The sequence below is a fragment of the Bifidobacterium apri genome, assembly GCF_009299485.1.
Lineage (GTDB): Bacteria > Actinomycetota > Actinomycetes > Actinomycetales > Bifidobacteriaceae > Bifidobacterium > Bifidobacterium apri.
In genome coordinates this window covers 57,672-115,342 of sequence record NZ_WBSO01000001.1, presented here as the reverse complement: position 1 = coordinate 115,342, position 57,671 = coordinate 57,672, and the positions used below count along the sequence as shown (strand labels likewise).

General features: G+C 60.9%; 44 protein-coding genes and 1 tRNA gene (2 of these 45 cut by a window edge). 32 read left to right on the top strand and 13 right to left on the bottom strand.

What is annotated here, in order from left to right:
- The 3 genes from hpf to trpD all read left to right on the top strand — a co-directional run.
- Positions 1-496: the 3' portion of a ribosome hibernation-promoting factor, HPF/YfiA family gene (gene hpf, locus DSM100238_RS00430; protein WP_152354789.1), read on the top strand. It extends 179 nt beyond the left edge of the window; 496 of the gene's 675 nt are visible here — the last part of the coding sequence; the start codon falls outside the window, past its left edge; its stop codon occupies positions 494-496.
- A 221-nt stretch (positions 497-717) separates the two neighbouring features.
- Complete coding sequence (secA, locus tag DSM100238_RS00425) at positions 718-3,597, top strand: preprotein translocase subunit SecA (RefSeq protein ID WP_152354788.1); 2,880 nt, start codon at positions 718-720, stop codon at positions 3,595-3,597.
- A 280-nt stretch (positions 3,598-3,877) separates the two neighbouring features.
- Positions 3,878-4,927 carry an anthranilate phosphoribosyltransferase gene (gene trpD, locus DSM100238_RS00420; RefSeq protein WP_152354787.1) on the top strand — a complete coding sequence of 350 codons (1,050 nt, stop codon included), beginning with the start codon at positions 3,878-3,880 and terminating at the stop codon, positions 4,925-4,927.
- Positions 4,928-5,123: 196 nt separating this feature from the next.
- Here the strand turns inward: trpD and DSM100238_RS00415 are convergent, their stop codons facing one another.
- Entirely contained in the window at positions 5,124-5,696 is a 573-nt protein-coding gene (locus DSM100238_RS00415) for a hypothetical protein (RefSeq protein WP_152354786.1), read from the bottom strand.
- A 52-nt stretch (positions 5,697-5,748) separates the two neighbouring features.
- On the opposite strand from DSM100238_RS00415, the gene DSM100238_RS00410 reads away from it, so the two are divergent.
- Positions 5,749-6,468 (top strand): lysophospholipid acyltransferase family protein, encoded by a 720-nt coding sequence (locus DSM100238_RS00410; protein ID WP_152354785.1) that lies wholly within the window; start codon positions 5,749-5,751, stop codon positions 6,466-6,468.
- 213 nt (positions 6,469-6,681) lie between these two features.
- Here DSM100238_RS00410 and DSM100238_RS00405 read toward each other — a convergent pair whose 3' ends face one another.
- Together DSM100238_RS00405 and DSM100238_RS00400 are read right to left on the bottom strand one after the other, a co-directional pair.
- On the bottom strand, positions 6,682-8,931 hold the full coding sequence (locus DSM100238_RS00405) for a protein kinase domain-containing protein (protein ID WP_152354784.1): 2,250 nt from the start codon (positions 8,929-8,931) through the stop codon (positions 6,682-6,684).
- Positions 8,932-9,022: 91 nt separating this feature from the next.
- On the bottom strand, positions 9,023-10,111 hold the full coding sequence (locus DSM100238_RS00400; protein ID WP_152354783.1) for a polyprenyl synthetase family protein: 1,089 nt from the start codon (positions 10,109-10,111) through the stop codon (positions 9,023-9,025).
- A 259-nt stretch (positions 10,112-10,370) separates the two neighbouring features.
- On the opposite strand from DSM100238_RS00400, the gene DSM100238_RS00395 reads away from it, so the two are divergent.
- The 3 genes from DSM100238_RS00395 (at position 10,371) to DSM100238_RS00385 (ending at position 15,363) form a co-directional block, all read left to right on the top strand.
- A complete protein-coding gene (locus DSM100238_RS00395) occupies positions 10,371-11,192 on the top strand; it encodes a DUF4192 family protein (RefSeq protein WP_152354782.1) in 822 nt (273 codons plus the stop codon).
- 131 nt (positions 11,193-11,323) lie between these two features.
- A complete protein-coding gene (locus DSM100238_RS00390; RefSeq protein ID WP_167510948.1) occupies positions 11,324-12,850 on the top strand; it encodes an RNA polymerase sigma factor in 1,527 nt (508 codons plus the stop codon).
- Between the two features lie 95 nt (positions 12,851-12,945).
- Positions 12,946-15,363: a DNA gyrase/topoisomerase IV subunit B gene (locus tag DSM100238_RS00385; protein ID WP_152354780.1), complete on the top strand. Its 2,418-nt coding sequence runs from the start codon at positions 12,946-12,948 to the stop codon at positions 15,361-15,363.
- Between the two features lie 105 nt (positions 15,364-15,468).
- Here the strand turns inward: DSM100238_RS00385 and DSM100238_RS00380 are convergent, their stop codons facing one another.
- Together DSM100238_RS00380 and DSM100238_RS00375 are read right to left on the bottom strand one after the other, a co-directional pair.
- Positions 15,469-16,629, bottom strand: a complete 1,161-nt coding sequence (locus DSM100238_RS00380; RefSeq protein WP_152354779.1) for a glycosyltransferase family 4 protein — start codon at positions 16,627-16,629, stop codon at positions 15,469-15,471.
- A 42-nt stretch (positions 16,630-16,671) separates the two neighbouring features.
- Positions 16,672-18,288, bottom strand: a complete 1,617-nt coding sequence (locus tag DSM100238_RS00375; protein ID WP_152354778.1) for a DUF4153 domain-containing protein — start codon at positions 18,286-18,288, stop codon at positions 16,672-16,674.
- Between the two features lie 182 nt (positions 18,289-18,470).
- On the opposite strand from DSM100238_RS00375, the gene DSM100238_RS00370 reads away from it, so the two are divergent.
- Positions 18,471-19,091, top strand: a complete 621-nt coding sequence (locus tag DSM100238_RS00370; protein WP_152354777.1) for a DUF2975 domain-containing protein — start codon at positions 18,471-18,473, stop codon at positions 19,089-19,091.
- Positions 19,092-19,328, top strand: a complete 237-nt coding sequence (locus DSM100238_RS00365) for a helix-turn-helix domain-containing protein (RefSeq protein WP_152354776.1) — start codon at positions 19,092-19,094, stop codon at positions 19,326-19,328. It begins immediately after the preceding gene.
- Between the two features lie 158 nt (positions 19,329-19,486).
- Here DSM100238_RS00365 and DSM100238_RS00360 read toward each other — a convergent pair whose 3' ends face one another.
- Positions 19,487-22,165: a DNA gyrase/topoisomerase IV subunit A gene (locus DSM100238_RS00360; protein ID WP_152354775.1), complete on the bottom strand. Its 2,679-nt coding sequence runs from the start codon at positions 22,163-22,165 to the stop codon at positions 19,487-19,489.
- Positions 22,166-22,252: 87 nt separating this feature from the next.
- Here DSM100238_RS00360 and DSM100238_RS00355 point away from each other — a divergent pair, with 87 nt between their 5' ends.
- Entirely contained in the window at positions 22,253-23,470 is a 1,218-nt protein-coding gene (locus tag DSM100238_RS00355; protein ID WP_152354774.1) for an alkaline phosphatase family protein, read from the top strand.
- Between the two features lie 33 nt (positions 23,471-23,503).
- Here DSM100238_RS00355 and sepH read toward each other — a convergent pair whose 3' ends face one another.
- On the bottom strand, positions 23,504-24,628 hold the full coding sequence (sepH, locus tag DSM100238_RS00350) for a septation protein SepH (protein WP_152354773.1): 1,125 nt from the start codon (positions 24,626-24,628) through the stop codon (positions 23,504-23,506).
- A gap of 160 nt (positions 24,629-24,788) precedes the next feature.
- On the opposite strand from sepH, the gene DSM100238_RS00345 reads away from it, so the two are divergent.
- The 5 genes from DSM100238_RS00345 (at position 24,789) to DSM100238_RS00325 (ending at position 31,283) form a co-directional block, all read left to right on the top strand.
- On the top strand, positions 24,789-25,079 hold the full coding sequence (locus DSM100238_RS00345; RefSeq protein ID WP_015450273.1) for a DUF4193 domain-containing protein: 291 nt from the start codon (positions 24,789-24,791) through the stop codon (positions 25,077-25,079).
- Positions 25,079-25,558, top strand: coding sequence for a dUTP diphosphatase (dut, locus tag DSM100238_RS00340; RefSeq protein ID WP_152354772.1), 480 nt, complete (start codon positions 25,079-25,081; stop codon positions 25,556-25,558). The genes DSM100238_RS00345 and dut overlap by 1 nt, the downstream gene beginning before the upstream one ends.
- 221 nt (positions 25,559-25,779) lie before the next feature.
- Positions 25,780-28,071: a RelA/SpoT family protein gene (locus DSM100238_RS00335; protein ID WP_152354950.1), complete on the top strand. Its 2,292-nt coding sequence runs from the start codon at positions 25,780-25,782 to the stop codon at positions 28,069-28,071.
- A gap of 225 nt (positions 28,072-28,296) precedes the next feature.
- Entirely contained in the window at positions 28,297-29,061 is a 765-nt protein-coding gene (locus DSM100238_RS00330) for an ABC transporter ATP-binding protein (RefSeq protein ID WP_205730657.1), read from the top strand.
- Positions 29,058-31,283, top strand: coding sequence for a hypothetical protein (locus DSM100238_RS00325; protein WP_152354771.1), 2,226 nt, complete (start codon positions 29,058-29,060; stop codon positions 31,281-31,283). Before DSM100238_RS00330 ends, DSM100238_RS00325 begins: the two co-directional genes overlap by 4 nt.
- Before the next feature lie 111 nt (positions 31,284-31,394).
- On the opposite strand, the gene DSM100238_RS00320 is transcribed toward DSM100238_RS00325, so the two are convergent.
- Positions 31,395-31,934 carry a peptidylprolyl isomerase gene (locus DSM100238_RS00320; RefSeq protein ID WP_033505317.1) on the bottom strand — a complete coding sequence of 180 codons (540 nt, stop codon included), beginning with the start codon at positions 31,932-31,934 and terminating at the stop codon, positions 31,395-31,397.
- A 75-nt stretch (positions 31,935-32,009) separates the two neighbouring features.
- Positions 32,010-32,834, bottom strand: coding sequence for a Cof-type HAD-IIB family hydrolase (locus tag DSM100238_RS00315; protein WP_152354770.1), 825 nt, complete (start codon positions 32,832-32,834; stop codon positions 32,010-32,012).
- A 301-nt stretch (positions 32,835-33,135) separates the two neighbouring features.
- On the opposite strand from DSM100238_RS00315, the gene DSM100238_RS00310 reads away from it, so the two are divergent.
- The 8 genes from DSM100238_RS00310 (at position 33,136) to pflA (ending at position 43,199) form a co-directional block, all read left to right on the top strand.
- Positions 33,136-34,125 (top strand): MetQ/NlpA family ABC transporter substrate-binding protein, encoded by a 990-nt coding sequence (locus tag DSM100238_RS00310; protein ID WP_152354769.1) that lies wholly within the window; start codon positions 33,136-33,138, stop codon positions 34,123-34,125.
- A gap of 105 nt (positions 34,126-34,230) precedes the next feature.
- On the top strand, positions 34,231-35,367 hold the full coding sequence (locus DSM100238_RS00305) for a methionine ABC transporter ATP-binding protein (RefSeq protein ID WP_152354768.1): 1,137 nt from the start codon (positions 34,231-34,233) through the stop codon (positions 35,365-35,367).
- Positions 35,364-36,071 (top strand): methionine ABC transporter permease, encoded by a 708-nt coding sequence (locus DSM100238_RS00300; protein ID WP_152354767.1) that lies wholly within the window; start codon positions 35,364-35,366, stop codon positions 36,069-36,071. The genes DSM100238_RS00305 and DSM100238_RS00300 overlap by 4 nt, the downstream gene beginning before the upstream one ends.
- A 66-nt stretch (positions 36,072-36,137) precedes the next feature.
- Positions 36,138-37,289 carry a M20 metallopeptidase family protein gene (locus tag DSM100238_RS00295; RefSeq protein ID WP_152354948.1) on the top strand — a complete coding sequence of 384 codons (1,152 nt, stop codon included), beginning with the start codon at positions 36,138-36,140 and terminating at the stop codon, positions 37,287-37,289.
- 45 nt (positions 37,290-37,334) lie between these two features.
- On the top strand, positions 37,335-39,032 hold the full coding sequence (locus tag DSM100238_RS00290) for an NAD+ synthase (protein WP_152354766.1): 1,698 nt from the start codon (positions 37,335-37,337) through the stop codon (positions 39,030-39,032).
- A gap of 23 nt (positions 39,033-39,055) precedes the next feature.
- On the top strand, positions 39,056-39,244 hold the full coding sequence (locus DSM100238_RS00285; protein ID WP_152354765.1) for a hypothetical protein: 189 nt from the start codon (positions 39,056-39,058) through the stop codon (positions 39,242-39,244).
- Positions 39,245-39,768: 524 nt separating this feature from the next.
- The gene (pflB, locus tag DSM100238_RS00280) at positions 39,769-42,144 is read left to right on the top strand and encodes a formate C-acetyltransferase (protein WP_152354764.1); all 2,376 of its coding nucleotides are present in this window, start codon (positions 39,769-39,771) and stop codon (positions 42,142-42,144) included.
- A gap of 134 nt (positions 42,145-42,278) precedes the next feature.
- The gene (gene pflA / locus DSM100238_RS00275) at positions 42,279-43,199 is read left to right on the top strand and encodes a pyruvate formate-lyase-activating protein (protein WP_376831211.1); all 921 of its coding nucleotides are present in this window, start codon (positions 42,279-42,281) and stop codon (positions 43,197-43,199) included.
- On the opposite strand, the gene DSM100238_RS09290 is transcribed toward pflA, so the two are convergent.
- Positions 43,186-43,395 carry a hypothetical protein gene (locus DSM100238_RS09290; RefSeq protein WP_167510947.1) on the bottom strand — a complete coding sequence of 70 codons (210 nt, stop codon included), beginning with the start codon at positions 43,393-43,395 and terminating at the stop codon, positions 43,186-43,188. The two genes, pflA and DSM100238_RS09290, sit on opposite strands and share 14 nt — an antisense overlap.
- Here DSM100238_RS09290 and DSM100238_RS00270 point away from each other — a divergent pair.
- From DSM100238_RS00270 to DSM100238_RS00230, 9 genes are all read left to right on the top strand, one after another.
- A complete protein-coding gene (locus tag DSM100238_RS00270; RefSeq protein WP_167510946.1) occupies positions 43,394-44,155 on the top strand; it encodes a DUF3000 family protein in 762 nt (253 codons plus the stop codon). The genes DSM100238_RS09290 and DSM100238_RS00270 overlap by 2 nt on opposite strands.
- Before the next feature lie 140 nt (positions 44,156-44,295).
- Positions 44,296-45,624 (top strand): HRDC domain-containing protein, encoded by a 1,329-nt coding sequence (locus DSM100238_RS00265; RefSeq protein WP_167510967.1) that lies wholly within the window; start codon positions 44,296-44,298, stop codon positions 45,622-45,624.
- Between the two features lie 52 nt (positions 45,625-45,676).
- Entirely contained in the window at positions 45,677-47,047 is a 1,371-nt protein-coding gene (gene tig, locus DSM100238_RS00260) for a trigger factor (RefSeq protein ID WP_152354762.1), read from the top strand.
- A gap of 201 nt (positions 47,048-47,248) precedes the next feature.
- Positions 47,249-47,875, top strand: a complete 627-nt coding sequence (locus DSM100238_RS00255) for an ATP-dependent Clp protease proteolytic subunit (RefSeq protein WP_029576452.1) — start codon at positions 47,249-47,251, stop codon at positions 47,873-47,875.
- Between the two features lie 3 nt (positions 47,876-47,878).
- Positions 47,879-48,550, top strand: coding sequence for an ATP-dependent Clp protease proteolytic subunit (locus tag DSM100238_RS00250; RefSeq protein WP_152354761.1), 672 nt, complete (start codon positions 47,879-47,881; stop codon positions 48,548-48,550).
- Between the two features lie 107 nt (positions 48,551-48,657).
- The gene (clpX, locus tag DSM100238_RS00245) at positions 48,658-50,190 is read left to right on the top strand and encodes an ATP-dependent Clp protease ATP-binding subunit ClpX (RefSeq protein WP_152354760.1); all 1,533 of its coding nucleotides are present in this window, start codon (positions 48,658-48,660) and stop codon (positions 50,188-50,190) included.
- A gap of 119 nt (positions 50,191-50,309) precedes the next feature.
- Positions 50,310-50,383, top strand: a tRNA-Arg gene (locus DSM100238_RS00240).
- A 2,139-nt stretch (positions 50,384-52,522) separates the two neighbouring features.
- Entirely contained in the window at positions 52,523-53,944 is a 1,422-nt protein-coding gene (locus tag DSM100238_RS00235; RefSeq protein WP_152354759.1) for a Na+/H+ antiporter NhaA, read from the top strand.
- A gap of 107 nt (positions 53,945-54,051) precedes the next feature.
- Complete coding sequence (locus tag DSM100238_RS00230) at positions 54,052-54,771, top strand: LOG family protein (RefSeq protein ID WP_152354945.1); 720 nt, start codon at positions 54,052-54,054, stop codon at positions 54,769-54,771.
- A 328-nt stretch (positions 54,772-55,099) separates the two neighbouring features.
- Here DSM100238_RS00230 and DSM100238_RS00225 read toward each other — a convergent pair whose 3' ends face one another.
- From DSM100238_RS00225 to DSM100238_RS00215, 3 genes are all read right to left on the bottom strand, one after another.
- A complete protein-coding gene (locus tag DSM100238_RS00225; protein WP_152354758.1) occupies positions 55,100-55,774 on the bottom strand; it encodes an O-methyltransferase in 675 nt (224 codons plus the stop codon).
- Between the two features lie 104 nt (positions 55,775-55,878).
- Positions 55,879-56,829, bottom strand: coding sequence for a succinate dehydrogenase/fumarate reductase iron-sulfur subunit (locus tag DSM100238_RS00220; RefSeq protein ID WP_152354757.1), 951 nt, complete (start codon positions 56,827-56,829; stop codon positions 55,879-55,881).
- Positions 56,830-56,882: 53 nt separating this feature from the next.
- Positions 56,883-57,671: the final stretch of an FAD-binding protein gene (locus DSM100238_RS00215; RefSeq protein ID WP_152354756.1), read on the bottom strand. The gene runs 1,101 nt beyond the window's last position; the window shows 789 of its 1,890 coding nt (coding positions 1,102-1,890); the start codon falls outside the window, past its right edge; it ends in the stop codon at positions 56,883-56,885.

Genomic DNA, 57,671 nt, shown 5'->3' with positions numbered 1-57,671 from the left:
GATGGCCGGACGCACCGTCGTCCGTGCCGAGGCGTCGAGCTCGGACGAGTACAGCGCTCTCGACATGGCTCTGGACAAGCTGACGCTTCGGCTGCGCCGCTCTCGTGATCGTCGCAAGGACCATCGTCGCGGCTATGTCAACCCTGTGCCCGTCGATTTGGGTCCGGTCGAGGCTGAGGAGCCGGAGGAGTCGCAGCCCGAGGAGCCGAACAACAGCCCGCAGGCTGCCGTGGCTTCCGATTTGGGACCGGGCGAATCCGTGGAGGTCCAGGTTGGCGACACGCCGATTGTCATCCGCCGCAAGCTGCATATCGCCGAGCCGATGAGCATCGACGAAGCACTGTATGAGATGGAACTCATCGGCCACGACTTCTTCCTGTTCGTCAACAAGGAGACCGGTCGTCCGTCGGTGGTCTACCATCGTCACGGCTGGAGCTACGGCGTTTTCGAAATCGATACCGCCGAGAACGTGGCAAAGGCCAAGAAGGAAGCCTGAGAAACCTGCCATCAGGTAGCGGTTTCGTAGAATAGCGACGGGAGCCCGCGTTGCAGTGCACGCGGGCTCCCGTCATGCTGGCAGGGCAGACGACCCGCCCGTGTCGGTGCAAATGGAGAAGGGGAGTGTAAAATCCCCTCCGTCGCGTACTATGGGATGAGTTGTGTGCGGACTGAGTAGCCCGCCGCGCTCGTCGTGCTGAATGAACTAGGGAGCGAAACGTGGTAAACATCGTCGACAAGGCCCTACGTATGGGTGAAGGCCACCAGCTGAAGAAGCTGGAGAACGTCGCGAAAGCGGTGAATGCGCTTGAGGACGAGATATCGGCCCTCTCCGACGAGGAACTCAAAGGACAGACCGCCAAGTTCAAGCAGGAGCTTGACAATGGTAAGAGCCTTGACGACATCATGCCGGAGGCGTTCGCCACGGTGCGTGAGGCATCGAAGCGCACCTTGGGCATGCGTCACTTCGACGTGCAGCTGATGGGCGGCGCGGCGTTGCATTGGGGCAACATCGCGGAAATGAAGACCGGTGAAGGCAAGACGCTGGTCGCGACCCTGCCGAGCTACCTCAACGCGCTCGAAGGCAAAGGCGTGCATGTGGTCACGGTCAACGACTACCTCGCCAGCTACCAGAGCGAACTGATGGGGCGTGTCTACCGGTTCCTGGGTATGAGCGTCGGCTGCATTGTCACCGATCAGAAGCCGCCGGAGCGCCACAAGCAGTACAACGCCGACATCACATACGGCACGAACAATGAGTTCGGCTTTGATTACCTGCGCGACAACATGGCGTGGGACAAGAGCGAACTCGTACAGCGTGGCCACCATTATGCGATCGTCGATGAGGTCGATTCCATCCTTATCGATGAGGCGCGTACCCCGTTGATCATTTCCGGCCCGGCTGAGGGCGACGTCACCAGCTGGTACCGCAAGTTCGCCCGTCTGGTTCCCAAGCTCACCCGTGATGAGGACTATGAAGTCGACGAGAAGAAGAAGACCGTCGGCATCCTCGATCCGGGTATCAGCAAGGTCGAGGATTACCTCGGCATCGATAATCTCTATGAGCCCAGCAATACCGCGCTGATCGGATATCTGAACAACGCGATCAAGGCCAAGGAGCTGTTCCTGCGCGACCGCGACTACGTGGTCACCCACGGCGAGGTGCTCATCGTCGACGAGCATACAGGCCGTATTCTTCCTGGCCGCCGCTACAACGAGGGTCTGCATCAGGCCATCGAAGCGAAGGAAGGCGTCGAGGTCAAGGCCGAGAACCAGACGTTCGCGACCATCACCTTGCAGAACTACTTCCGTATGTACGACAAGCTCGCAGGCATGACCGGTACCGCTGAGACCGAAGCCGCAGAATTCATGGGCACCTACAAGCTCGGCGTGATCCCGATCCCGACCAATAAGCCGATGATTCGCAAGGACCAGGATGATTTGATCTTCCGCACGAAGAAGGAGAAGCTTCAGGCGATCATCGAGGATGTCGCCAAGCGCCACGCCAAGGGCCAGCCGGTTCTGCTCGGCACTGCGTCGGTCGAGTCTTCGGAAGTCGTTTCCTCGCTGCTTGACGTGGCGAAGATTCCGCATCAGGTGCTCAACGCAAAGCACCACGCCAAGGAAGCTGCGGTAGTCGCCGTCGCCGGTCGCAAGGGCGCCGTCACGGTCGCTACCAACATGGCCGGCCGTGGTACCGATATCATGCTCGGCGGCAATGTCGAGTTCCTGGCGGATGCCAAGCTGAAGAAGGAAGGCTACTCGCCTGAGGATACCCCGGAAGAGTACGAGAAGCGTTGGCCTGGTACGCTCGCTGAAGTCAAGGCGCAGGTCAAGGACGAGCATGATGAAGTCGCCAAGCTGGGCGGTCTGTATGTGCTCGGCACGGAACGCCACGAATCCCGCCGAATCGACAACCAGCTGCGAGGCCGCTCCGGCCGTCAGGGCGATCCGGGCGAGTCCCGCTTCTACCTGAGCCTCGAGGACGATCTGATGCGTCTGTTCAACACGCAGCTGGTCGCGCGCGTGATGTCCCGCGGTTTGCCGGAAGGCCAGCCGATCGAGTCGAAGAGCGTATCCAAGGGCGTGCGCAACGCGCAAAAAGCCGTGGAATCCCGCAACTTCGAAATCCGTAAGAACGTCCTCAAGTATGACGACGTGATGAACAAGCAGCGCAAGGTCATCTACGCTGAGCGTCAGGCGGTGCTGAAGGGCGAGGACATCCATGAGGATATCCTGCGCTTCATCGACGAGACCGTCGCCAGCTATATCCGCGGTGCGAACCGTGGCTCCGCCAAGCCGGAAGATTGGGATTGGGACGGTCTGTTCAAGGCGTTGTCCCAGGTTCTGAACATCACGGTTGACGAGGAAGAAGCCAAGAAAGCCGTGGACGGTCTCAAGGGCGATAAGGCATCCGAAGCGCTGCGCAAGTGCATTGTGGAATCAGCCAAGGAATCCTACGCGAAGCTGGGCGACAAGCTCAGCGAAGAGGCGTTGCACCAGCTGGAACGTCGTGTGGTGCTCGCCGTGCTCGACCGCAAGTGGCGTGAACACCTCTACGAGATGGATTATCTCAAGGACGGCATCGGTCTGCGCGGTATGGGTCAGCGCGATCCGCTGGTTGAATACCAGCGTGAAGGCTACCAGATGTACAACCAGATGATCGAAGCGATCAAGGAAGAGACCATTCAGCTGCTCTTCCACGTTGACATTCAGGAAGTCGCCCAGAACGAAGACCTCAGCAGCGAACATGATGAGGATGCTGCCGTCGACAAAGCCGAAGAGGCTGTCGGCATCACATCGACCGATGCGGAGGATGAGCCTACGGCGGTCAGCTCCGCTCCGGAAGATCCGAGCGAATCCGACGAGACAGCCGATGAGGACGATGCCGCTGAACACCGTGAGCCTGGTGTCGTCGGTCCGGCGCCGATCAGCCACGAGGATGTCAAGCTGCCTGCCAGCAAGCGGCCCAAGAGCGAAGAGCTCAAGAGCCCGTGGGCGGATGGCCGTACTTTCCCGGGCACGCCGAAGAACGCGCCATGCCCGTGCGGTTCCGGCCGAAAGTACAAGATGTGCCACGGCCATAACGAACAAGCCTGATTGACCACTGATTGGCGCTTTCGATGCCAATCAGTATGAATCAGCTTGATGTTCAGGCGGCGGCGTCGATATGCAAGTTCATATCGACGCCGCCGCCTGATTGTGTATCCGAGGCATGCTATGCGGTCCGTGCATAGCACGGTTTGAGCTCAGCACGGAGAGCCTGCCTGATAGGACACTGCCAATGGAAGCCTCATAATGTGGACGTTCACGCGGTTCAATACATGAAGTCGATACAATGAACCACAACACCATAACGTCAGATGCACAGGAGGGCATGATGACCGAGATCACTTGGAAGTCGATTCTCACAGAACTCGTCAACGGCAATCATCTGAATGCGGACGAGTCCTGGTGGTTCGTCAACGATCTGATGAACGGCAGCGCGAATCCTGCATGCGTCGGCGCCGTACTCGCCACCCAACAGCAGCTTGGGCTGACTGCGCCTGAAATCGAAGGCGCAGCCAAGGCGATGGTATCCCATGCCGTACCGCTTAACGTTTCGGGAGAAACCACCGATATCGTCGGTACGGGCGGCGACAAGGCTGCGACGGTGAACCTGTCATCCATGGGCGCGGTTGTCGCGGCAGCCGCAGGCGTGAAAATCGTGAAGCACGGCAATCGTGCAGCATCCTCGAAGTGCGGTTCGGGCGATGTCATTGAGGCTTTGGGCATTCCGCTTGAACTGGCTCCGGAAGCGGTCGCGGAAATCGGCGATGAAATCGGTATCACCTTCGCGTTCGCCAAGACTTTCCACCCGGCTATGCGGTTCGTCGGCCCGGTCCGTTCTGCTCTGGGTATCCCGTGCGTCTTCAACGTGCTGGGACCGATGACGAATCCGGCGAATCCGAAGCATGTCGCCATCGGTTGCGCCGACCGTAGACTGAGCCCGCTGATGGCGCAGGTATACGCCAACCGCGGTCAGAGCGGCATGGTGTACACCTCGCAGGAGGGGCTCGATGAGATGGCTCCGACTGGGCCGGTTTCAGTATGGCTGATTGAAAACGGCAACGTCACCACCACCGAATTCGATCCGATTACCGAGCTGGGTCTCGAACCGGTGACCATTGAACAGCTTCGCGGCGGCGAACCGGAGCTGAACGCCAGCATTTTCCGTGACTTCCTCGATGGCAAGCCGGTCGCTTCGAGGAGCACCGCATTGCTCAATGCCGCTTCCGCCATTGTTGCGGATGGCCACTTGGTCGGTGACGGGTCGCTCGCGGAGCGATTCCGCCAGGCGTACGCGCTTGCCACGGATGCCGTCGATTCCGGCAAGGCGAAGGATCTGTTGGATCGTTGGGTGAAGCTCGCACAATCCAAGCTCGCATAAGGAGGCATAGGCGGCAGCGCGTCGGCGCGCCAGCCGCGGTATTGCCGTCCGTGCCGCAGATACTCCGTTGAGCCATCGTATGCGTGACGTCTACCGTGAACATCGTTGGCATTGTGAGCACCGTAACATGGAGGGGCTGCCTGGAAAGCCGGGCAGCCCCTCCATCGTATATGGCGGTATATGGCGGTATGAATGGTTACACGCGCGCACCGTCGTCGAACGGGTCGGTACGCTCGTTGTGACCTCTGCGACTCGCGACAAGACCCGCTATGCCAAGCAACAGACAGACCGCGCAGACCGTTCCGATGATTCCCGTGAACTTGGGAACAAGAACCGAGGCGATGATTCCCAACACGCCGATGACTGTCAATGTGGTGAACAGGATGATTCTGCGAGGGGTTGGGGCGAAGGATGTGGGCGGAACGAATTGATCCCCATACCGATCCATCACGTCGTCGGTGTCCAGCCAGCTGGAGGCCGTGATGTCACGGGGGCCTCGGCCGGCTCCTATCGCATCATCGGTGAAGGTGCCTTGATCCAGATCGTTAACCGACAGGAGGGCTTTCTTTTCGGCGCGCTTGGCGTGTCGTTCGAATCGTTTCGCGTTGCGTGAGCGTTCGACGTCCTCAAGATCCTGCGCGTGATCGTGAGCGAACGCCTCCCATGCTTCGTCAAGCGGCTCGCCGGAGGAGGAGCCGTCCTTCGAGCCGTCGCCGGCACCGTGTGTTGGCTGCTCTCCTGACGCATTGGTATTGTTGTGCTCAGTCATAGATACCACTGTAAACGAGCGTCAAGTCAAGTCGCTGGGAGGGAGAGCCCTCGTGCTCTACTGGTTTTTCGTCAAGACCCTTGGTCCGATCGCCCGGCGTCGGTTCAACCCGACTGTCGAAGGGCTTGAAAACATTCCGCGCAAGGGTGGGGCGATTATTGCTGCGAACCATCTTGCCGTCATTGATGACGCGTTGTTGCCGATGACATGCCCGCGCATGATTCATTTCATGGGCAAAGCTGAATATTTTGAAGGCAAGGGCATCAAAGGCCGGTTCAAGAAGTGGTGGTTCACGTCGGTGGGTGTGTTCCCGGTGGATCGCTCTGGAGGGTCGAAATCTCTGGGGGCGTTGAACCACGCGAAAGAGATTCTCGAGGACGGCCATTTGTTCGGTATTCACGTTGAAGGTACCCGTAGCCCTGACGGCAAGCTGTATCGCGGCCATACCGGCGCCGCGCGGCTCGCGTTCGAAACCGGATGCCCGATTGTCCCGACGGCGATTATCGGCTCGCGCGATCTGCAGAAGCCGGGGCAGGTGATTCCGAGCAAAGGCAAATCAACGGTGATATACGGTGCGCCTATTCCTGTCGAGCGTAAGGATCCACAAGATGTGACGCATGAGGAGCTGCGCGAGTTGACGGATCGCGTGGTTCGCGCCATCGGGGCGATGAGCGGCCAGGAGTATGTCGACGAGTATGCGCAGACGGTCAAGGCAAGGATCAAAGCGGAGCAGGAGGCACAATCCTCGTCTGCGACTACTGAAAGCGCCTGATACGTCGGCAGGTTGCGAACCCCTGTCGCGGCCTGCGCAACAGACGGTACTGGGATGCGCAACGACACTTGGCATGCGTACAAAATGCATAGAGCATCTCCGTACGCGCTCGAACGCGCCAGAGCATAGCGCACACCCGAAACGCAGTCGTGCCCCCATGCGGACTGTCGCTGAACGCATGGGGGCACGACGTTTGGTCATAGAATCCGCTGATCAGACCACGGTCAAGGTGATGACTGTCTTGTTGCCGTTCGCATCACGCACACGCACCTGCTGACCTGCGGATGGTGATTGCAACCGCACGGTATGGGTCAGGTCGCCGAGCGGGGCGCTGACTTTGACTTGCAGTCCGAGCGCTTCCAATATCGAAGTGGCTTCGCTGGTGCTTTTGCCGGTCACGTCAGGCAAGGTCACCGTTTGGGGGCCTTTGGACACGACGACGTCGACGGTGTCGCCCCAATGCAGCTGCGTACCGACGGCTTGCGAGGCCGAGATGATGCTGCCGCTGGGCACGGTGTCGCTGTAATCCTCACTGTAGGAGGCTTTGAGCTGCAAGCTGTCGAACAGCGCTTGCGCTTCGTCTTTGGTTCTGCCGACGACATCCGGCATGTTCACTGGCATCGGTCCCAAGGACAGTTTCACCGTGACGGAGGCGTTATGGTCCATGGTGGTGCCCGGGTCGGGGGAGATGCTCAGCAGCGCGTTCTTGGGCACGGTCAGTGAATACTCGTCATTGTTGACGTTGTGTGAAATATTGGTGAACCCGGCTTTTTCGAGGGCAGTGAGGGGGTCTTTGCCGTCTTCGGTCGATGTGTCGGTGATATCCGAAGGGATGGTCGCCTGTCGTATTCCTTTGGAAACGGTGATTTTCACGTTCCCGGCATTGCGTTTGCTGATATGCGCGCCGACTGTGGACGGCGTGGTGGAGATGATGTTGCCCTCGTCGATGGAATCGTTGTATTCCTGGGCGACAGAGTAGGGGATGCCGGCGACGTTGAGGGTGCTGCGGAATGAGCTCCAGCTGACGTTCTTGATCGTGCAATCCTTGCCGGTCTTGCAGGTCAAATCGGTGGGTTTAGGCATCGTCCAGTAGCTGCCGGGACCCAGGTAATACCACCATGCGCCGCAGCCTGCGCCGGCGGCGAGCACCACGACCATGATGATGGCAATGATGATGGGGACTTTGCTGCGTGGGCGCCCACCACGGGAATGTTCCGCGGTACTTGAAGGCTGGATATCCGATGTGTCGGATGCGGTGATCGCCTGGGTGAAGGCATCCTGGCTGGTGATGCTTCGCGGTTTCCTGTCGGCGTTCGGGTCGGTCGCAAGAACGCGGGTGCGGGTATCTGCGCCCTTCGCGCCGTCCGTGGATCTGTTGTCCATGACGGTCGTCGAGGATACCTCCGAAGGCGTTGCCGCCGACGACATTGCGGGCGGCTGCGGCGGGGTGTCCGTGGCTCGCGCGGCGGAATCCTCGGAGCCGTTGGAATCCTTGGTGCCCATGCCGGTATCACGGCGTGGGGGCACCAACCCGTTGGGCGCCAATGGGGACACGCCGTCCCCGGTGGCTTCAGCACGTCGGGGGTCGTCGGACCGCCGGTACTGCCATGCCTCCATGGGCATTTCGGCGATTACCGGACGAAGGAGCCGCTGCGCTTCCATCGCATCAGCCGGCCGATCTTCGACTAAGCGTGCCGTCAGCCGCGCGATGAACGCAGAGACGGAGGGTTCTATGCCGGGGCATCGGGTGATGATCGGGGGAACGTCTTCATGAACGTGCTTGAACACCATCGTCACCGGATTATCCGACTGGAACGGGGGCTCGCCGGCCAGCATTTCCCAAGCCATAATGCCCACGGAGTACAGATCGCCTTGGGGGGTGGCCTGGTTGTTCTCAATCATTTCCGGAGCCAAATACGCCGCCGTGCCCAGCAACATGCCCGTTGTGGACAGGGTCGCCTGCGATGCTGCCTTCGCCAAACCGAAATCGGTGATTTGCACGTGACCGCGGTCATTGAGCAGAATGTTCTCCGGCTTGATGTCCCGGTGAACGACGCCCGCTCGATGCGCAGCGGCCAGTCCATCCAAGGTCTCCGCCACGACGCGCAGGGTCTCGCGCACAGTGAACGGCCCTTGCTGATTCATCTCGTAGCGCAGATTGACGCCGTGGACGTATTCCATGACCAGATAGTTGCGGCCGTCAATCTCCCCGGTGTCATACACCTGCACGATATGCGGGTTCGCGATGGCGGCGGCGGATCGGGCTTCGCGATGGAAGCGTTCCACGAACTGTTCACGATGAGGTCCTTGCGCCAGTTGCGCGTGCATCACTTTGACGGCGACATGCCGGTCGAGACGCACATCGATCGCCTCATATACCGTCGCCATACCGCCATCGGCGATTTTGCGCACGATACGGTACCGGTCGTCGATGATCTGCCCTTCGTTCGCGGTTTCAGTCATGTTCGCAGGCCCTTTGCTCAATGTTGATGACACCAGTCTACATGCCTCGGGCTACTCGCCTGCCGTGATGACCCGGCACGTTGTGGTGGAATCACAGGCAGGAATCGGGGATGAATGTGCGGCATGCTTCGAGCAGTCCGTCACGTGCGGTTTGGGGCAGTTGTGCATCGGCGATGGCCTGGCGTGCCTGTCCCCACAGCGTGCGGATTCGCTCGCGAGACCGTTCGACGGCGCCGCTCGATGTGAAGATCTCGATGCCGCGTTGCACCTGTTGCGTGTTCCGCGACGGGGCTTCGTACATGGCGATCAGGTCGTTTCGGTCGGATGGCGACGACAAGGCGAGGGCATCCGCGAGCAGTACGGAGCGTTTGCCTTCCTTGATATCACCGCCGACGGGTTTGCCGGTGTTTTTCGTATATCCGATGACATCAAGAAGGTCGTCGGCAAGCTGGAAGGCGACGCCGAGCGGCTCGCCGATGCGATGGGCGAGAAGTTCGGCGAATCGCGGGTCGGTTCCTGCGGCCGTCAGTCCGAGTTGCAGTGGCGCCATGGTCGTGTAACTGGCGGTTTTCCAGCGGAAGACATTCAGTGAGGCGTCCGCGAGCCGTGCCGGATCGTCCAACGGGGTCAGTTCGACGGACAGGTCGAGCACCTGGCCGACGCTGACATCGCGTTGCATGCCGAGGAACACAGCGCGCAGGGTATCGGGATTGGGCAATGACGAGGCCGCGGCATTGGCGATGGAGATGCTCACGGTGGCGAGGATGTCCCCGAGCATGAGTCCGAGGCCACGGCCGATGGATTCGCTGTGCGTCTGCTGTGCGAGCGCGCGATGGGCGCTCGGTTTGCCGCGGCGCAGATCCGAATCGTCGATGATATCGTCATGGACGAGCGCGGCGGTCTGGAACACTTCGATGGCGCAGGACAGATCAGTCATCGCCTCCCTGGCGTGCGGTGTGCGTGGAGCGTCGGTGTCGGCGTCGCCGGCGTCGAACGCGGCGAGCGCCAAGCGTGCTCTGAGACGTTTGCCTCCTTGGCTTGAAGTGACCGCCTGCGCCGCGACCGCGTGGAGGACCTGTCTGCATGACGAGGCGATTTCGGTGTCGGACACGGCGAGGTATTCGCGTACCAGGTCATCGATGCGTTGTTCTATACGTTCCAGATCTGACGGCATGCTCATGCCTATGAGGGTATCCACAGTGTTGCGACATTCGCGCCGGCGTGCCCGGGTGCGTGTCGTGACCGTGCCGCCGTGGTGAGTGATTCGCCGCTGTCGTAGCCGGTCGTGCCGGTGGTCGCCGGGCGGTCATGCATCCTTTGACCACATTCGTCGGCAAGGCTGGACGGGCGGCATCACGGTGCAGCAAGCTGGGACGGAGCGGACGCACCGGGTGTCTGTATGAAACGTCCTGGCGGTTGCAGGCGGAAACGGGGGAGTTATGGAAGATGACGAAGATGCGCGCATCCAGCGGCAGATCAACGGGATGCTGTTCGACGCGTTGATGGAGTGCTGGGAATGGGCGGAGGAATGGGAGCCGTTGCCTGGTATGGACGCTTCGCGGTGGTACGCCAGATACCGCTATTCGTATCGTGGCCGCTTGCCGTTGCGACAGTGGGATGATCTGCCTGTCCCGGAAGGGGCGTGGAAGGTATGGAAATCGGCCGGGCTGATGTCTGAAGCCTGGGTTGATTTCCAGGACGCACGGTATCGGCGATTGCGCCATGAGGAAGGGATCGTCCGTGGCACGCGGCTCTGGGTGGAGCAGGCGTTGGAAATGTGGTGGCGCAACCAGCGTGATGGAGGTTCGCACCTGCCTGCCGACGACCGTCTTCTTCTCAGGCTCGCGGTGGGGATGAAACAGAATATCGCCATCCGTGACGCTTTGATCGTGTCGGCGGTCAGCATCACGCCGCTTGATTGGGAAACGTTGCTGCGATTCGCCTCGGAGCCGTCGTGTCCCGGCAATGCCTCGGCGATGGGTGGTCTGCTGACCGAGGCGTTCGATGAGCCCAAAGCCGTGCCGCGTGTCGGTTGCATGCGCGCGTCCGTGGCGATGCTTGAGCGCATGGCGGAGCTTGTGCCGGTGTCATATCGGGTGAACATTCTGGCGTGTGCGGCGTATCTGATGTGGTGGGTGGACGACCCGCGCACGGATATCGTCGCGCGCATCGCCCGGCATCTCGATCCGACGTGCACGCTTGCCGGCATTGTCATCGACGCGCTGGGCAACGGCGTGAAACCGGAATGGTGCCTGAGATGACGTCATGCAGGATTTCGGTCGTATGGCGTGAGCGTGTGAATCGCGCGGGAATATTCGTCCACGAAAGATGGTTAACTTCTATAGTTGACGATTTGCCCTTGCCATAACTGTGCCCTTCGTTTGGCTGCGGTATGGCGGGAACACGCAGGAGGATAAGTTTGGCCAAGGAAACGACGGCAAGCAAGAAGAACGCTGATCAGACCGAAAAGACCACATCCACCCGCAATACCGCGGCGAAGAAGGCTGCCAAACCGGCAAAGGCGACCAAGAGGTCCACAGCGTCGGCGTCCGCCAAGAAGGCCGCAGCAGCGAAGAGTGCGAAGACATCGAAGGCGTCGGGAAGCGGTGCTGCGGCGCCGCAGGCCAAGAAGACGACGGCATCCCGCGCAACGAGCGCCACCAAGACGCCGCGCAAGCATACGGCAAAGCATGCCGAGCCTGCATCCAAAGAGCATGACGAGGTCCAGCTCGAGGATGAGGAAGACATCGACGACGAGGACATCGAGAACTTCGACGATCTCGACGAAGGCGACGATCCCGACAACCTCGACGACGATATCGACGCCGATGACGATGACGACGAGGAAGGCGATGAGGAGGACTCCGAGGAGGAGGACAAGCATAAGCATCGCGAACCTGAAGTCCCGCCGAAGGCGAAGGGTGCGTTCGTCATGCGCGACGACGATGACGACGACAATCTCACGCCGTCCGGCAACCCCAAGCGCCGTGTCATCGCAGCCGGGGCGACCGCTGATCCGGTCAAGGATTATCTCAAGCAGATCGGCAGGGTCAGCCTGCTGAACGCCGAACAGGAAGTCGACCTGTCCGAACGTATCGAGGCCGGATTGTATGCGCAGCACCTGCTGGACACGGAAAGCGAGGGCATGAGCTTCAAGCGCAAGCGTGAACTCAAGTGGGCCGCCGCTGACGGCAAGAAAGCCAAAGACCATCTGCTCGAAGCGAATCTTCGTCTGGTCGTTTCGCTTGCCAAGCGGTATACCGGTCGCGGCATGCTGTTCCTGGATCTGATCCAGGAAGGCAATCTTGGTTTGATCCGTGCGGTCGAGAAGTTCGACTGGAAGAAAGGCTTCAAATTCTCCACCTACGCCACATGGTGGATCCGCCAGGCGATCACGCGCGCCATGGCCGACCAGGCGCGTACGATTCGCGTGCCCGTCCACATGGTCGAAGTCATCAACAAGCTCGCCCGTGTCCAACGGCAGATGCTGCAGGATCTGGGTCGCGAGCCTACGCCTGATGAGCTGGCGCGTGAACTTGATATGCCGGTCGAGAAGGTGCAGGAAGTGCAGAAGTACGGCCGTGAGCCGATTTCACTGCACACCCCGCTCGGTGAGGACGGCGATTCCGAGTTCGGCGATCTGATCGAGGACACCGACGCCATCGCACCGTCCGACGCCGTGGCGTTCTCGCTGTTGCAGGAGCAGTTCAAGCAGGTGCTGGAAACCCTGTCGCCGCGTGAGGCGGGCGTCATCAAGATGCGCTACGGCCTTGAGGACGGTCAGCCCAAGACGCTTGACGACATCGGGCGTGTGTACGGCGTGACCCGTGAGCGAATCCGCCAGATCGAATCCAAGACCATGTCGAAGCTGCGTCACCCCTCGCGTTCGCAGACTCTGCGCGACTTCCTCGACGAGTGACGCAGCCCTGTGCGCGGACTGCGCCTCATTGCAGGCGGGTCCGCACATAGACGGGCGACGGCGGGAAACGAAACGCAAGACAACGAATGGGGATTATGGCAAAGGAAAATTACAGCGCCGACAGCCTGACCGTGCTCGAAGGACTTGACGCGGTACGCAAGCGCCCCGGCATGTACATCGGGACAACCGACAGCCAGGGCTTGATGCACTGCCTGTGGGAGATCATCGATAATTCCGTCGATGAGGCGCTCGCCGGGGCATGCAACGACATCAAGGTGATTTTGCATACCGATGGTTCAATCGAGGTTGACGATAACGGTCGAGGCATCCCGGTTGACGTCGAGCCGAAAACCGGTTTGACCGGTGTCGAAGTCGTCCTCACCAAGCTTCATGCCGGCGCGAAATTCGGCAATGCCTCCTACAATGCGGCTGGCGGTTTGCATGGCGTGGGATCGTCCGTCGTCAACGCGTTGAGCTCCCGACTCGATGTCGAGGTCGATCGCAACGGCAAAACCTACCACATGGCGTTCCATCAAGGGCATCCGGGGGTCTACCAGGACGCCGATCCGTCATGCCCGTCGCCTGACTCCCCGTTCAAACGTACGCGCAAGAATCGCGCGACCGAGCTGGAAGTCATCGGCAAAGTCTCGCCGAAGACCACGGGCACGAGGATTCGCTACTGGGCAGACCCGGAGATTTTCAACGACACCGCGCGCTTCAGCTACGAACAGCTCATCGATCGGGTCCGTCAGACCACGTTCCTGGTCCCCGGACTGAAAATCACCGTCATCGACGAGAACATCCCCGAAACCGGCGACGCCTCTGTCGATGCGATGCTGGAAGTCGATACGCCGGCGGATGCCGCCGCTTCAGACGCCAGCGATGCTCCGGACGTTGATACCGCAGGCGGACAGTTGTCAAACACGTCGAACCTCATGCTCGATGGCGTTGCCGACGCCGCAGGTGCTTTCGCTGCCGCTGGGGCGACGGAAACCGACCCCGCAGACGCGGATGCAGGTGCGGATGCCGATGTCGACACGGACGCCGAAACAACCGACAACGTTACCGACGATCCGCAGGCGCAGGCGGCGGCCCAATCCGCCATCGCATCAGCCGCACGGCCCCACCGCAGGGTCGAGGAATTCCTCCACACCGGCGGCGTCAAGGATTTCGTCGACTTCCTGTCCCAAGGCGAACCGGTCTGCGATATCTGGCGCATCACCGGCGAAGACACGTACACCGAGGAAACCCAGGCGGTAGACAGCAAAGGTGAATTGCACGCGCAGAACATCGAACGCACCTGCAAAGTCGATATCGCCCTGCGCTGGGTCAACGGGTATGACACCACCTTGCGCAGCTTCGTCAACGTCGTCGAGACCCCCGGCGGCGGCATGCATGTCGACGGCTTCCTGCAAGGCATCACCAAGCAGATCCGCAAAAGCGTCGAAGACAATGCGCGCAAGCTGAAAGTCAACCTCAAGGACGCCAAAACCCGCGTCGAACGTGATGACATCCTCGCCGGACTGGTCGCCGTCGTCACCGTGCGCATCGCCGAACCCCAGTTCCAAGGACAGACCAAAGACGTGCTCGGCACTGCGCCGGTGCGCCCCATCGTCTCGAAAATGACCGAACAGCAGTTCGGCGAGATGATCACCGGCTCGAAGCGAGGCTACAAAGAGCAGTCCGGCAGAGTGCTGGAGAAAATCGTCGGGGAAATGCACGCGCGCATCCAAGCGCGCAAAACCAAAGAGGTCACCCGCCGCAAGAACGCGCTCGAAGCTGCGTCCATGCCGGCGAAACTCTCCGACTGCCAGCCGGGCAACGACGACATCGCGGAACTGTTCATCGTCGAGGGCGATTCCGCGCTCGGCACCGCGAAAGCCGCCAGGAACTCAAGTTTCCAAGCCCTGCTGCCGATTCGAGGCAAAATCCTCAATGTGCAGAAGGCGAGCCTGTCGCAGATGCTGTCCAACAAGGAATGCGCTTCGATCATCCAAGTGGTGGGCGCGGGTTCCGGCGCGAGTTTCGACCTGAACCAGGCGAGATACAACAAGATCATCATGATGACCGATGCTGATGTCGATGGCGCGCATATCCGCATCCTGCTGCTCACCCTGTTCTACCGGTATATGCGTCCGCTGATCGAAGCCGGCCACGTGTATGCCGCCGTTCCGCCGTTGCATCGCATCGCACTCGCCGGCAAGCACAAGGGCGAGTTCATCTACACATATTCGGACGATGAGCTTTCGGGCAAGCTTGCCGACCTCGAGCGTCGGCATATCGACTACAATCCGGACATCCAGCGCTACAAGGGTCTGGGTGAGATGGACGCCGACCAGTTGGCGGACACGACCATGGATCCGCGTTCGCGGATGCTGCGGCGCATCCGCATGGAGGATGCGCAGAAGGCGGCGGGGATCTTCGACCTGCTGATGGGCGGGGAAGTGCCGCCACGGCGTCAGTTCATCGTCGAGAATGCAGACGATTTCGACCGCAGCAAAATCGATACCTGATCCGCCGGCATATGATTCGCGGCTACGTCAGAGGCTACGTGACCGATTCAGCGGGGGTCCGCGATTTCGATTGCGTAGCCTCGATTCGTGGCTGCAGACCGTGGTTCAGGCTGTTCGACGCTTGGCGATCGCCTGTGCGTACACCTGCTCCACCTGATCGGCGATGGTACGCACGTCATACCGGTCGAGCAGCAGTTCCTCGCGCGTATGCACCTGTTTGGCCCACGCGGCATCGTCAATGGCGCGTGCGATGCGTTCAGCCAATATCCGCGCGGTATCCCGCCCCCGCACGGGGAACAGCGCATCGGTATCGCCCAGCAGCGTGGAATGGTATCCGGGATTATCGCCGGCCAATGTGACTGTCGCCCCGGACGCAATCGCCTCCAACAGTACTATGCCGAAGGATTCGCCGCCGGTTGCGGGGAATACGGCGACATCGGCGCTACGAAGCAGGGCAGGTTTGGCGGATTCCTCAATGAATCCGGGGAACGAGACCGGCGTCGTGAAGCTGGCGGCGCGATGCTTGCATTCCTCGAGCAGCGGGCCTTTCCCGGCCATCGTCACATGGGTGCCGGCGGGGAACAACCGATGCTGCTCGCCATATTCGATTGCATCCAGCACGATATCGGCGCCTTTGCGTTTGACGAAACGGCCGAGGAACACGATATGAGGTGCCATGGAGCCGTCGTCCGATTCACTGGTGCCTGCGGCAGACGCCCGTTCACGCATCATGCGCACATCCACCGGGTTGGCGATGACGCGCGCTGTCGTATGTGCGGTGATTGCCGCATACCGAGCCGCGACATCGGACACCGCAATGACTTCATCGATTCGCCGGTGGGTGTGCGTGTTGATGGCGCCGAGCGCCAGCCCGCCAATCGCGGAGAACGGGTCGCTGACCGCGATATGGTAGGTCGCTACGACCCCGGTGTCCGGCGCCGCGGCACGCAGGACACGACCGGCCATGAACGGACTGTAGGGCGCCTGAACGTGCAGAATGTCGAAATCGCCTTCTGCGAGCGTCCGCGCGATCAACTGGCGGTTCGCCGGCAGGGGAATGCGCATGCGGTTCCCGTTCGCGCGCACCATCACATTGCGGGACATGACATGCGTATGCGGCACGGGGGAATGCTCGGTCTGCCCGACCAGATAGTGCACGTCATGACCGCGGCGGGACAGTTCCTTGCCCAAGGTCACGATATGCTGTTGCACACCGTCGAGCACGTCGAGCGTGTCATCGAAAACGAATGCGATGCGGTAAGACATGGTTTCCAGTGTAATGCCGTCTGTGCCGGCGCACGTTGGGGCTTATAGCGCGTCGGTGATCTGACGCGCCTGATTGTAGCTGTCGATGATGTTGTTCGGGTTCGACAACACCAACGCCACATACCATACGACCACCAGCATGAACGCTATCGTCGCCAGCGGCAGACGCGGGACGAACAGGCGCACGAGGCATAGGACGAGTACGGCGATGAGCATCCACATGAAGGTCATGGATTCCAGACGCAGCCACGTCAGCCCGTAGGCTGCGATATACAAGTGCAGACGCCACAGCGCCGAGGCGAGGATCACCGCGGTTTCGCCGATCAGGACGACCAGCATTCCGGTCAGGGGAGCGGTGCGGCGCGCCTTGCACAGGACAAGCGCGTACCCGGCGAGATTCACGCCTACGACGGCGAGCAGCTGGAAGAACCCCTCCCGAGCGTATTGGGAGTAGGTATAGCCGTCGGGAAGCTGCCTGCCGCTGAACAGGAACGCGAATTGGATGGCGCAGAACATCGCGTACAGGAGCAGGACCAGCGCGAGCACAACCGCGGCGACTGTCGTATCGATGGGGTGCTCATGCTGGCTGGTCTGGGCGGTTGCCAAGGCGGACGGGGCGCACGCGTGGATGCGCAGCCTGTTCGAGATTTCGGTTTGCATGAGCAGGGACAGGCAGAAGGGGAAGAGGATCGCGATGAGCAACACGTGGAGCAGGAATTCGGAGATGTTGATCGAACCGATGACGTTGCGCAACGCGTAGTCGAACACCAGGTCGCTGGAGGCCAGCAATGAGGTCAGTACGATGAGCAGGGGAACGGCGACAACGATGATGAGCAGGATGCGGCGTGCCGTGGTCATCTGCCCTGAATGCTGTGTGCCGCCGGCCGTGGCGTCATTGGCCGCAGCTGTGTCTTCGTGTTCCGAGGACAGCGTCCGGATCGCGTTCAGCGCGTGGTTCAGCGCCGATCCGACCGTATTGAGCTTGGTGAGTGGGGAAATCCACCCGAGCAGCCACCGTCTGACGGTTTGCCACGGGTGATGAGGGTCGAACCCGCCGTCCGATATCTGCAATGACATCATCAACAGGCATGGGATGGCGAGGAATGTGGTGGTCGTCCAACTGTCGTCGACAGTGCCTGCCATATGCATGGCGATCGCATAGGCGCACAGCATCGCCGTGGCGATGGTGGTGAAGCACCACATACGGCTGCGATGCGCGGTGCGGAAGAACAGGATGACGACGGCGACCAAGGCGACCAGCCAGAATCCGTCGAACCATGGCGTGTAGGTGTTGGAATCCGACCATGCGAATACCAGCCGGTCGAACAGTATCGGCAGGACGATCGCCGCGCCGGCGATGGTAAGGAGTCTGCGGTCGGAGGGTCGTGAGCCGTCGGGGGCGGCGAGCGGGTCGCGCCTCGGTGTGAATGGCGCCGCGTTCACAGTGGGGTATGGCGTGCCGTACCACTGCGGATAGGGCAGTGTCGGGGGAACGGGGTGCCCTGCGCCTTGTCGTTGCGGCTGCGGGGTTTGTGTGTGTGCGTTCGCGGTGGGCGCCGCCGGCGTGGGTGCCGACTGGGCCGGTGTGCTTTGCGGGCGCATTGGTTGGGTGTGCTGTGGTGCTTCGGGCTCGTGCTGTGATGGCGTCGGTGATGTCATCGTTGCTCCTTCTCTACCTGAGATGCCCCCATCGTAAACAATCGAATATCGACAAATGTCTATCGATAAGCGATTTATCACAGATGCTACACATCGAGAAACGATATGTTTCGCTCGTTTATCGATACTGCTATGCTGGACGTGCCGACGCGGCGACCGCCGTGTGAGGAAGGAAGGCGTCCATGGTAATCGAACAGCCGCAGGATCGGCGGCAGCGCAACGGGCAACCGCCTGTACCCGACCAGCAAGACGAACGGGACGGGTATGCCGGTCCGGTGCAACACACGACCGACGAGAAGGAAAACCCGCAGCCGCGCGGCGGCATCAACCCTGTCGTCATCGTCGTGCTCAAGATCGCGCTGGCCGTATTCATCATCATCTCCGTGATCGCACAGGTATGGGCCCTGCCCCTCGTCGCGCGGCGCAGCGCACAGGACGCACCCCAATACGCGCCATACGCGACCGGATACCTGCTCGCGGTGATCGCGGCGCTCGCCTGCTTCGAAATCGGTTTGATCGCCGTATGGCGACTCGCGTCACTATCGGCCAGAGGCACCGTATTCGCCAATGATTCCTTGATCTGGGTCGATATCATCATCGCCTGCGTGAGCATCGCCGCACTCCTCGCCCTTGGCCTGTTCATCCATACGGCGTTCATCGCGCATCTCAAACCGCTCGCCGTTCCGTTGGGCGCTTTGCTTGTCGCCTTGGGGCTGCTCGCGATGCTCCTGCTCATCATCGTCCTGCGCGCCCTGCTGGTCTCCGCCACAGCGCAGCGCGACGAACTTGAGGCGGTGATCTGAATGGCGATCCAGGTCAATCTCGATGTCCTGCTCGCCCAGCGGGGTCTGTCGGTAGGGGAGTTCGCGAAAGAGGTGGGCATCACGCCGGCGAACGTCTCCGTGCTCAAAAACGGGCGAGCCAAGGCGATACGCTTCTCCACGCTCGAAGGCATCTGCCGAACGCTTGACTGCCAGCCGGGTGATGTGTTGCAATGGGTCCGCGACGATGACGGGGATGATGCCGCGGCTGAAGCCTGACTCCCTCTGCTTCTGCCGACGCTGGGTGAGGTGTGAGCGTCGGCAGAAGCAGGGTGGTGACCTTCTGCCGACGCTGGAAGGCATCTCAGCGTCGGCAGAAGCAGAGGGGTGTGCGCGGGCTGCAATCTCCGCCCGTACACACCGGCGCACGCCAAGGCTCAGCCGGCAAAGGCGATCGGCGCGGCAAGTTCGACCCCCGAACCGTCGCGGCGCATATCCGGCTTCGGCAGCTCCACTGGAGTGCCGTGTTCCGTACTGGCGTGGAGTGGATACATGCCGACCCACGCGAACAGCAGCGCGTTCTGCCCCTTGAGGAAACGCTGCGACCTCACACCGCCGGTGCCGCGCCCCTTCGTCGGGTACATCTCCAACGGGGTGACCTTCGCTGCGCCGTTGTCGGTTCCGGGGAGCGCCTCGGCATCGCCTGCGACCGTCAACACCACAGCTCCGGACGCGGAGAACAGGCCGTTGTCACCTTCCTCATAGGTCCAAGCGATCTTACCGGCTTCAACGGCGTTGAACGCGACCACATGGCAGCCCTCGGCCAGCCTGATGCCGGCCATGCCGCCTGCCGTGCGTCCCTGTGGCCGGACATTGCCCGCCTCGTACGTCAGCAGCGACGCGTCGGAGGAAATGAACACCAGCCGGTCCTCGTCGGCTGCAGGAGCGGCGAACACCACGCTGTCCCCGTCCTTCAGATCGATGATGCCCCACGAGTCCATCGTGGTCGGCGATTCCCGATTCCACCGCTTGACCACGCCGTTGAGCGTACCGATTGCAAGCGGCGGTTGCCCATCGGACATCGACACCGCCGTCACGACGCGTTCCCCGATAACCGGATCAGTGCTTTCCGTCGAACGCAGCAGTTCCTCGGCATGAACACCGCCGGCGACGGACAGCGTACCCTGTGCGGGCAGGGCGGGCAGTTCCGCCACGTCGGCGAGTACGAGACGTCCCGCGGAGGTGACCAGGCCATAGCGCGACCTCGTCGTCGTGGCGAATACCGTGACGATCTGGTCGTCGGCTGCGCGGGTTCGTTCGTCTTCCGCACCGCCGGACGCATGGGATTTCCACACGTCGACGGCGCTCGCTGCGGTTCTGGCGATGAGACCGGAAGCGCTCATCATCACCGCGCACGGCGTATCATCCAGTTGCAGCGCGGCGGTCGCATCCTCCTCGTTGCCGGCCTTGCGGGCTGCAGCGGCAGCGGCGACATCTTCGGCTGCGGCGGACACCTGTGATGCCGCGTGAATGGCCTCCAACGCCGTGTCCTGCACCGCGTCATCGCTGCCGCCTTGTTGCGGGACAGGGGAGAGCGACCCGTCAGGATTGAGATCAAGCAACACCGTGCGCCTCGGCGACCCCCATTGGGCGACCGCCTGATCCATCTCCTCGACCACCACACGGTCAAGCTCCTCATCCGAACCGAGGATGCGCTCCAAATCCGCGATTTTGCGTTTGAGCTCGTCGCGTTCTGCCTCCAATTCGATCCTGCTCATCTTCGTCAGCCGGCGAAGCCGCAGATCAAGAATGTACTGCGCCTGCACTTCGTCAAGATCGAACACCGCCATCAGCCGTGTTTTCGCCTTGTCAGCGTCGTCGGAGGTGCGAATCACCTGGATGACCTCGTCGATATCCACCAGCGCGAGGAGAAGCCCGTCAACCAGATGGAGGCGTTCCAACGCCTTCTTGCGTCTGAATTCACTGCGGCGGCGAATCACATTGCGCCGGTGCGCGATCCACACCTCGAGCATCTCCTTGAGCCCCATAGTGTGCGGACGCCCGTCGACCAACGCGACATTGTTCATGGTGAAACTGTCTTCGAGCGGCGTGTGCTTGAACAGCTGCGCAAGCACGGCATTGGGATCGAACCCGGTTTTGATTTCGATGACCAGGCGCGTGCCATTGTGACGGTCCGTCAGATCGATGGCGCTGGAGATACCTTCGATGCGCCGGTTTTTCACGCCTTCCGAGATGCGTTCCAGCACACGCTCAGGGCCGACCATGAACGGCAGTTCCGTCACCACGATCGCTTTCTTGCGTGCGGTCACGTTCTCGATATGGGTCGCCGCGCGGGTGACGAATGCGCCACGCCCGGTCTCATACGCCTGCCGGATGCCGTCACGCCCGATGATAATGCCGCCGCCCGGCCAGTCAGGCCCCGGCACGTAGCGCATGAGCTCCTCAAGGGTGGCATCCGGGTGACGCATCAGATGCTTCGCCGCCTGGACGACCTCACCCAGGTTATGCGTCGCCATATTCGTCGCCATGCCGACGGCGATGCCGGAGGCGCCGTTGACCAGCAGATTCGGAATGGCGGACGGCAATACGGCCGGTTCCTTGAGCTTGTTGTCATAGTTCGGCGTGAAATCGACAGTGTCCTCGTCGATATCGGCGTTCATGCCGAGGGCGGCCGGCGCCAGTCTCGCCTCGGTGTATCGCGAAGCCGCAGGACCGTCATCGAGCGAACCGAAATTGCCGTGCCCGTCGACCAACGGCAGACGCATGGCGAACGGCTGGGCGAGACGCACCATAGCCTCGTAAATCGCGGAATCGCCGTGCGGGTGGAGCTTGCCCATCACTTCGCCGACCACACGAGCCGATTTCATGTACGGCCGATCCGGAGTCAGATTCATCTGCCCCATCTGGTAGATGATGCGGCGCTGCACGGGCTTCAAACCGTCACGGGCATCCGGGAGGGCACGCGCGTAAATCACCGAGTACGCGTATTCGAGGAAGGACTTGCTCATCTCGTCCTTCAACGGCGTTTCGACGATGTTCTCCTTGACCGAACGCGGATCGTACGACGGGCGTGCCGGTTTGCGGTGTGATGCCATGTGCTCTCCTTCACAGATAACCGGGCTATTCTACCCTCAAGCCCACCCAGCACGCCATGTTCGGGGCGCGGTGCTTCAATGGTGCGTATGAGTGTCGAAGTGCCGGATAGTGATGAATTACTGCGATTGATGTCCCCTGCCGTATACGGCGACGGTCGTGCGGCACGCGGCGGGGCGCTTCATCTGTCGTCGGTCCTGCCTGCGGTGTCCGACGCGATCGGCAGCCCCGTCACGACACGCGTCCACGCCGATCCGTCGGCGTTGCGCGAAGCCATGGGCATGCCGCGCGCATCGAGCGTCATCGTCGTGTTGGTGGACGGCCTGGGGTACTGGAATATCGCATCACGGATCGGCCATGCGCCGTATTTGCGCTCGCTGCTTGCCGACAGTGTGAACAGCAGGCCTATCAGCACGTGCTCGCCGTCCACGACGGTGGCCGCCATGGCGACGTTCGGAACCGGCACTTGCCCGGGGATGACCGGGATGACCGGCTATACGCAGCGCAATCCTGCGACCGGGCAGCTCTGTCAGCTCATCCAATTCCGTGACGCCCCGGACCCGTTGGATTTGCAACGTATGCCGACTGTGTTTGAGACGCTTGTCGGCCGTGGTGTGAGAGTGACCAGTGTCGGGCTGCCGAAATTCTCAAATTCCCCGCTGACCCGCGCGGCGTTGCGCGGACCGGATTATCACGGCAGTATCCGCCCGACCGACCGGATACGATTGGCCTGCGAGTCCGCACGGGAACCAGGATTGACATATTTGTACATCAGGGACACGGATAAGGTCGGGCACAATTACGGGTGGAATTCCGACCATTGGGTCGCGGCGTTCGAAAGCGTCGACGCGCAATTGCACATGGTGCGGCGGCGTGCGCCTCGGGGGACCCTTATCGTCATCACCGCCGATCACGGCATGATCGAAGTCGATCCCGATCAGCGTATCGATATCGCACTCCAGCCGGATCTCGCCCGCGGGGTGCGTCTGGTCGGCGGGGAACCGCGCGCGGTCATGCTGTACACGCAGGATGACGCCGATCCCGGCGAAGTCGCAGAACGCTGGCAGGGCATACTCGGGGAGCGCGCTGTGGTGCGTACGCGAGCGCAGGCCATTGCCGAGGGTATGTTCGGGCAGGTTGATGAGCGGGTCGAACCCATGATCGGCGATGTGCTCGTTCACGCCGCGGGGCGTGTGACCATCGTGGATTCGCGAACCCAAACCGATAAGGCGACGCGGTTGCCCAGCGTGCACGGTTCGCTCAGCATGGCGGAATCGGATATTCCGCTGCTGATGGACTTGGCGTGATCGACGGCTGGGTCCGCGGGGTGTGCCAACTGGTCAGTCGCCGAACAGGATTTCGTCCCAGCTGGGCATTTTTCTGCCCTTGCCGTGAGGCCGGCGCTGTGTTTTCGTGTCGTTCGGTTGATTCGTGGCGGAGGCTTGGGCTTGTGCGCCGGTGTCTGCAGTGAGTTTGCGTGTCGCGGCGTCATCGGCGTCCGGCATGGTTCGGGCGGCGGATTGCTTTGAAGATGTGTCCACATGCTGGACATGGTGCTGCTTCGGCGTGTCGTTTTGTGTGCGTGCGGGCTGAGGGGCCTGCGACGCCTGTGCGGTGCTCGTGCCTTGTGCCGTAGCCGGCGCGGGGACCGATACCGCGTGTTGCCGCTGTGCCGGAGCCGACGGACGCGGCACGGGTGCGGAAGATGACGGCAGCGGGGGTTTGTTGGCCGCCGCGCGCGCATCTGCGGGTGTCGTGGCATCCGCTTGCGGCGTCTTCCATGCCGAGACGGCACGTTCGATGCGCGCCGACCTGACCGAGTCGCCAGGGATGTTCAACGAGATAGGGAAGTTCGGCCCGTCTCCGTCGCCGTCATTGGCGCGGTTCTCGCCGATAAGCTTCTTGGCTGTTTCGTCCAGGCACACCATGGTGTTGTCGTGCATATCCCACGACCATGACGCGCTGACATGATTGCCCGCTGATTCAAACCGGGCGGTGATCTTCCACGGTTCCAGCCCTCGGCGTGTCGCGCTCCACTTGACTGATTCCATGCCGATTCCCGCAGCGGCGAGCGTTCGCTCGATCAGCTCGGATATCGTGCGTACGCGGGAATCCTTGGGGGCAGGCAGCATGAAGAACTGCTCAATCGCGTACTGTTTCTCGGTTTCCACCCCGCTGGAGAACCGTCTGATCAGGGTCTCGCTCAAGCCGTACCGCTGCGCGACTTGCTCAGGCTCCGCGCCGGCTCGAATCAGCGACTGGATCTGCGAAATCGGCAGGCTGGACGTCTGCGGAGCCTGCTGGTACCGCTGCTGTTCCGCCTTGAGCTGCTTGGCTTCGAGGATGGCGTGTTCCAGCGTGTCGTCCACAGTGACGCCGAAGAGCATGCCGCGCAGGGAGAACACGAGTTCCCCGTTGCGTCCGACATGGTCGAACTTGGCTTCCTGTATAGGATTTTCAGGCATGTGCGCACCACTTTCCTCGTCTTTGGGAACATCTCCTACACTACCCCGGAAAACACCGGCTTCGTGTCGTATTTTACGATGTTTCGGAAACGTGTATCCTATGCGGGGTACAGGTCATGTATTCTATGGCGCGTAACACATAACTCATGAGGAGGATGCGATGGCCCAGGACTATGATTCCCCACGCGGCAAAGACGAGGATGAGGAGTCTCTCCAGGAGCTCGGCAAGAGCACGCAGAACACGTCGAACGAAGACGATGACGAGAACGCCATCGCCGAGGACTACGAGCTGCCGGGCGCTGATTTGAGCAATGAGGACGCTTCGGTGACCGTCATTCCGATGCAGGGCGATGAATTCATCTGCTCCGAATGCTTCCTTGTCAAGCACCGCAGCCAGCTCGCCTACACGGACGAGGACGGCCAGCCGGTGTGCAAGGAGTGCGCGGCCTGATGGCGGTCGACGAAGGGTATGTCGAGCCGGAAACCACCGAGGTGCTGGTCAAATACCTGCGCCAGCCGTACCCCGACACGCTCAGATACGCGCATGCCGGCGACGCCGGAGCCGATCTGACTGCCGCCGAGGACGTCACCCTGCGCCCGTTCGAGCGCGCCTTGGTGCCCACCGGGATCGCGATCGCGCTGCCCGCCGGGTATGTCGCGCTGGTCCACCCGCGCTCCGGGCTCGCGGTCAAGCAGGGGGTCACCGTGCTCAACGCACCTGGCACGATTGATGCGGGATATCGCGGCGAAATCAAAGTGCCGCTGATCAATCTCGATCCCGAGCACACGGTGTCGTTCCACGCGGGGGACCGCATCGCGCAGATGGTCATCCAGCGGTATGTCGAGGCGAGATTCGTGCCCGCGCAACGGCTGCCCGGCTCCGATCGCGCGGAACGAGGATTCGGATCCACAGGGGTGTCCGGTTCCTGACGTACGTGTCAAAGTGGTACTATCCGTGGTACAGCGGGCTTGTATGCCGTCTGACGGCAGGCGCACGCGTTCAGGGAGGTGGAGCGATGACTGAGTTCAACGAATCGCATAAGGGCGAGGACACCGAGTCTCGGCAGACACCGGGCGTGCCCGGCGGTGTTTCGGCTGAGCGGCGCGCGTCAGGTCAAACGCCGCAGGATGAGGATTTCGCCTCAGCGCACATGCTGGGGTGCGAAATCAGCACTGATCCGCTCGATCCGCTGCAGCCCATCCTGCGCATGTGCCAGTCCCACCATCCGGATGAAGATATGGACATCCTTGAGCGTGCCTATCGGCGTGCCGTCGTCCAGCATTGCACGCAGCGGCGCAAATCCGGCGAACCGTACATCATCCACCCGCTGTCGGTCGCACAGATTCTCGCCGATCTCGGCATGGGGCCAATCGTGGTCGCAGCCGGGCTGCTCCACGACACGGTCGAAGACACCGACTACACGCTCGCGCAATGCCGTGCCGAATTCGGCGACACGGTCACCGGACTTGTGGACGGCGTGACCAAACTTTCCAAGATGGAGTACGGCGATTCCGCCCAGGCCGAGACAATCCGCAAGATGGTGGTCGCGATGAGCCGCGATGTGCGCGTGCTTGTCGTCAAACTCGCCGACCGCGTGCACAATGCCCGCACATGGCGTTACGTCAAGCCGGCGAACGCGCAACGCAAGGCGCGCGAAACGCTGGATGTTTACGCACCGCTCGCCAACAGGCTGGGCATGAATGCCATCAAAACCGAGTTGGAGGAGCTGAGCTTCAAGGTCCTCTACCCGAAGATCTACAACGAAATCGTCGTGCTCGTGGCAAGGCGGGCCGGCCAGCGCGATGTCTACCTCAAGCAGATCATCGCCGAGATCAATGACGACCTCGATGATCTGAATATCAAGGCGACGGTTACCGGGCGCCCGAAAGACTACTTCTCCATCTACCAGAAGATGATCGTGCGCGGGCATGATTTCTCGAACATCTACGATCTGGTGGGCGTGCGGATCATCGTCGACACGATCCAGGACTGCTATGCGGCGCTCGGCGCCGTGCATGCGCGATGGAACCCGGTTCCCGGAAGGTTCAAAGATTACATCGCCATGCCGAAGCTCAACATGTACCAGAGCCTGCACACCACGGTGGTCGGTCCCGGCGGCAAGCCCGTCGAGATTCAGATCCGCACGTGGGATATGCACCGTCGGGCGGAGTTCGGCATCGCCGCACACTGGAAGTACAAGGCCAACGGTCAGGCCGGCCGTGCGTTGAGCGACCCGGACAAGGATGACCGCAAGCGTGAGGACGGCAAGGACCTTGACGAGGCGGACAACCTCAAGTGGATCCAGCAGCTGGCCGACTGGACCAGCGAAACGCCGGATTCCAACGAGTTCCTCGGCTCGCTCAAGGAGGATCTCGGTGCCTCCGAAGTCTACGTGTTCACGCCGAAAGGCAAGATCGTCTCCCTGCCGGCGGACGCCACGCCGGTTGATTTCGCATACGCCGTGCACACCGAGGTCGGTCACCGTACCATGGGCGCCCGCGTCAATGGCAGGCTCGTCCCGCTCGACACGAAGCTCGAAAGCGGCGACACTGTCGAAGTGCTCACTTCCAAGTCTGACACCGCCGGCCCGTCACGTGACTGGCTGAGCTTCGTGAAAAGCCCGAAGGCGCGTAACAAGATCCGCCAATGGTTCAGCAAGGAACGTCGCACCGAGGCGATCGAGGAAGGCAAGGACGAGCTGACGCGCGCGATGCGCAAGCGCAACCTGCCGATTTCCACGCTGCTGACCCCGGAGGCGCTGGTCGGCGTGGCCGAAGAACTCAACTTCCCGAACCCCGATGCCGTGTATGCGGCGATCGGCAACGGTCAGATCTCCACGCAGAACGTGATCGCCCGCTTGGTCAAGGACGCCGGCCCCTCCGAAGTCAACGAGGAGGTCGAACAGGAAGTCCTGCCGCTGCGACAGGTGGAACGCAGCAAGAAGCATTCGAACTCGATCGGCGTGGCGGTCAAAGGCGTGGACGACGTGTGGGTGAAGCTCGCACGCTGCTGCACACCGGTGCCCGGGGACGACATCATCGGCTTCATCACCCGCAACCAGGGTGTCTCCGTGCATCGCACGGACTGCCAGAACATGCTTGATTTGCAGAAGCACCAGCCTGAGCGCGTGATTCCGGTGGAGTGGACCAGCACCAAGGGCCTGTTCATGGTCAAGATTCAGGTTGAGGCGTTGGATCGCCCTCATCTGCTGTCCGATGTGACACGCGTGCTGTCCGACCATGGGGTGAATATCATTTCCGGCTCGATCTCCACGGGATCCGACCGCGTGGCCACCAGCCAGTTCTCCTTCGAAATGGCCGAGCCACAGCACCTCAACACGCTGCTGGCAGCGGTGCGCAAGATCGATGGCGTCTTCGACGTCTACCGCATCACCGGTGCGAAGGATTCCGCCGAGCCTCGTCTGCGCCGCATGCAGGAGTAATCCGGCAGCGGTCGGGTTATGCGGCCGTCGACGATTGGTACCTGGCAGCGTTTCCGTGTGACGACACGCATACTGGAACGACACGCCAAACGACACGCCCTGTGATTTCCCTCACATTCCATCCCTGATGATGTACTGTGAGTCTCATCAGGGATGCATGGGTGCTCTCAGCACGATTGTGGTGCAGTGGTGCCGATGCAATGCATATGAGGAAGGGAAACCGTCATGACAACGATGCCGTCCGCGCAAGGCGCAGCACAAGTCGCGGAACACTCAAGCGGGCACGCGCCCGATGATATCTCGGGGCCACTGCTGGGTTGTACGGTGCAGGTCACGGATCTGTGCAAGACATTCGGCAAGAGAACCTTATGGCAGGGACTCGGATTCGACTTGCATGCGGGTGATATGGTCGCGCTGGTCGGCCCTTCTGGATGCGGCAAATCGACGTTGCTCAACTGCCTAGGGTTGCTTGAACGGCCTTCCTCGGGCACGCTGCTTATCGACGGGTCGGACGTGGCATCGATGAACGAACGGGCCAAGCGCCTGTTCCGCAAGAACCGCCTCGGATACCTGTTCCAGGATTACGCGTTGATTGACAATGCGAATGTCATGGATAATCTCAGCGTTGCATGGGGCGGCCTGCCGCGCAACCGCCGTGTCGCCGCCGCGCACGAGGCGTTGGAATACGTTGGATTGCCTGGACGGGACGCTGATGTGGTGTATCGGATGTCAGGCGGCGAACAGCAGCGTGTCGCACTCGCTCGTCTTATGGTTAAACGTCCGGGATTGGTGCTCGCCGATGAGCCGACCGGAGCGCTCGACAAAGCGAATGCACACATGGTGGTCGACGGGTTGCGCCATATGGCCAGTCAAGGCGCCACCGTCGTGATCGCCACCCATTCGGATGCGGTCGCACAAGCCTGTGACCGCACGATTGATTTGTCTGCGCATCACGGGGATGGCGGCGACGAGTCAGGGGAAGAACAGTGAACAACCGTTTGTTTTCGATGACGATCGCTTTTGCCGTATTGTTCTCCGTGATATTCAGCTTCATGCTGGTCGCCCAGGAGGATACGGCGCCGGCGATCGCCCATTACGATGATGTCTACTTGGAGATCGTCGCGGCGGGTTCCTTGGATAGCACCCCGGGGGCGGAAGAAGAGCCGGTTGGCATGCTCAAGCCGTTCGCCCAGTCCTTGGCCTCGCAGGATGCAGACCATGTGTCTGCAGCCCAGGCGATTGACACGATGTCAAGAATCGCAAAGGACAACGGCGTCACGCTCGTGTTGACTGTCCCTGACGCCAAAAGGCCGCATACCGGGCGCATCGCATACGTTTCCACATACCCGGGTTCCCTCGGGGAGACATGGTTGCGCGATGGATATCCGGACGTTCTGCCGCGACTTATGACCACACGAGTCAAACCCGTCTCGGACAGCGGGCGGCTCGGAGTCGGCGGCAGCTATGCGCTGGTGGGAGGCAACAGCGCTTCGCGTTCGAAGGCGGCGCATCAACTCGTATCCAAGCTTCCTGCCATGGGCTACAGCATAACTGCATGGCGGATGAATATAGCCAGAACATTCTTGAACCTGCCTGAACAACTATGCATCGCCGCGTTGTTGTCTTTGCTGTTGTGTGCGTTGCTGGCGTTGCTGTTCGCGATGCTCAATGCGAAAGGCTACGCCGTGTACCAGTTGCATGGCTATGCGCGCCGACAAATCTGGGTACGCGATGTGCGAGCGAATCTGCGCGCTTCGCTCTTAGCCGGGGTTGGCATCATCGTCCTGGCTGCATGCACATATGCCGCAATCGATGGCTTCGCACAATGGCAGCGGATGCTCAGGGCGTTCGCCGTGGTGTTGGCGGTGTTCCTGCTGGTCATCGCGCTCTTCCATGTCGGGGGCATGCGGCTGGCCACCTTACAGCCGGTGCTTTCCGGGTTGAAAGGCCATATTCCGGTCGGCCGGGCCACGCTTGACATGTACGTGATACGGGTTCCCGCAGCATTGGTGTCGATGGCGACCGTCAGTGCGCTGATGACCGCAGGCGTGAGTGTCGGCCAGGCGCGGCAACGGCTCGCCTATTGGGGCGACAACGGCTCGGTGGCGTATGTCGAAGGGTTCCGTGGCTCGGCCACTGATGCCGACATGGGCGCCTACCTGCAATGGGTGGCGCACGAGAACCAAGCCGGCAAGGTGATCCGGGCGTACAAGACACGATTGTCGGACATTCGCGACGACACGTCATCCACGTCCGCCGTATCAGGGAACGTGCTCATTGTGAACACGGCATACCTTCGTCGCAACGTCATCAAGGACTCGTCCGGCACTCGCATCCGAGCAGTCCCCGACGGCAAGGTGCTGCTGGTCATCCCCCAGGAGCGCAGCGGCGATGCGGACGCGATCGGCCAGATTGTCTCCGCATATGTCCACGAGCAATGGGCCCAGACCCAGCTGATTCACAAGTATGGTTGGCAAGAGTATCTGGAACACGAGCAGGACACCGAGTTCAACGATGCTCCAGGGCCGGGCATTGAAACGGTCACCGGCTTGAAGGGGCAGGCGGCGTTCGACTACCGGTTCACCCAGAATTCGAACGCCGATGATATCGCGGATGTCGGCCATGCGCAGACCGGGACGATTATCATCGGCATCGATCCCTCGTCGGACGTTGATAATCTCTTCGATTACAGCACTGAATCGATGAGCCTGTTCTTCAGCGACCCCGATCAGGCGTGGAAAGAACTCAAACAAGCCGGATTGGACACGGCGATAACGGCGATGAGCACTCCCGCAAAGCTTACGCTGAATGAAATCGCCGAAGCGCAGCGCTCGCTGTACCAAGCAGTAGCCTCGTTCATCCTCGGTGTGTTGGTCCTGGTCATGTCGGGCGTCGCATTAGCACGCACGCATGTGCGCGGGCGGGCACAGGAAGTGTTCGCTCGGTATATCCATGGGTGGGCGTTCATCCGTATCCATGCGCCACTGGTCATCACCGAGACCGTACTGTTCGGGGCGATCATGCTCAACGGGATTCACCGGTACGTGCAGCTGCTGCAATACTATGACCCGGTGTCGCGCACCTATGATTTCAACCCTGCCGTGAGCATGGTCGAAGTCGTAGTCATCTGCGTGATCAGCGTGGTCGTGTGCATGGCCGTGACCACGCATGACACGAAGATGCTGTGCGAACGGCATGCCCGGGCGGAATAACGCCCCGGCAAGGCCTGAGGATAGTGAAGCCCCCGCCGGATCCGGCAGGGGCTTCACTGGTTGCGCGCCTCACGTGTTGATACGTGTTGATACGCGAATGAGCGATCAGGCTTACTTCACGACTTCCACTGACGTGATGCCGACCGGCTCCAGCGGGGCGTCGGAACGGTCCGTCGCCACGGCGTCGAGCTTGTCGACGACCGCCTTCGAAGCGTCATCGGCGACCTCGCCGAAAATGGTGTGATGCCCGTTGAGCCACGGCGTCGGGACCGTGGTGATGAAGAACTGCGAACCGTTGGTGCCGTGCGGCTGGCCGTCGCGACCGCGACGCAGGCCGGCATTCGCCATGGCCAGCAGATACGGGCGGTCGAAGACCAGATCGGGGACGATCTCATCATCGAACTCGTAGCCCGGGCCGCCGGTGCCGTTACCGATCGGGCAGCCGCCCTGGATCATGAAATCCTTGATGATGCGGTGGAAGGTCAGCCCGTCGTAGAACGGGTCATGCTTCTCCTCGCCGGTGAACGGGTCGCGCCACGCCTGCTCGCCGGTGGCGAGACCGAGGAAGTTCGCCACGGTGTTCGGAGTCTGGTCGTCGAAAAGATTGAGGGTGATATCGCCCTCGGTGGTATGCATGATAACTGTGGTCATACCTCCATCGTCTCATAGCGAGGGGACGGGGAGACCCGTGATGCTCCTCACGCTATGGGAGGTCGGCGCTTGCCGTCACAGGATGCCGAAATGCTGCAAGGCGTGCAGGATGCCGTCATGATCCACGTCATCGGTCACATAATCCGCCGCCCGTTTCGCATCATCGGTCGCATTGCCCATCGCCACGCCGAGCCCCGCATAGGCGAGCATCGTCGCATCGTTGCCGCCGTCGCCGAACGCGATCGTCTGCTCGCGGGTGAAGCCGTAATGGTCGCAGAACCGCTGGATGCCGCGCGGTTTGCCGCCGTCCGCGGGAATCAGATCCGTGAACGAAGGATGCCAACGCACCCCCGTGGTGTGCCGGCACAACGCCGTCAGCTCTCGTTCGGCCTCAGGTGTGATATACGGGCTGATTTGGTAGGTCACATGCCGTGGAATGCGCACATGCGGGTCGTCGACGAACACCTTGGGCGCCGTTTTGCCCAGCTGCCGCCACGTGTCGCGCATCGTGTCGGTGATCTGGTTGAAATACACGTAGTCGCGCTCGCAGAAATTCGCCACGATGTCCGGGTGGGCGTCCAGCCAGGATACGATGGTGCGGATGTCGTCCGGGTCGAGTGATTCGCTTTGCGTGAATCCTGCGTCATCGAAGCAATACTGGCCGTTGAGCGCGACGATGCCGTCGAAATGCACCGGGATCGTGTCCAGCACGACCTGCATATGCGAAGGGGCGCGCCCAGAGCAGATGAACACGCGGATGCCGCGATCCTGAAGCGCATGCAACGCGTCGATGGTCGATTGCGGCACGATATGCGTGACGAAACTGGTCAGTGTGCCGTCGATATCGAAGAACGCGGCTTTCATGCGCGCCGCCGCTTCGGAGGATAGTTGGAAAGTCATGTCGGTGTCGCTCCTTGTCGCTGTACGCCACCAGTGTACGCGGGACACCCGCCCGCGCACGGGATGCCCGAAACGGGGGAGTGCGCTGCTTTGCGTTCCGGAAGCGTCTGGTCGCACACCAGGAAAACCTTGAATCCTCGCCGTTTCGTCGCAAGCTATAACGAACACGAATAAGGCAATTCGCATAAAACCGGCTGAACAACGCCAAACGGCGGCTATGGTGTTGGATACAGCAAGCCGGATCAATCCGGCGGCACATGCATCGCGGTGCACCGCACCGCACAAGAGAGAGGAAACAACCATGGCACAAGCGTCTTCCGAGCACAACCAGCCGACAGCGCCACTGTCCGATCCGCAGGAGCCGGTCCGCGTCAACCACACCGGCCGCAATATCGTCATCGCCGTCATCGTCATCGCGCTCATCGCGGTCGCGGTGTTCTTCGGTGTCCGTGCGGTCAAGGGCAGCAACGATTCGGCTGCCAAAGGCTCCAAGTCCAACCCGGTGAAGATCGGCGTGGTCGGCGCGACCGACCCGCAGTGGGTGGAATTCCAGAAGGAAGCCGAAGCGGCCGGCATCTACGTGAAGATCATTGATTTCCAGGACTACACGTCAGAGAACCCGGCGCTTGACTCCGGCGACCTTGACCTCAACGAGTTCCAGCACCTGCTCTACCTGGCGAACTACAACGTGAAGAACAACAAGGACCTGCAGCCGATCGGCGGCACTGCGATCTTCCCGCTGGGCGTCTACTCCACCAAGGTCAAGAGCATCGACGACATCCAGGCCGGGCAGACGGTCGCCATCCCGAACGACGAAACCAACCAGGCGCGCGCCATCGGCGTGCTTAAGTCCGCTGGGCTGGTGACGCTCAAGGGCAAGTGGACCGCATTCGCCACCCCGAACGACATCGACACCGCCAAATCCAAGGTGAAGGTCACCCCGCTGAAGGCCGAGCAGGTCGCCAACTCGCTCAAGGACCCGCAGGTCGTCGCCGGTGTGATCAACAACGACTACGTCGCGGACGCAGGACTCAAAGCCAAGGACGCCATCTACCAGGATGACGCCGAAAGCGAGGAGGCCCGCCCGTACATCAACGCCTTCGTCGCCCGCAAGGCGGATGTGAACAACGAGACCTACCTCAAGCTCGTGAAGATCGCCCAGTCGAAGAAGGTGTTCGACAAGCTCAACGCCCAGTCCGACGGCACCGCCGTCTCGGCGAGCAAGTTCACCGCCAAGCAGCTGCAAAGCTACCTGGCGACCATCGAGAAGGAAGCCAAGGCGCAGCAGTGACTTCGCCGATGGCATCATCGCGATTATCCTGAAGCTATAGGCCCGGTGCCAGGCGAAAGCTTGGGCCGGGCCTATAGCAGTGGAAGGCATACCAAGGAGGCAACGATGGCAGAACCAGTCATCACCTTCGACCATGTGGTCAAGGAGTACCGCCGTCGTGCAAGCGGCGGGCAGGAACACGGGACGACCCGCGCGGTCGATGATGTCAGTCTCGAAATCGATGCGGGGGACATCTACGGCATCATCGGATATTCAGGGGCAGGCAAATCCACGCTCGTGCGCATGGTCAACGCGTTGGAACGCCCCACATCCGGGTCGGTCACCGTGCTCGGTACGCGTGTGGACCAGCTCAGCGAGTCGAAGCTGCGCCCTATCCGTCAGAAAATCGGCATGATCTTCCAACAATTCAACCTGTTCTCCACCAAAACGGTCGCCCAGAACATCGCCTACCCGCTGCAACTCGACCATTGGCGCAAAGATTATCAGGACAAGCGCGTGGACGAGCTGCTTGACTTCGTCGGGCTGCGCGAGCACAAAGACAAGTACCCCTCCCAGCTGTCCGGCGGGCAGAAGCAGCGTGTGGGCATCGCACGGGCGCTCGCCACGAATCCGAAAATCCTGCTGGCCGATGAGGCGACCAGCGCGCTCGACCCCGAAACCACGGCGGAAGTGCTCGCCTTGCTCAAACGAGTTAACGAGCAGCTTGGCGTCACCATCGTGCTCATCACCCATCAGATGAACGTCGTCCAGCAGATCGCCCACAAAGTGGCGGTGATGAGCTCAGGGCGAATCGTGGAGCGCGGCGATGTCTATGACGTGTTCGCCGCCCCGCAGCGCAATGTGACACGCCGGTTCATCGCGACCGCGTTGTCAGGGCTGCCGGACGCCTCCCATGTCGCAAAACTGCATGAGGAATGGGAGGGAAGGCTCGTCAGCGTGCTGGTGCGGCAGAAGGATATCCCAGCCGCCGACGGACGCCCCGCGGTCAAGGCATCGGGACAGAACATTTCCGACCTCATCGCCCAATACGGCATCCACAGCGGGCTGGTCTACGGTGGCATGGACACGGTGGGCGGTTCGGCAGTCGGCGCGATCACCTACGTATTCGACGATACGAACCCGCGGTTCGATGACTTCCTGAAGGCGTTGCGTGAAGACAGCGACGTGATTGATTTCGGCACCGCAAGCCGCCCTGTGGCATACGACCAGGCGGTCGCAAGGGATGAAGGAGAGGCACGATGAACGCATGGACGATTGACGCTGCGACGAGTCTCGCCAGCAAATCCGATTGGACGGTTTTGAAACCGCTGCTGTTGCAATCCGTGGCACAAACCTTGGAGATGGTGCTTGTCACCCTGCTGATCGGCGGATTTCTGGGGCTTGTCCTTGGTGTGATCCTGTATGGCACACGCCCCGGCAACCTGTTCGAGAACAGCGTGGTGTATCACATCCTGGACGTGATCGTGAACATCATCCGGCCGATTCCGTTCATCATCTTCCTCGCCGCGATGCAGCCGCTGACCATCAAGGTGGTCGGCACGTCCATCGGCACGGCCGCCGCCATCTTCCCGATGGTCGTCATGTGCACCTTCGCCACGTCACGACTGGTCGAACAGAACCTCGTACCCGTCGATCCCGGTGTGATCGAAGCGGCACGGGCGATGGGCGCCTCGAAATTCACCATCATCCGCGCCGTGCTCATCCCCGAAGCCCTCGGCCCGCTGATTCTCGCGTACGCGTTCCTGTTCATCGGCGTGCTCGACATGTCCGCGATGGCAGGGTACATCGGCGGCGGCGGCCTAGGTAATTTCGCCATCGCATACGGCTACCAGAAGTTCGACCAGACAGTCACCTGGTCTGCGGTGGTCATCATGATTGTCTTGGTACAGGTCGTTCAGGCGATCGCCAATGCGCTCGCCAAGCATGTGCTCAAACGCCAGCGTTGATCGCTACGAGACGCGGAAGGATTCACGATCAGGGGAGGAACCATGGCATTGCACAGTGATGAACCGATGAAAGAGCAGATAGAGCTCACTGATGATCTGGTCGCGATCAGACGTCATCTGCATGAGACACCGGAATTGAGTTTCAAGGAAGTCAACACCACCACATTCTTGGCGAACAAACTGCGTTCGCTGGGGGTCGAAGTGCTGGACACGTCGCTGAGCACCGGAGTGATCGGCTTGATTGAAGGCGAGTACGGCGGTCCCCGTGTCGGTCTGCGCGCCGATATCGACGGCTTGCCGGTCACCGAGGAAAGCGGCGTGGAGTTCGCCTCACGCAATCCGGGCGTCATGCACGCCTGCGGGCATGACATCCACATGACCAGCCTGCTTGGGGCGGTCGAATGGTTCGCCTCCCACCGCGACCGGATCAACGGCAGCCTGAAAATCGTGTTCCAACCCGCCGAGGAGACCGGACGTGGCGCGAAATCCGTCGTCGATTCCGGCGCAGTGGACGATCTCGACGCGATGATCGGCACGCACAACAACCCGGACTATACGCCGGGCCAGCTGGCAGTCGGTGTCGAGCCGATGATGGCCGGATGCGTGAAATTCTACGTCGACCTGCACGCCGAAGGCACGCATGCCGGATACCCGCATCTGGGCACCGGTCCGCTGGAAGCGATGGCGTCGATGATCCTGTCCTTGCAGACCATCGTCAGCCGCAATGCGACGCCGTTCCACCCGCTGGTCGTTTCCGTGACGGAAGTCCACGGCGGCGACGTGTGGAATGTCGTGCCAGCGAAAGCCGGATTCCTCGGAACCGTCCGTTATTTCTACAAGGAGGACTCCCAGCTTGCCGAACGCCGGATGCGCGCAATCGTGGAACACACCGCCGCCGCGTACGGCATCAGCGCCGATTTCCGCTGGGATGATTTCCAGGACCCGCTGGTCTCCGACTCGTATCTGGCGAAAGCCGTCGCCAAGGACGTGCCGAACTATGCGGATCTGCAGCCGATCCACCCGTCCATGGCAGGGGAGGATTTCGTCGAGTTCAGCAAGGTCTGCCCGGTGGCCTTCGCCTTCGTCGGCTCGAACGGCGGTCCGGATCATCACGGCCTGCACAGCCCGAAGTTCATCGCCAAGGACGCAGCTGTCAAGACGGGCGCCGAGTTCTATATCAACGCCGCGTTGCGCGTGCTCGACGAAGTCGCGTTCTGATCCACAGGACATCTCGTTGTGCCATACCCTCATTATGCTGGGGGTATGGCACAGATTCGCATAGCACTCGCACAGATCGACACCTGCGTCGGCGACCTTGAAGGCAACGCCGAGAAGACACTGGAGTACGCGCACCGCGCGGCAAGGCAGCATGCACAGGTGGTCGTATTCCCGGAAATGACCTTGACCGGGTACCCGATCGAGGATCTCGCACTCAGACGCACCTTCCGCAAAGCCGCGTGGGACAAGGCGAACTGGCTTGCCACAGAACTCGAAGCCGACGGATTGGGCGATGTGTATGTGGTTGTCGGCACGGTCGGCACCGACCATGCGTCCGACAAACCACGCAACCGGCTCGTCGTGCTGCACAACGGCGTGGTCTGGGCGGGCTACGACAAGCATTTCCTGCCCAACTACGGCGTGTTCGACGAGTTCCGTATCTTCTCTCCGGGTGATCATTCGACCATTGTCGAAGTCGATGGCGTGCGGCTCGGATTCGCCATTTGCGAAGACATCTGGCAGGACGGAGGCCCGGTCGCCGAGCTTGCCGGCCGTGGCATCGACGTGCTGGTCACCATGAACGGTTCGCCGTACGAGGAAGGCAAGACCCACACGCGTTTCGATCTGGCCGTCCGGCGCGCGAAGGAAGTCTCAGCTCCTGTGGTGTACGTCAATCAGGTCGGCGGGCAGGACGATCTGGTCTTCGATGGCGGCAGTTTCACGGTTGATGCCGACGGCACGCTGCTGCAGCGCTCGCCCATGTTCGTCGAAGACCTCGGCCTGTTCGATTTCGACACTGACGCCGAACACCAGACGGCAGGAGTCATCGCCGCGGCGCCGGACAAAGATGAGGAAGTCTACACCGCCTGCGTGCTCGGGCTCAAGGATTACATGCGCAAGAACCATTTCAGCGGCGTGTGCCTCGGCCTGTCGGGAGGCATCGATTCCGCGCTTGTGGCCGCCATGGCAGCGGACGCTTGCGGCGGGTCCAACGTGTGGGGAATTTCGATGCCGAGCATGTACTCGTCGGACGGTTCAAAGGACGATGCCGCCGACCTCGCGGCGAATATCGGCGCGCATTATGACATCCAGCCCATCGAACCGCTGTTCGTCGCCTATCAGAACCAGTTGCATCTGGAAGGCGTGGCCGCTGAGAATCTCCAGGCCCGCATCCGAGGCGTCATCGTCATGGCGTATTCCAACTCGAAAGGTGTGCTCGCGCTTGCCACAGGTAACAAGTCCGAGCTCGCCTGTGGATATTCGACCATTTACGGCGATGCCGTCGGCGGGTACGCGCCCATTAAGGATCTGCTCAAAACCCGCGTATGGGAGCTCGCCCGGTGGCGCAACGAGGCTTGCGCGCACGGCATGGGTGTCGGCGGCCTGCATATTGTCGGCAATGAATCAGGCCAGCACGGCAAACCCGCCCCGGACGATACCATCATCCCGGTCAACTCGATTACGAAGGCGCCGAGTGCCGAATTGCGCCCCGGCCAGAAGGATTCCGATTCCCTGCCTGAATACGCGCTGCTCGACCAGGTGCTTGCCGAATACATCGAACATGCGCATGGTCGTGCCGATCTGCTGGCTGACGGCTTCGACGAGAAAACCGTCGATACCGTGATGCGCTTGGTGGACCGCGCCGAATGGAAGCGCCGTCAATACCCGCTCGGGCCGAAAGTCACCGCGCTCGCCTTCGGCCGTGACCGTCGTCTCCCGGTGACAAGTGCGTTCCGCGAGTAAGCTACGCGTACTGGGAGGGACATATGGCTGACAAACAGTGGTATTTCAATATGGTCACCGGGCAACCTGAATACGGGATGATTTCGCCTGATTCACAGCGCATGGGACCGTACAAAACCCGGCAGGATGCGCTCGATGCGTGGAAGATCGTCAAGGAACGCAACGCCACATGGAACGAGCAGGACCGGCAGTGGAAACGGTGGGGCAAGTAGCTGCTGCTGCGGTTGCCGCGGATTGGTGCTGCCGCGTTGCTGTTATTCCCTGTGCTCCCTGCTTCTGCCGACGCTGAGTGCTCCGGCAGTGTCGGCAGAAGGTTGTGATCCTGTTTCTGCCGACGCTGAGGCCGGCGTGAGTGTCGGTGGAAGGTTGTGATTCTGCCTTTGCCGACGCTTATCGCTCTGTCAGTGTCGGTGGTGGGTTGTGGTTTTGCTTCTGCCGACGCTGAGACTGCCCTCAGTGTCGGCAGAACTTTTTGTCTCTCGTCGAAGGCTTGAATTCGGGATGTACTGGGATGCCGGCCTGGGATGGGCTCGGCATTCGATCCGCAAGCAAGGCGTCACCGCTTCGACGCACATCACCCTTCGTCTGATCGCACCCATGCGTAGGACAGCACCACTCTGCGCGATTGTGATATATGTCACGTCTGCGCCCGACACGACGTCATCATCATGGCACTACAATAGAACCCGAACGCAACGTAACGGTGCGTTGCGCCGACTGACACCAAGGAGTGGATATGACAGCAGTTGACCAGACCGCCCTCTCCCAAGAGGAACTTGAAGCCAAGGCATGGAACGGCTTCAATGGCGGACATTGGCAGCAGGACATCGATGTTCGCGACTTCATCCAGAAGAACTACACCCCGTACGAGGGCGACGAGTCCTTCCTCGCTGATGCCACAGACAAGACCAAGCACATGTGGAAGTACCTTGACGACAACTACCTCGCCGTCGAGCGCCGCCAGCGTGTCTATGACGTGGACACCCACACCCCGGCGGACATTGATGCGTTCCCGGCTGGTTACATCGAAAGCCCTGATGTCGACAACGTGGTGGTCGGTCTGCAGACCGATGAGCCCTGCAAGCGCGCGATGATGCCGAACGGCGGCTGGCGTATGGTCGAGCAGGCCATCAAGGAAGCCGGCAAGGAGCCGGATCCGGAAGTCAAGAAGATTTTCACCAAGTACCGCAAGACCCACAATGACGGCGTATTCGGCGTGTATACGAAGAATATCAAGATCGCCCGTCACAACAAGATCCTCACCGGCCTGCCGGACGCCTACGGCCGTGGCCGCATCATCGGCGACTACCGTCGTGTCGCCCTCTACGGCGTCAACACGCTGATCAAGCTCAAGCAGCGCGACAAGGATTCCGTGCCGTACCGCAATGATTTCACCGAGCCGGAGATCGAGCACTGGATCCGCTTCCGTGAGGAGCATGACGACCAGATCAAGGCGCTCAAGAAGCTGATCAATCTCGGCAACGAGTATGGCCTCGACCTGTCCCGCCCGGCGCAGACCGCACAGGAAGCCGTCCAGTGGACGTACATGGGCTATCTTGCCGCTGTCAAGAGCCAAGACGGCGCCGCCATGAGCTTCGGTCGCAACTCGGCGTTCTTCGATATCTACATCGAGCGTGACCTCAAGAACGGCACTCTCGACGAGCAGGGCGCCCAGGAGCTGATCGACCAGATCGTCATGAAGCTGCGCATCGTGCGCTTCCTGCGCACCAAGGCCTACGACCAGATCTTCTCCGGCGACCCGTACTGGGCGACTTGGTCCGACGCCGGCTTCGGCGATGACGGCCGTTGCATGGTCACCAAGACCTCCTTCCGTCTGCTCAACACGCTGACGCTTGAACATTTGGGACCGGGCCCTGAACCGAATATCACGATTTTCTGGGATCCGAAGCTGCCTGAAGCCTACAAGCGCTTCTGCGCCCGCATCTCCATCGACACCTCGGCCATTCAGTACGAATCCGACAAGGAAATTCGCTCCCATTGGGGTGACGACGCCGCGATCGCATGCTGCGTGTCCCCGATGCGTGTCGGCAAGCAGATGCAGTTCTTCGCGGCGCGAGTCAACTCCGCAAAGGCCCTGCTGTACGCGATCAACGGCGGCCGCGACGAGATGACCGGCATGCAGGTCATCGAAAAGGGCGTCATCGACCCGATTAAGCCCGAAGCTGACGGCTCACTCGACTTCGAAAAGGTCAAGACCAACTACGAGAAGGCTCTCGAATGGCTGTCCGAGACATACGTAGAAGCGCTGAACATCATCCATTACATGCATGACAAGTACGCGTACGAGGCCATCGAGATGGCTCTGCACGACAAGGAGGTCTACCGCACCCTCGGCTGCGGCATGTCCGGCCTGTCGATCGCCGCTGACTCGCTGTCCGCGCTCAAGTACGCGAAGGTGTACCCGGTCTACAACAAGGATGCGAAGGACACTCCGGGCCATGAGCAGGAGTACGTCGAAGGCGCTGACGACGATCTGGTGGTCGGCTACCGCACTGAAGGCGAATTCCCGATTTACGGCAACGACGATGATCGCGCCGATGACCTCGCCAAGTGGGTTGTCTCCACGGTCATGGGGCAGGTCAAGCGTCTGCCGGTTTACCGTGGCGCCGTTCCGACCCAGTCGATCCTGACCATCACCTCCAATGTGGAGTACGGCAAGAACACCGGTTCCTTCCCGTCCGGCCACAAGAAGGGCACGCCGTACGCCCCGGGCGCCAACCCGGAGAACGGCATGGATTCGCACGGCATGCTCCCGTCGATGTTCTCGGTCGGCAAGATCGATTACAACGACGCGCTCGACGGCATTTCGCTGACCAACACCATCACGCCGGAAGGCTTGGGACGTGACGAGGACGAGCGTATCAACAACCTCGTCGGCATCCTCGACGCCGGCAATGGCCACGGCCTCTACCACGCGAATATCAACGTCCTGCGCAAGGAACAGCTTGAAGATGCTGTCGAGCATCCTGAGAAGTACCCGCATCTGACCGTGCGTGTTTCCGGCTACGCGGTGAACTTCGTCAAGCTCACCCGTGAGCAGCAGCTCGACGTGATTTCGCGCACCTTCCATCAGGGCGCGGTCGTCGACTGACCTGTCGCCCCTAGGGCGACGCAGGCGGGCGTGCGGCATAGACGCATGTACCGCATGACTGGGGGCGGGCCGTAAGGTTCCGCCCCCAGCTGTTTCCATATGCAGCATACGGTTGCATGAGAAGGAGGACAATGATGTCATCGACAGGTACGCCATCGGCCGTGCGGCCAGCAGCCGCCGATTCCCAAGGGTTCCATACGACCACGCCGCATATGCTCAAATCGTCCAAACAGTATGCGAGCCAAACCCTGATGGGAGGATTGTCCGGTTTTGAGTCACCGATCGGCTTGGACCGGCGTGACCGCATCGCGGCGCTTCATTCGGGCGATATCGGCTTCGTGCATTCGTGGGATATCAACACTTCCGTCGACGGCCCGGGCACTCGCATGACGGTGTTCATGAGCGGATGCCCGTTGCGCTGCCAGTACTGCCAGAATCCTGATACGTGGAAGATGCGCGACGGCCAACCGGTTTATCTGGAGGCGATGATCAAGAAAATCGACCGCTATCAGGATCTGTTCAAGGCAACAGGCGGCGGCATCACCTTCTCCGGCGGCGAATCCATGATGCAGCCGGCTTTCGTGTCCCGGGTGTTCCGCGCTGCCAAGGAGATGGGCGTGCACACCTGCCTTGACACTTCTGGCTTCCTCAACCGTAATTACACCGACGAGATGATCGATGATATCGACCTGTGTCTGCTGGATGTCAAGTCCGGCGACGAGGAAACCTACCATCGGGTGACCGGCGGCGTACTGGCGCCGACCATCGAATTCGGCCAGCGGCTTGCCGTGGCAGGCAAGAAAATCTGGGTACGGTTCGTGTTGGTGCCGGGACTTACCGATGACCCGCAGAACGTGGAGAATGTGGCGCGTATTTGCGAGACGTTCGGCGAAGCAGTTGAGCATATCGATGTGTTGCCGTTCCATCAGCTTGGACGTCCGAAGTGGCACGAATTGCGCATTCCGTACCCGCTCGAGGATGCCAAGGGGCCGAATGCGGCGCTCAGGGCACGCGTGGCCAAGCAATTCGAGGATCACGGGTTCAAGGTGTACTGACGGTTTGGCTGCCGGGCAGCGGATTCGTCAAGTCATGGTCGTCAAGCCAGGTCGGAGCGCCGGATTGGCCGCAACCGGATGGAACACAATCGTGGCGTGCCCGCCTGCCTTTGGTCATGGCTGCTGAAGACCAGATGGTGTATGCGGGGTGTCGTTTTCCGTAATCTTCATGGATGCGCCCTAACCTTGTAACCATGGCACAGATTTTCTCATTCCCGGGAGGTCTTTCCGGGCAAGGTCGTGCCGGCCGCGCAGCCCGGTCGGATGCTCGGCGTCCGCCCCAACGCCCGGACGGCATTCCCGACCAAGTGTGGGAAGCGGTGCTGTCCATCTCTGGCATCCCGCAGATTCCCGGCGTTCAATGGCATGAGGTGCCGGTGCCGCATTCCATAGCGGATTACGGTATCGGCGTAGGTATTGTATGTGTTGCAGACAGCTCTGCGCCTGTCGTCGATCGCAAAGATTCGTGGTTGTCTGCCGATATGCGCTGCGAGCATTCCCATGCCTGTGCGGACAGCGGATCGCAGGATATGGGTGATGTTGCGTACGGCTTGGGATTGCACCGCTTGGCTGAAGACACAGCGTGGGGCTGGATCACGTTGTTGTATTTCGACGATCCTCCACGAGGATGGACATCGCATTGGCGTTGTGTGGGATTCTGCCGCGTACCGATCAACCACTGGGAGGACGGCTTCGGCGAGCGCCGCACTTCCCGGTGCTGGAACGCGATCAGCGGACGGCTGATCGATGCGGGTGTGGATGCCGATTCGATCGCCGGTACGGTTACGGTCAGTCATGATACGTCGTTCGGTATGGCGGACAGTGAGGTGCCGTCGCGGTTCGAATTGCGCGTGTCGTGGACGCCTCCGGCAAGATCGGGCACTTCACGGGATACGGTCGATGCCGGGTTCCAGGTGTCCATGTGGTCGAGACTATTGATGGACGGATTGCGGTAGCGTCGGTTCGGGACTTGTGCATTGCGGTCAACGGTGACGGTACTATGTCGTATCGGCGTGTGGGTGGAGCCCGGATGCCGGGACATGTGACGACAAGGAGAGCAGGCGCAGTGAGCGTTCGACCGACGGATACCACAGGGGTGGGCGGCCTATCAGGGGGAGCGGCTGGCGGTAACGACCCACGGTTCCACGGTGAGCCGCATCTGTTGGCGGAACCGAGAGCCGGAGTACCTGACATTATCGATACGCTGGATGGCTTCCAGCGGTACTGTGAGTTGTTGTCTCAAGGAGTGGGGCCGTTGGGCGCCGATGCGGAGCGCGCTTCGGGGTACCGCTATGGGCATGAGGACTGGTTGGTCCAGTTCAAACGCGAAGGTGCGGGGATTGGCTTGCTCGATCCGGTGGCTTTGGCTGCGCAGGGCGCCGACTGGTCGCAATTCAACGATGCGGTTGGGGACGCAACATGGATTATCCATGATTCCTTGCAGGATTTGACGGGATTCTATGACATCGGTCTGCGGCCTCGACGCTTGTTTGACACGGAAATCGCCGCGCGGCTGTTGGGGTTGCACCGGTTCGGCCTGTCGGCGGTGACGGAATACTATCTTGGCATGACGTTGGCGAAGGAACATTCCGCAGCGGACTGGTCTTACCGTCCATTGCCGCGGGATTGGCGCAATTATGCCGCTCTTGATGTCGAGTTGCTTGCCGAGCTGATGGATCATATGTCTCGCGATCTTGTCCGGCAAGGCAAGGACGAGTGGGCGCGGGAGGAATTCGCCTACGCCCTGCGCGAAGGGCTGCAGCCGCGCAAACCGCATCCGGTGCCTTGGCTGCGCATTTCGCATATCAACGTGCTCAGCCATGACCGGCTTGGTCAGGCGGTGGCAAAAGCCTTGTGGGAGCAGCGGGACCGGCTCGCCCGGCAGTACGATATCGAGCCGGCGCTGCTGTTGTCTGACGCCGCCATCATCGAGGCGGCACGCAAGAAGCCGCATAACAATCGGGAGTTCAGGGCGATCCGTTCGTTGAACGTGCGGGTGCGCATCCATACGGGCAGCGAGCAGGACAAGATGTTCGAACGGTATGCGCCGATTCAGCGGTCCGTCAAGCCTTCATTGTGGAAGACTACGATTCAGCAGGCGCTCGACCTGCCTCAAGACCAGTGGCCTACCATGCCGCAGCCCCAGCATGATGCGCAGACCAACGCTCCGCGGTCCATGAAATATTGGCAGACGCACCACCCTCATCGCTATGAGACGCTTCAGAACGTTCGCCGTGTCATCGCGCAGATTGCCGAGGACACACACACGCCGGCTGATGTCATCATCAAACCGCAGATTGTGCGCAACCTGTGTTGGACGGATCACCCTGAGTGCCGGGACGTTGCGGGCTTCTTCACCGAACAGGGCGCGCGTGACTGGCAGGTGCGGCTGCTTGCAGCGTCCGTAAGTCGCGTTATCATGTAACGGTTGCCTTATACGGCAGAAGAATGCATACTCGTCAATCAGGAGTGCAAGCGTGAAAATCAGCGTTAGGAACCTCGAGCCCACCAAGGTGAAGCTCACTGTCACCGTCGATCCGGAGGAGTTCGACCCGTATCTCGACGAAGCCCGCAAGGAAATCGGCAAGCAGATCAACGTGCCTGGTTTCCGTAAGGGTCATGTGCCTGGCAAGGTTATCGACAGCCGCGTCGGCTTCGGTGCCGTCGCCGGTGAAGCCGTCAATCAGGGCGTGCCGGAGCTGTACTCCAAGGCCCTCGAAGAGAAGAAGATCCGTCCGATGGCTCAGCCGGAGTTCGACGTGCAGGAAGTTCCGGCTTCCGCGAAGGACGACACCAAGCTCAAGTTCACCGCGACTGTGGAGCGTCGCCCTGACATCGAACTTCCTGAGCTCGACGGCATGACCATCGACGTGCCGGCTGCCGCTGTCACCGATGAGGACATCACCAAGCGTCTTGATTCCCTGCGTCAGCGTTTCGCTACGCTGGTCGGCGTTGATCGTCCGGCTGCCAAGGGTGATTACGCGAATATCGATCTCGATGCCCAGATCGACGGCGAGTCCGTGGATTCCCAGGAAGGCGTGAGCTACGAGCTCGGTTCCGGCACCATGCTGGACGGCCTCGATGAAGCGCTTGAAGGGCTGTCCGCCGGCGAGGAGACCACGTTCGAAGGCACGCTGGAAGCCGGAGACCACGAGGGTGAGAAGGCTCAGATCAAGGTGAAGGTCAACTCCGTCAAGGCGGAGGAACTGCCTGAACTCGACGATGATTTCGCCCAGGAAGCTTCCGAATACGACACGCTCGAGGAGCTCAAGGCTGACGTGCGCAAGGCTGCCGAGCAGGACGCCAAGGGCCGTCAGGCGACTGAAGCCCGTGACGCGTTCCTCGCCAAGCTGCAAGAAGGTCTCGACATCCCCGTGCCGAAGGGTGTGAAGGCTGAACTGCTCGAGCAGCAGCTCAAGAACAACGGCGTGGATGCCGACAAGGCCACCAAGGAGCAGAAGGACGAGGCTGAGCAGGAGGTTGAGAAGGAGCTGCGCGATCAGATCGTGCTCGACACCCTCGCCGAGAAGCTCGACGTCAAGGTCTCCCAGATGGACGTCACCAACTTCCTCGCTTCCATCGCCCAGCAGTACGGCATGGATCCGAGCGCGTTCATCAACGCGATCGTGCGCAATGGCCAGCTCGGCTCCGCGGTCCAGGAAGTCGGCCGTTCCAAGGGCATGCTCGCCGGTATGCGCGCGGTGTCCTTCACGTCCGAAGGCGAGCCGCTCGACCTGAGCGAGTTCCTCGGAGACACTCCGGAGAACGAAGAAGAAGAAAGCGTCGAGGCGGCTTCCGCTGCTGCCGCGGTGGCGGACGAACTCGCCAACGACAAGGACGCTGAGTGACATTCCGCCCATGCGCATGAGGCGACGCCCGAAGCGGTGCCCGTGCATGGTTGAATTGCCGTGATTGATGCGGCGGTTCGGACTGATCCGGACCGCCGCATCTGCATACCCGGCACCCTCATGCGCTGACCGCGCAATCCTTGGCCAGCGTCGATTCGAAGCGGTAGGCTGAGGACATACGATTTACCGAAGGAGACAAGGTTGAGCAATTCCAGTGCAATCCTGCCCGTCATGGCCGAAGATGACGCGCCCGCAGGACCAACCGACCCGATTTTCAACCGGTTGCTCAAAGAGCGCATCATCTGGTTGGGTTCGGAAGTGAAGGATGACAACGCGAATATCATCTGCGCCCAGATGCTGATGCTCGCGGCTGAGGATCCGAAGAAGGACATTTGGCTGTATATCAATTCACCGGGCGGTTCCATCACCGCCGGCATGGCGATTTATGACACCATGCAGCTCATCGAGCCGGATGTCGCCACCGTGGCTGTTGGTATGGCGGCTTCCATGGGCCAGTTCCTGCTGAGCTCCGGCACGCCGGGCAAGCGGTTCATCACCTCCCATGCCCGTGTGCTTATGCATCAGCCGTCCGGCGGTATCGGCGGTACGACAACCGACGTGCGCATCAACGCCGAGCTCATCATGGACATGAAAAAGACGCTGTCCGAACTGACCGCGAAGCAGACCGGCCACACGGTTGAGGAAATCTACCGGGACAACGAATACGATCATTGGTTCACCGCGCAAGAGGCGTTGGACTACGGGTTCGTGGACAAGATCGTGACCACGCCGGGCACGATGAATTCCGACGCGGTGAAGGGGGAGTGACATATGGCAAGTGAAGAGGCACGATTCGTGCAGCGCGCGCAACGTCTTGCAGGCCCGCAAGGCATGGGTGCGTATCAGCCACAGAACCGGTATGTATTGCCGCAGTTCGGTGAACGCACCCCGTATGGTATGAAGACGCAGGATCCGTACACCAAGCTGTTCGAGGACCGCATCATCTTCATGGGCGTGCAGGTCGATGACACGTCGGCGGATGACATTATGGCCCAGTTGCTGGTGCTGGAAAGCCAGGATCCGAATCGTGATGTGATGATGTACATCAATTCGCCTGGCGGTTCCATGACCGCGATGACCGCAATCTACGACACCATGCAGTACATCAAGCCTGATGTACAGACCGTGTGCCTCGGGCAGGCGGCGTCGGCGGCGGCGATTCTGCTTGCCGCAGGCACCAAGGGCAAGCGCATGATCCTTCCCAATGCCCGCGTGCTAATCCATCAGCCGTCCATCGACCAGGGCTTCGGCAAGGCCACGGAAATCGAGATCCAGGCCAAGGAGATGCTCCGTATGCGTGAATGGCTTGAGAACACGCTCGCCAAGCATACCGGTCAGGATGTCGAGAAGATCCGCAAGGACATCGAAGTCGACACCTTCCTGACGGCGGAAGAAGCCAAAGACTACGGCATGGTCGACGCCGTACTTTCCCCGCGCAAGTAGCGGGACAGGCGAACACCCCCGGCGGCAACGCGTCGGGGGTGTTCTCGTATACTGAGGTACGCGGCGCCGCAATGCCGCGTTGTGTCAGCCGCAACGAAGGAGGCTTCATGAGCCGGGTCATCAGCTATCAGGATGATATACGACAGTGCACGTTCTGCGGGAAAACCGAACGACAGGTTCGTAAGCTGGTCGCCGGACCGGGGGTCGCCATCTGTGACGAATGCATCGCGCTTTGCGTCGAGATGATTGGCGACGAGGAGCGTCGTGACGCTGAACGCAACGCACTCGACGTGCCCAAGCCTGCGCAGATCATGCAGTATCTTGATTCGCATGTCATCGGCCAGACGGAGGCGAAACGCACGCTGGCGGTCGCGGTATACAACCATTACAAGCGTGTCAATATGGAGCTTCAGGAGGCGGCTGCGGGGACGGAACGCCGGCAATTGGAACTCCTGCGCAACGCCGGTGAAGCCCGTGGCGCGTCTGATCGCTTCGCGGATGTTCGTGTGGCGAAATCCAACATCCTGATGCTCGGCCCTACGGGTGTGGGCAAAACATATCTTGCCCAGACGCTCGCCGAAGTGATGCATGTGCCGTTCGTCATCGCTGACGCCACAACGCTGACTGAAGCGGGGTATGTCGGCGACGATGTGGAAACCGTGTTGCAGCGGCTCATCCAGGAGGCGGATGGTGATCTTGAACGAGCGCGGCATGGCATCATCTATATCGACGAGATCGACAAGATCGCGCGTAAAAGCGGGGAGAATACGTCAATCACCCGCGATGTGAGCGGGGAGGGTGTTCAGCAGGCGTTGCTGAAGATCCTTGAAGGCACGGTGGCGACGGTCCCGCTCGAAGGCACGCGCAAACATCGCGAGCAGGAAAGCGTGCAGATCGATACGCGGGATATCCTGTTCATTTGCGGCGGTGCGTTCGTCGGGCTGACGGATATCGTCGCGCAGCGTGTCGGCGCCCATGAAAGCGGTTTCGGTGCGTCGTGGCATGATCATGAGCTTACGCAGGACGAACTGTTGGCCCAGGCGAATGCGGACGATCTGGAGGCGTTTGGCCTGCTGCCGGAGTTCATCGGCAGGCTCCCGGTGGTCACGACCCTGCATGCGTTGGGGCGGAACGATCTCGAGAGGATTCTCACCGAGCCGGCCAATGCGCTGGTCAAGCAATATCAGAAACTGTTCCTGGTTGATGGGGTGGATTTGGAGTTCACGCCCGCTGCGATTGCGGCCATCGCGAAAACAGCCATCACGCAGGGGACCGGTGCCAGGGGATTGCGTTCGATTATTGAACACGCCCTTGAAGGGACGATGTATGAACTGCCGCAGATGCAGGGTGTTGCCCGTGTTGTGGTGGATGCCGACGCGATTGTTGGAACAGGCAAGCCGGTGCTGCTTGCGGCAGGGGAGCGTTTGGAAGATGCGCCGGCGTTCCGGGGTCGATCGGCTGCAGGTGGCGCCTCTACGGGTGGCGCGGGTGACGATGCCGGTGATGGGACTGGCGGAGCACATGTGGCTGATGACGCTGATGGTGTTGATGGTGCCGACGCCGATGCGGCTCCGACGGCGGATATCGCCATCATTCATCCCGAACATGACGGGCGTCGATCTGGATCCCGTCGTGCTTGAGGGAGAGAAAACCCTACTGCCATAAGGCGACACGCCGTAAGTTGGCAATGCGGCGACTCTGTTGTATATTAATGGAGTTGCCGGAAACGAGCTGAGAAATCAGCAAGAAGAAAGCACATGCGCCAGTAGCCCAATGGATTAGAGCAGCTGACTACGGATCAGCAGGTTGCAGGTTCGAATCCTGTCTGGCGCACAGATAAACCCTCGGATTGTTCCGAGGGTTTTTGTTTTTCGTCCCCTCTCATGAAATCACCATGCTCAGTCGGGGTTAAATGACAAAATGTGTGTTTTATTCCGGCGTGTCGAGGTAGCGTCATCGGGTTCTGCCCGCCCAGCCCTTCCTTATGCCGGACATATAGGAACCAAAGTTATTGCTTTAGACTTCTCGTTCAGGCGTTGAAGACGGGCATGTGCAGGTCAGTCCATTCGATTGAGGTGCCGGGTTCCGGGGCGTCTCCGTCGAAGGTTCCTATATGCCGGAACTCCGCCAGCTCGGCACGCCTGCGCCTGGACAGGTCGCGTGCCGAGCCCGTCGTCCTGCACCCCGGGCGTATCCAGCGTTGGCGCCCGAGCCTGTCATGGCCGTTCTTGGCGTATAGGAAAAAACGTGGTGCTTTAGACTTCGTTTTTGGCTATCCGACGTGTCCTTTGCGGATGTGGAATCCAGTCTCGACGGCGGGGTCGTCCCTGTTGTACGACTGGATGCCGTTGCCGTAGTTGCTCGGTTTTGGGTTCGTCCTGCACGGCCGCGCATCCGTTCTTCTTCATCGACGTGCCGCAGACAGGGCACCTGCGTGCTTTTCTTGATTTCGTCCTCATGCGATATATGCAACGGCGACGGGCGGCACGACATCCCCGATAGGCGGGGATTAATAAGCGAATGATTAATCACCCCGCGACACACTTACTCCCGCAAAGGCTCGACCGTATCATTAGCACCACGTTTTTTCCTATACGCCCCGTTTCTTCATTCTCGCCCCGCACAATCCACACCCCGGGGCCCAGTTTGATCGTGTCCTCATCACTCCATGAAGACACAGGAGCCAAGTTCGACACCCCGACACGCTTACGGCCACAACGCCTGCGGGGATTATAAGCAATAACTTTAGTTCCTATATGCCTTATGCCGAATCCTGGGGTTAAATGACAAAATGTGTGTTTTATTCCGGCGTGTCGAGGTAGCGTCATTGGCGCATCCTGCTCGGTGGGTCCTGGCGTCAAGCCCCCATCCGTGTGAATGTCGGTGTCATGTCCCTTCTACTGGTTGCTATTTGGAGGGTGTCTGGGATGATGCTCTTTCGCCTGTCATCTGAAGCCGCTGGATCAGGTTTTCCGGAAAAGTCAAGCGGGGACGCCGATAATGCCCCGGATTCAAAATCACCCCGCGACGCGCCTTGCGTCAGTAGGGATAAGTGGCAAAATAAAACACACATTTTGTCATTTAACCCCTCAGCGTCTATCGACGCTAACAGGTGCCGCAGTGACGACTGAAGTGGCTTGGAGTTCTCGGGTTATAGGCCAGTATGTGTGTCTGCTGGTGGGGTGTGTGGGAGTCTTGATTGTTGCTCTGGTCGTGTGCACGTCCTGTATGCCGTGACATGCGAAGCTGAACGGATATCGACGGAAAACGGCAGTGGAGATCCCTGTTTTGCGGTTCGTGCATGCCCAGGCATACGCAAACCGACGCTATGGCTACCGGACAGTGCGGGAAGCCTTCTGTCTGGCGCACGACGTATGTCATGACATGCGCGACCCGGCACATTCGAATCGCCTGTACGCCTTGCGCCGCAACGGGTCCGCGCCGGTTTCGGACACACATTCTGGCCGGGCTCGAAAGTGGCGGCATGAGGATTCGAAACCGCGACACGCCCGGCAGAACAACCCCTACACACGATTTCCGGACACACATTTTGGCCAATAACCCCGGGCGGCGATGCACAACAGTGTGCGCGGCCCGTACTCTCTGCCGACGCTTACGGGTGCCTCAGCGTCATCGGACCATTTTGCCGACGTTGAGGAGTGTCTGAGTGTAGGTAGGAGCTTTTACCGACGATTTGGGGTCTCTGAGTGTCGGTAGAAGCAGGTTCCCATCCTTCTGCCCACGCTGGGTGTGCTGTGAGTGTCGGCACAAGCAGGGATAGAGAACGATATCGCTTCCGAGTCGTGCCTCTGAAGACATCAGCGTCAAGTGCGCCAACACGGCATATGTATGGACTGGCGGCATTGTGCGGAGTGTGTCAGCTCCGGGCGGAACAGTTCACAGACCATTTTTTACAATGGGCATATATATGTTTTCCGCATGCCGTATGGCATCATATGCGACGGGAGTGATATGGCACAACACAGGGGAGTATGGACGACCATCAGGCGCATCGCCGCATCGGACCGCATATCCGGGCTGATTATGCTCGGATTCGCCCTGCTCGGCCTGCTGTTGGCGAATCTACCGTGGACGATGCACGGCTTCGAAGCTGTTGCCGAATACACCATCGGTATTCCGGGAACGAACCTGATGCTGCCGATCAGCCATTGGGCGCAAGACGGCCTATTGACGGTCTTCTTCCTCATGGTGGGGCTTGATCTCAAGCAGGAGCTCACCACCGGTTCGCTTGCGAACCCCAAGGCCGCCGCTGTACCGATGCTGTGCGCAGTGGGCGGCATGTTGGTTCCGCCCATCCTGTTTGTCGCAGTGATCAGCCTGTACTCGCAGTTCGCGCCGCCGGCGGTCGGCAGCATGACCATCGCGACCGGTGCGGTCGTACCCTTCGGCACCGCCTCCCACGGTTGGGCGGTTCCGACCGCAACGGATATCGCCTTCTCCCTGACGGTCCTCGCCTTGTTCGCCAAGGCGTTGCCCGGCTCCATCAGGGCGTTTCTCATGACCCTCGCCACGGTCGATGATCTGCTTGCGATCATCTTGATCGCCGTGTTCTTCTCCTCGCTCAACAGCTGGTACTGGTTTATCGGCATCGCCGTCTGCGCCGCCGTATGGTACGTGCTGGTCCGCCGCAAGCGCGTGCCTTGGCTTGCTGTAGGGGCGGTCGGCATTCTCGCATGGGTCATGATGTTCGAAGCCGGCATTCACCCCACGCTGGCTGGCGTGCTGGTAGGGTTGCTGACCCCGTCGCGCGAGAAGTACGGTGAATCGACGCCACGGGCCGAACGCTACCATGACAAGCTGCAACCGTTCTCCGCGTTGCTTGCATTGCCAATATTCGCGCTGTTCGCCACGGGCGTGCACATTGGTTCGTTGTCGCTGCTGTTGTTCGTATCCCCGATTGTCGTCGGCATTGTGGTGGCGCTTGTGGTCGGCAAGCCGCTTGGCATCATGCTCACCGCCTGGCTGTCAACCCGGTTCGGCGGACTGAGCATGCCGAAGGGGCTGCGCGTACGCGACCTGTTCCCGGCAGCCTGCGCGTGCGGAATCGGCTTTACCGTGTCCTTCCTGATCGCCACGCTGGCGTACACCGATACCGAGCTGTCCGCGGAAGCACGGTTCGGGGTGCTGCTGGCCTCGCTGCTCGCAGCGGCGGTGTCTGGCGTTCTGCTCAGTCGGCAATCGAAACAATATGAGCGGCTTGCCTCATCCCGTGATGCGCAGGCTGTGCCGCAAGCATCGGCTGCCGCTGTTGAGAAGCCTGGACTGCTGCCTGACGGCACTGAGATTGTCAGCAGTGAGGTGTTCCCTGAGAATCGGATACGTGAATACCGGCAGAATCGGCAGCACGCGCAGAACACTGAGGAGCAGTCATGACAGATACGCGGCAGGAACCGTCAGCAACGTCACCATTCCCTAAATCCGAACATCAGGCTGAACATCATGTCGTGCATGAGGGCGACCAAACGACCGTTGACGACCAGATGACCTATATGTCAGGTCCGGTCATGCTCCGCGGGCGCATGATTCCCGAGGAAAGCGCGACCGCCAACCTGCTGCGCGACAACCAGCCGACGGACTGGCTGCATATGGATCCTTGGCGAGTGCTTCGCATCCAGGCGGAATTCGTCGACGGATTCGGAGCGCTCGCGGAACTCGGTCCCGCGATCAGCGTGTTCGGATCTGCGCGCACATCCCAGGAGGATCCGGCATACCAAGCCGCGCGTTCAATGGGCAGAAACATAGCAAAGGCTGGATATGCGGTCATCACCGGGGGAGGGCCGGGCATCATGGAAGCCGCGAACCGGGGCGCCAGCGAAATGAATGGCAAATCGGTGGGGCTCGGCATCGAGCTGCCGCACGAACAGGGGCTCAACGAGTGGGTGAATCTCGGCATGAGCTTCCGCTACTTCTTCGTGCGCAAAACCATGTTCATGAAATACTCGTCTGGCGTAATCGTCTGCCCGGGAGGGTTCGGCACGTTGGACGAGATGTTCGAGCTGCTCACCTTGGTGCAGACGCACAAAGTCAAGTCCATTCCGATTGTGCTGTTCGACACGGCGTATTGGCGCGGGTTATTCGATTGGGTGACAAGCACGGTTGAGGCACGGCGGATGATTTCGCCGCTCGACCCGCATCTGGTGCGGTTCACCGATGATCCTGGCGAGGCAGTGCGTATCGCGCTCGGCGACAGTCGGGCGTAGTCAGTCGCGGGTCGCACCCGGTCATAGGCGTGGGGCGTGGCATGCGGGGAGCGCGGTGTTCGCCGGCGGCGCCTCATAATTGGTTCACAACCTGCTTCTGCCGACGCTGAGGAGTCTCTTAGCGTCGGCAGTTGGTTGTGGCTCTGTTTTTGCCGACGTTGAGGAGGCTCTCAGTGTCGGCAGTGGGTTGTGGTTCTGCTTCTGTCGACGTTCACTGTGTCGTCGGTGTCGGCAGAGGGTTGTAATCCTGGTTCTACCGACGCTGAGCAGGCTCTTGGCGTCGGCAAAAGGTTGTGGATGGCGTGCCGTGGGGAATACCCGCTACGATTCAGCGCTTGACGGCCAGCAGCAGGCCCATGCCGTTTGGGGTGAGCGTGCAGTCGAACCGTTCGTCATCCTCCACATCGGCCAGCAATTGCCGCATCGCGTCGGCTTTCCCGGCATCCACCGCTGCTGCCTGGTCGTCTGATGTCTCGCCAGACTGCTCTGCAAACGGCAGCATATCCGTGAACGCGATGATGCCGCCCTTGCTCAACAGGCGAAATGCTTGGTCGTATGTCGCACGATAGTTGTCCGTATCCCCGGTCACGACGATGAAATCATAATCCGCAGCATTGAGCCGTGGCAGGAACACGCGGGCAGGGGCGCTGACCGCGCGCAATGTCGCCTGTGTACTGTCGGAGAGCTCACGCAGCAGACTGCGGATCATGGCGATCCCTTGCGCGGATGAGTCAACCGCGGTCAACAGTCCGTGCCCGTCAAGCCCGTCAAGCAACTGGTACGTTTCCACCACCGCGCCGGTTCCGACCACAATCACGGATGTCGCGCCGACCATGTGTTCGAGTACACGAAGGAGTTCCGCCTGCGCCGCCGATCCTTGGGGAGCGCCCGCTTCGGTCGCACGGGCTCTGGCTTGCGCGAGACCGGTTGATTGCCGTTTCAAGGCATGATCTTCGACATTGGTCCAGATGGCGGTGAGTGATGATTGTGGTGTGTGTTCCATGACATTCGTCCCCATGGGGTGGATGTGCCGTCTGCGGTATGGGGACGCCGCAGACGGATGCTGGATGGCTAGATGGCGCGCCTCGTGGCGGCTGTCGCGGACGCTCAGCGCTCCTTGACTTTGGCGATCAGCTGCCAGATTTCCTCGCCGACATCAATGCCGCGTGGACAGTGGCGCGAACAGGCGCGTACCGACTGGCAGGCTGCGATGCCGTCCGCGGTGTCAATCGCGTCCATACGCGCGTCAGCCGCGGTATCCCGGGAATCGTTGATGAATCGCGACGCGGTGATGAGTGCGGCGGGGCCGATGAACGCTTCGCCGCCGGCGAATACCGGGCAGCTGCCTTCGCACACGCCGCATGCGATGCAGTTGCTGAGCGTCTCATATGCAGCAAGCTGTTCGGGACGTTGCAGATATTCGAAAACGTCGATCTTCCCGTCTTTCGTGGTGGCTAGTACGCCGTCCGCCTGCAAATATGGTTGCAGACGTTTGATCTGATCGAGCATCGGGTCGATGTCGGCAATCAGATCACGTTGCACGGGGAATCCAGGCAATGCCGCCAATTCGACGATAAGCGGGGCGTCGTCCCCAGCGTCGGACGGGTTTGCGCCTGATGCTTCGTCGGCGGTGTCCGTGGCGGTGCCAGCCTCGGCCGTTTTGCGGAAACCATCGGTGTCCACGGTGTTCTGTGCATGCTGCCGGACAGCCCAATCCTTGACTTTCGCCGTGCATAACAGCGTCGGGGTGCCATTGACGGCAACGGCATCCGAACCGCACATGCCATGCCCGCAGGAATAGCGGAACGCCAGGCTTGGATCCTGGGTGCGCTTGATATTAAGCAGGCAATCCAGGATCGTCGTGTCCGGCAGAACCGTGAGCGCATAATCCTGAACCCACTGTTTGCCGCGCGGGCGTCTGCGCGCCGTCCCAGAGCCGAAGGGGGATCCCTGTTTCGCGAACGGGCTGCCGGAGCGGGTGTGCTCGCGTTCGGGGCGCGGAGTGAACCGATGCACCCGGAGCGTCACCTGCACACGGGTCCCGTCATTGCCATTCATTGCCAGCCTCCTGTTGTCCAAACCGAATATAGTGTGCCACGACCAGTGCCCGATTAGTATGCGCGTGCCTGCGGAGGCATGTCGAGGATATGCACCGGTTGCCAAGCGACCTCACCCGTGCCGCCGACCATCGAGTGGGCAAGATACTGCTTGTCGTCACGGTTCGGATAGTCGGTGCGTTTGAGCGACCCGCGGGATTCGTGCCGCGCGTCCGACGCGCGCAGAACCGCTTTAGCGAGTTCCAACAGGTGCCGGACTTCCCAGATGGCGGTGACTTCTTGATTGAATGCGGGCGATTCGCTGTGCGCGTGCAGGGCGCGTGCCCGTTCGGTGAAATCGCTGTCAACCAGGCGCAGTGCTTCGGCGATGCTGTCATGGTTGCACCGGACAGCCAATGCGCGTTCCATCGCGGCTCCGAGATCCGCCAACAGCCGGTATGCGTTGTCGTTTTCCGGGTGGTGTGAAGCCGTATCGTCGGTGTCGGCGGCGGCCGGGTCATTCGGCTTGAGCAGGTCGCTGAGCTCATTCCTACGCGCCTGGGCGGCCGCCTCGACCGTGTCATGGGACTGGTCCGCCGTCGCCGTGGCGGCATCTTGGGCTGCCGTGTCAGGCGAGCCGGCGATACGTGCACCCACGGCAACGCCGGCTCGGTGGCCGAACAGGCATGCGTCCAACAGCGAGTTCCCGCCGAGCCGGTTCGCACCATGGACGCTGACGCAGGAGCATTCACCCGCGGCATACAGACCGGCGATCACATGGCGTTCGTCATCCGCCCACGTGTAGACTTCGCCGTCGACGGTGATCGGGATGCCGCCCATCGTGTAGTGGGCGGTCGGCTTGAC

Excerpts from the sequence above, each read along its gene's own strand:
- trpD (WP_152354787.1), top strand. The coding sequence starts at position 3,878 with ATGACCGAGATCACTTGGAAGTCGATTCTCACAGAACTCGTCAACGGC.
- DSM100238_RS00415 (WP_152354786.1), bottom strand. The coding sequence starts at position 5,696 with ATGACTGAGCACAACAATACCAATGCGTCAGGAGAGCAGCCAACACAC.
- DSM100238_RS00405 (WP_152354784.1), bottom strand. The coding sequence starts at position 8,931 with ATGACTGAAACCGCGAACGAAGGGCAGATCATCGACGACCGGTACCGT.
- DSM100238_RS00400 (WP_152354783.1), bottom strand. The coding sequence starts at position 10,111 with ATGAGCATGCCGTCAGATCTGGAACGTATAGAACAACGCATCGATGAC.
- DSM100238_RS00395 (WP_152354782.1), top strand. The coding sequence starts at position 10,371 with ATGGAAGATGACGAAGATGCGCGCATCCAGCGGCAGATCAACGGGATG.
- DSM100238_RS00390 (WP_167510948.1), top strand. The coding sequence starts at position 11,324 with ATGGCGGGAACACGCAGGAGGATAAGTTTGGCCAAGGAAACGACGGCA.
- DSM100238_RS00385 (WP_152354780.1), top strand. The coding sequence starts at position 12,946 with ATGGCAAAGGAAAATTACAGCGCCGACAGCCTGACCGTGCTCGAAGGA.
- DSM100238_RS00380 (WP_152354779.1), bottom strand. The coding sequence starts at position 16,629 with ATGTCTTACCGCATCGCATTCGTTTTCGATGACACGCTCGACGTGCTC.
- DSM100238_RS00375 (WP_152354778.1), bottom strand. The coding sequence starts at position 18,288 with ATGACATCACCGACGCCATCACAGCACGAGCCCGAAGCACCACAGCAC.
- DSM100238_RS00370 (WP_152354777.1), top strand. The coding sequence starts at position 18,471 with ATGGTAATCGAACAGCCGCAGGATCGGCGGCAGCGCAACGGGCAACCG.
- DSM100238_RS00365 (WP_152354776.1), top strand. The coding sequence starts at position 19,092 with ATGGCGATCCAGGTCAATCTCGATGTCCTGCTCGCCCAGCGGGGTCTG.
- DSM100238_RS00360 (WP_152354775.1), bottom strand. The coding sequence starts at position 22,165 with ATGGCATCACACCGCAAACCGGCACGCCCGTCGTACGATCCGCGTTCG.
- DSM100238_RS00355 (WP_152354774.1), top strand. The coding sequence starts at position 22,253 with ATGAGTGTCGAAGTGCCGGATAGTGATGAATTACTGCGATTGATGTCC.
- sepH (WP_152354773.1), bottom strand. The coding sequence starts at position 24,628 with ATGCCTGAAAATCCTATACAGGAAGCCAAGTTCGACCATGTCGGACGC.
- DSM100238_RS00345 (WP_015450273.1), top strand. The coding sequence starts at position 24,789 with ATGGCCCAGGACTATGATTCCCCACGCGGCAAAGACGAGGATGAGGAG.
- dut (WP_152354772.1), top strand. The coding sequence starts at position 25,079 with ATGGCGGTCGACGAAGGGTATGTCGAGCCGGAAACCACCGAGGTGCTG.
- DSM100238_RS00335 (WP_152354950.1), top strand. The coding sequence starts at position 25,780 with ATGCTGGGGTGCGAAATCAGCACTGATCCGCTCGATCCGCTGCAGCCC.
- DSM100238_RS00330 (WP_205730657.1), top strand. The coding sequence starts at position 28,297 with ATGACAACGATGCCGTCCGCGCAAGGCGCAGCACAAGTCGCGGAACAC.
- DSM100238_RS00320 (WP_033505317.1), bottom strand. The coding sequence starts at position 31,934 with ATGACCACAGTTATCATGCATACCACCGAGGGCGATATCACCCTCAAT.
- DSM100238_RS00315 (WP_152354770.1), bottom strand. The coding sequence starts at position 32,834 with ATGACTTTCCAACTATCCTCCGAAGCGGCGGCGCGCATGAAAGCCGCG.
- DSM100238_RS00310 (WP_152354769.1), top strand. The coding sequence starts at position 33,136 with ATGGCACAAGCGTCTTCCGAGCACAACCAGCCGACAGCGCCACTGTCC.
- DSM100238_RS00305 (WP_152354768.1), top strand. The coding sequence starts at position 34,231 with ATGGCAGAACCAGTCATCACCTTCGACCATGTGGTCAAGGAGTACCGC.
- DSM100238_RS00300 (WP_152354767.1), top strand. The coding sequence starts at position 35,364 with ATGAACGCATGGACGATTGACGCTGCGACGAGTCTCGCCAGCAAATCC.
- DSM100238_RS00295 (WP_152354948.1), top strand. The coding sequence starts at position 36,138 with ATGAAAGAGCAGATAGAGCTCACTGATGATCTGGTCGCGATCAGACGT.
- DSM100238_RS00290 (WP_152354766.1), top strand. The coding sequence starts at position 37,335 with ATGGCACAGATTCGCATAGCACTCGCACAGATCGACACCTGCGTCGGC.
- DSM100238_RS00285 (WP_152354765.1), top strand. The coding sequence starts at position 39,056 with ATGGCTGACAAACAGTGGTATTTCAATATGGTCACCGGGCAACCTGAA.
- pflB (WP_152354764.1), top strand. The coding sequence starts at position 39,769 with ATGACAGCAGTTGACCAGACCGCCCTCTCCCAAGAGGAACTTGAAGCC.
- pflA (WP_376831211.1), top strand. The coding sequence starts at position 42,279 with ATGTCATCGACAGGTACGCCATCGGCCGTGCGGCCAGCAGCCGCCGAT.
- DSM100238_RS00270 (WP_167510946.1), top strand. The coding sequence starts at position 43,394 with ATGGCACAGATTTTCTCATTCCCGGGAGGTCTTTCCGGGCAAGGTCGT.
- DSM100238_RS09290 (WP_167510947.1), bottom strand. The coding sequence starts at position 43,395 with ATGGTTACAAGGTTAGGGCGCATCCATGAAGATTACGGAAAACGACAC.
- DSM100238_RS00250 (WP_152354761.1), top strand. The coding sequence starts at position 47,879 with ATGGCAAGTGAAGAGGCACGATTCGTGCAGCGCGCGCAACGTCTTGCA.
- clpX (WP_152354760.1), top strand. The coding sequence starts at position 48,658 with ATGAGCCGGGTCATCAGCTATCAGGATGATATACGACAGTGCACGTTC.
- DSM100238_RS00235 (WP_152354759.1), top strand. The coding sequence starts at position 52,523 with ATGGCACAACACAGGGGAGTATGGACGACCATCAGGCGCATCGCCGCA.
- DSM100238_RS00230 (WP_152354945.1), top strand. The coding sequence starts at position 54,052 with ATGACCTATATGTCAGGTCCGGTCATGCTCCGCGGGCGCATGATTCCC.
- DSM100238_RS00225 (WP_152354758.1), bottom strand. The coding sequence starts at position 55,774 with ATGGAACACACACCACAATCATCACTCACCGCCATCTGGACCAATGTC.
- DSM100238_RS00220 (WP_152354757.1), bottom strand. The coding sequence starts at position 56,829 with ATGAATGGCAATGACGGGACCCGTGTGCAGGTGACGCTCCGGGTGCAT.